The organism is Nocardioides sp. NBC_00850, assembly GCF_045207335.1.
GTDB lineage: Bacteria > Actinomycetota > Actinomycetes > Propionibacteriales > Nocardioidaceae > Nocardioides.
The window spans coordinates 1010001-1066117 of the sequence record NZ_CP108845.1; the positions used below are offsets into that span (position 1 = coordinate 1010001).

At 67.9% G+C, this 56117-nt stretch carries 55 protein-coding genes, 3 tRNA genes and 2 rRNA genes (2 of these 60 cut by a window edge); 35 read left to right on the forward strand and 25 right to left on the reverse strand.

The features are described from left to right. Both OH802_RS04945 and rrf read left to right on the forward strand, forming a co-directional pair. Nucleotides 1-3020 (forward strand): 23S ribosomal RNA (locus OH802_RS04945); it begins 71 nt to the left of the window's first position. A 105-nt stretch (nt 3021-3125) separates the two neighbouring features. After that, nucleotides 3126-3242, forward strand: a 5S ribosomal RNA gene (rrf, locus tag OH802_RS04950). A 344-nt stretch (nt 3243-3586) separates the two neighbouring features. Here rrf and OH802_RS04955 read toward each other — a convergent pair. The 3 genes from OH802_RS04955 to OH802_RS04965 are packed head-to-tail and all read right to left on the reverse strand — an operon-like array spanning nt 3587 to nt 7571. Beyond that, nucleotides 3587-4882, reverse strand: a complete 1296-nt coding sequence (locus OH802_RS04955; RefSeq protein ID WP_406025659.1) for an MFS transporter — start codon at nt 4880-4882, stop codon at nt 3587-3589. Between the two features lie 56 nt (nt 4883-4938). Continuing rightward, nucleotides 4939-5958, reverse strand: a complete 1020-nt coding sequence (locus OH802_RS04960; protein WP_406025661.1) for a DUF2332 domain-containing protein — start codon at nt 5956-5958, stop codon at nt 4939-4941. A 56-nt stretch (nt 5959-6014) separates the two neighbouring features. Continuing rightward, nucleotides 6015-7571 (reverse strand): hypothetical protein, encoded by a 1557-nt coding sequence (locus tag OH802_RS04965; RefSeq protein ID WP_406025663.1) that lies wholly within the window; start codon nt 7569-7571, stop codon nt 6015-6017. Between the two features lie 206 nt (nt 7572-7777). On the opposite strand from OH802_RS04965, the gene OH802_RS04970 reads away from it, so the two are divergent. After that, nucleotides 7778-8578 (forward strand): siderophore-interacting protein, encoded by an 801-nt coding sequence (locus OH802_RS04970; RefSeq protein ID WP_406025665.1) that lies wholly within the window; start codon nt 7778-7780, stop codon nt 8576-8578. Here the strand turns inward: OH802_RS04970 and OH802_RS04975 are convergent, their stop codons facing one another. The 4 genes from OH802_RS04975 to OH802_RS04990 all read right to left on the reverse strand — a co-directional run bounded on the left by OH802_RS04975 (nt 8579) and on the right by OH802_RS04990 (nt 12271). Then, a complete protein-coding gene (locus tag OH802_RS04975) occupies nt 8579-9181 on the reverse strand; it encodes a hypothetical protein (protein ID WP_406025667.1) in 603 nt (200 codons plus the stop codon). It lies immediately after the preceding gene. A gap of 104 nt (nt 9182-9285) precedes the next feature. Continuing rightward, complete coding sequence (locus OH802_RS04980; protein ID WP_406025669.1) at nt 9286-10482, reverse strand: Nramp family divalent metal transporter; 1197 nt, start codon at nt 10480-10482, stop codon at nt 9286-9288. Nucleotides 10483-10572: 90 nt separating this feature from the next. Then, nucleotides 10573-11814: an RNA polymerase sigma factor gene (locus OH802_RS04985; RefSeq protein ID WP_406025671.1), complete on the reverse strand. Its 1242-nt coding sequence runs from the start codon at nt 11812-11814 to the stop codon at nt 10573-10575. A gap of 28 nt (nt 11815-11842) precedes the next feature. Continuing rightward, nucleotides 11843-12271 (reverse strand): YciI family protein, encoded by a 429-nt coding sequence (locus OH802_RS04990; RefSeq protein ID WP_406025673.1) that lies wholly within the window; start codon nt 12269-12271, stop codon nt 11843-11845. A gap of 131 nt (nt 12272-12402) precedes the next feature. Here OH802_RS04990 and OH802_RS04995 point away from each other — a divergent pair, with 131 nt between their 5' ends. Next, on the forward strand, nt 12403-13287 hold the full coding sequence (locus OH802_RS04995; RefSeq protein WP_406025675.1) for an LLM class flavin-dependent oxidoreductase: 885 nt from the start codon (nt 12403-12405) through the stop codon (nt 13285-13287). On the opposite strand, the gene OH802_RS05000 is transcribed toward OH802_RS04995, so the two are convergent. Next, nucleotides 13284-14102, reverse strand: coding sequence for a nicotianamine synthase family protein (locus OH802_RS05000; RefSeq protein ID WP_406025677.1), 819 nt, complete (start codon nt 14100-14102; stop codon nt 13284-13286). The genes OH802_RS04995 and OH802_RS05000 overlap by 4 nt on opposite strands. Nucleotides 14103-14298: 196 nt before the next feature. On the opposite strand from OH802_RS05000, the gene OH802_RS05005 reads away from it, so the two are divergent. After that, on the forward strand, nt 14299-14676 hold the full coding sequence (locus OH802_RS05005; protein WP_160026209.1) for a YciI family protein: 378 nt from the start codon (nt 14299-14301) through the stop codon (nt 14674-14676). A 1-nt stretch (nt 14677) separates the two neighbouring features. Beyond that, the gene (locus OH802_RS05010) at nt 14678-15910 is read left to right on the forward strand and encodes an RNA polymerase sigma factor (protein ID WP_406025680.1); all 1233 of its coding nucleotides are present in this window, start codon (nt 14678-14680) and stop codon (nt 15908-15910) included. 4 nt (nt 15911-15914) lie between these two features. Here the strand turns inward: OH802_RS05010 and OH802_RS05015 are convergent, their stop codons facing one another. Next, nucleotides 15915-16529, reverse strand: coding sequence for a TMEM165/GDT1 family protein (locus OH802_RS05015; RefSeq protein WP_406025682.1), 615 nt, complete (start codon nt 16527-16529; stop codon nt 15915-15917). A 246-nt stretch (nt 16530-16775) separates the two neighbouring features. Between OH802_RS05015 and OH802_RS05020 the strand changes: the two genes are divergently transcribed. The 8 genes from OH802_RS05020 (at nt 16776) to OH802_RS05055 (ending at nt 28933) form a co-directional block, all read left to right on the forward strand. Continuing rightward, on the forward strand, nt 16776-17585 hold the full coding sequence (locus OH802_RS05020; RefSeq protein ID WP_406025684.1) for an HAD family hydrolase: 810 nt from the start codon (nt 16776-16778) through the stop codon (nt 17583-17585). 470 nt (nt 17586-18055) lie between these two features. Next, the gene (locus OH802_RS05025) at nt 18056-18910 is read left to right on the forward strand and encodes an urea amidolyase associated protein UAAP1 (RefSeq protein ID WP_406025686.1); all 855 of its coding nucleotides are present in this window, start codon (nt 18056-18058) and stop codon (nt 18908-18910) included. Next, complete coding sequence (locus OH802_RS05030) at nt 18907-19698, forward strand: urea amidolyase associated protein UAAP2 (protein ID WP_406025688.1); 792 nt, start codon at nt 18907-18909, stop codon at nt 19696-19698. The genes OH802_RS05025 and OH802_RS05030 overlap by 4 nt, the downstream gene beginning before the upstream one ends. Next, nucleotides 19695-23387, forward strand: a complete 3693-nt coding sequence (uca, locus tag OH802_RS05035) for an urea carboxylase (RefSeq protein WP_406025690.1) — start codon at nt 19695-19697, stop codon at nt 23385-23387. The genes OH802_RS05030 and uca overlap by 4 nt, the downstream gene beginning before the upstream one ends. Beyond that, nucleotides 23384-25081, forward strand: a complete 1698-nt coding sequence (atzF, locus tag OH802_RS05040; RefSeq protein ID WP_406025692.1) for an allophanate hydrolase — start codon at nt 23384-23386, stop codon at nt 25079-25081. The genes uca and atzF overlap by 4 nt, the downstream gene beginning before the upstream one ends. A 310-nt stretch (nt 25082-25391) precedes the next feature. Beyond that, complete coding sequence (locus OH802_RS05045) at nt 25392-26078, forward strand: TetR/AcrR family transcriptional regulator (RefSeq protein WP_378816063.1); 687 nt, start codon at nt 25392-25394, stop codon at nt 26076-26078. Nucleotides 26079-26230: 152 nt separating this feature from the next. Then, nucleotides 26231-27445: a hypothetical protein gene (locus OH802_RS05050; RefSeq protein ID WP_406025695.1), complete on the forward strand. Its 1215-nt coding sequence runs from the start codon at nt 26231-26233 to the stop codon at nt 27443-27445. Between the two features lie 96 nt (nt 27446-27541). Continuing rightward, nucleotides 27542-28933 (forward strand): cytochrome P450, encoded by a 1392-nt coding sequence (locus tag OH802_RS05055; protein ID WP_406025697.1) that lies wholly within the window; start codon nt 27542-27544, stop codon nt 28931-28933. A 98-nt stretch (nt 28934-29031) separates the two neighbouring features. Here the strand turns inward: OH802_RS05055 and OH802_RS05060 are convergent, their stop codons facing one another. Further along, a complete protein-coding gene (locus OH802_RS05060; RefSeq protein WP_406025699.1) occupies nt 29032-29982 on the reverse strand; it encodes a helix-turn-helix transcriptional regulator in 951 nt (316 codons plus the stop codon). 84 nt (nt 29983-30066) lie between these two features. On the opposite strand from OH802_RS05060, the gene OH802_RS05065 reads away from it, so the two are divergent. The 3 genes from OH802_RS05065 to OH802_RS05075 are packed head-to-tail and all read left to right on the forward strand — an operon-like array spanning nt 30067 to nt 31608. Then, complete coding sequence (locus OH802_RS05065; protein WP_406025701.1) at nt 30067-30702, forward strand: histidine phosphatase family protein; 636 nt, start codon at nt 30067-30069, stop codon at nt 30700-30702. Then, nucleotides 30699-31028, forward strand: coding sequence for a YnfA family protein (locus OH802_RS05070; protein WP_355230986.1), 330 nt, complete (start codon nt 30699-30701; stop codon nt 31026-31028). Before OH802_RS05065 ends, OH802_RS05070 begins: the two co-directional genes overlap by 4 nt. A 10-nt stretch (nt 31029-31038) precedes the next feature. Beyond that, entirely contained in the window at nt 31039-31608 is a 570-nt protein-coding gene (locus OH802_RS05075) for an NUDIX hydrolase (RefSeq protein ID WP_406025704.1), read from the forward strand. A gap of 267 nt (nt 31609-31875) precedes the next feature. Here the strand turns inward: OH802_RS05075 and OH802_RS05080 are convergent, their stop codons facing one another. Further along, on the reverse strand, nt 31876-32091 hold the full coding sequence (locus tag OH802_RS05080) for a hypothetical protein (RefSeq protein WP_350713821.1): 216 nt from the start codon (nt 32089-32091) through the stop codon (nt 31876-31878). Nucleotides 32092-32255: 164 nt separating this feature from the next. Between OH802_RS05080 and chrA the strand changes: the two genes are divergently transcribed. Next, nucleotides 32256-33392, forward strand: coding sequence for a chromate efflux transporter (gene chrA / locus OH802_RS05085; protein WP_406025706.1), 1137 nt, complete (start codon nt 32256-32258; stop codon nt 33390-33392). Between the two features lie 102 nt (nt 33393-33494). Here the strand turns inward: chrA and OH802_RS05090 are convergent, their stop codons facing one another. From OH802_RS05090 to OH802_RS05100, 3 genes are read right to left on the reverse strand one after another with little or no spacing between them, the layout of a single operon-like run. Continuing rightward, nucleotides 33495-34085, reverse strand: coding sequence for a bacterial proteasome activator family protein (locus tag OH802_RS05090; RefSeq protein WP_406025708.1), 591 nt, complete (start codon nt 34083-34085; stop codon nt 33495-33497). 14 nt (nt 34086-34099) lie between these two features. Next, complete coding sequence (locus tag OH802_RS05095) at nt 34100-35074, reverse strand: NAD(P)H-quinone oxidoreductase (RefSeq protein ID WP_406025710.1); 975 nt, start codon at nt 35072-35074, stop codon at nt 34100-34102. Between the two features lie 17 nt (nt 35075-35091). Then, a complete protein-coding gene (locus OH802_RS05100; RefSeq protein WP_406025712.1) occupies nt 35092-35661 on the reverse strand; it encodes a molybdenum cofactor guanylyltransferase in 570 nt (189 codons plus the stop codon). A 106-nt stretch (nt 35662-35767) separates the two neighbouring features. Between OH802_RS05100 and OH802_RS05105 the strand changes: the two genes are divergently transcribed. The 4 genes from OH802_RS05105 (at nt 35768) to OH802_RS05120 (ending at nt 38758) form a co-directional block, all read left to right on the forward strand. Beyond that, nucleotides 35768-36544 carry a carbon-nitrogen hydrolase family protein gene (locus tag OH802_RS05105; RefSeq protein WP_406025714.1) on the forward strand — a complete coding sequence of 259 codons (777 nt, stop codon included), beginning with the start codon at nt 35768-35770 and terminating at the stop codon, nt 36542-36544. Between the two features lie 85 nt (nt 36545-36629). Beyond that, on the forward strand, nt 36630-38348 hold the full coding sequence (locus OH802_RS05110) for a hypothetical protein (protein ID WP_406025716.1): 1719 nt from the start codon (nt 36630-36632) through the stop codon (nt 38346-38348). 49 nt (nt 38349-38397) lie between these two features. Then, entirely contained in the window at nt 38398-38628 is a 231-nt protein-coding gene (locus OH802_RS05115; protein ID WP_355021828.1) for a biotin/lipoyl-binding carrier protein, read from the forward strand. A gap of 42 nt (nt 38629-38670) precedes the next feature. Next, nucleotides 38671-38758 (forward strand) — tRNA-Ser (locus OH802_RS05120). 20 nt (nt 38759-38778) lie between these two features. Here OH802_RS05120 and OH802_RS05125 read toward each other — a convergent pair. Then, nucleotides 38779-39738 (reverse strand): IS481 family transposase, encoded by a 960-nt coding sequence (locus OH802_RS05125; RefSeq protein WP_406020345.1) that lies wholly within the window; start codon nt 39736-39738, stop codon nt 38779-38781. 104 nt (nt 39739-39842) lie between these two features. Next, the gene (locus OH802_RS05130) at nt 39843-40148 is read right to left on the reverse strand and encodes a hypothetical protein (RefSeq protein ID WP_160026227.1); all 306 of its coding nucleotides are present in this window, start codon (nt 40146-40148) and stop codon (nt 39843-39845) included. 90 nt (nt 40149-40238) lie between these two features. Between OH802_RS05130 and OH802_RS05135 the strand changes: the two genes are divergently transcribed. The 3 genes from OH802_RS05135 (at nt 40239) to OH802_RS05145 (ending at nt 41198) form a co-directional block, all read left to right on the forward strand. Next, entirely contained in the window at nt 40239-40733 is a 495-nt protein-coding gene (locus OH802_RS05135) for a hypothetical protein (protein WP_406029235.1), read from the forward strand. A gap of 43 nt (nt 40734-40776) precedes the next feature. Then, a tRNA-Ser gene (locus OH802_RS05140) sits at nt 40777-40870 on the forward strand. Nucleotides 40871-41051: 181 nt separating this feature from the next. Further along, on the forward strand, nt 41052-41198 hold the full coding sequence (locus OH802_RS05145; protein ID WP_355231000.1) for a hypothetical protein: 147 nt from the start codon (nt 41052-41054) through the stop codon (nt 41196-41198). A gap of 78 nt (nt 41199-41276) precedes the next feature. On the opposite strand, the gene OH802_RS05150 is transcribed toward OH802_RS05145, so the two are convergent. Beyond that, a complete protein-coding gene (locus OH802_RS05150) occupies nt 41277-42332 on the reverse strand; it encodes a LuxR family transcriptional regulator (protein ID WP_406025719.1) in 1056 nt (351 codons plus the stop codon). A gap of 107 nt (nt 42333-42439) precedes the next feature. Between OH802_RS05150 and OH802_RS05155 the strand changes: the two genes are divergently transcribed. Continuing rightward, nucleotides 42440-42512, forward strand: a tRNA-Arg gene (locus OH802_RS05155). 103 nt (nt 42513-42615) lie between these two features. On the opposite strand, the gene OH802_RS05160 is transcribed toward OH802_RS05155, so the two are convergent. Beyond that, nucleotides 42616-43050 (reverse strand): anthrone oxygenase family protein, encoded by a 435-nt coding sequence (locus OH802_RS05160; RefSeq protein ID WP_406025721.1) that lies wholly within the window; start codon nt 43048-43050, stop codon nt 42616-42618. Beyond that, nucleotides 43047-43835, reverse strand: coding sequence for an SDR family oxidoreductase (locus OH802_RS05165; RefSeq protein WP_406025723.1), 789 nt, complete (start codon nt 43833-43835; stop codon nt 43047-43049). Before OH802_RS05165 ends, OH802_RS05160 begins: the two co-directional genes overlap by 4 nt. A 73-nt stretch (nt 43836-43908) precedes the next feature. Here OH802_RS05165 and OH802_RS05170 point away from each other — a divergent pair, with 73 nt between their 5' ends. After that, nucleotides 43909-44820: an AraC family transcriptional regulator gene (locus tag OH802_RS05170; RefSeq protein ID WP_406025725.1), complete on the forward strand. Its 912-nt coding sequence runs from the start codon at nt 43909-43911 to the stop codon at nt 44818-44820. 65 nt (nt 44821-44885) lie between these two features. Next, nucleotides 44886-45386 (forward strand): MarR family winged helix-turn-helix transcriptional regulator, encoded by a 501-nt coding sequence (locus OH802_RS05175; protein ID WP_406025727.1) that lies wholly within the window; start codon nt 44886-44888, stop codon nt 45384-45386. Here OH802_RS05175 and OH802_RS05180 read toward each other — a convergent pair whose 3' ends face one another. Genes OH802_RS05180 through OH802_RS05190 form a run of 3 tightly spaced genes read right to left on the reverse strand, consistent with a single transcriptional unit; the run spans nt 45387 to nt 47907 of the window. After that, nucleotides 45387-46037 carry an NAD(P)H-binding protein gene (locus OH802_RS05180; protein ID WP_406025729.1) on the reverse strand — a complete coding sequence of 217 codons (651 nt, stop codon included), beginning with the start codon at nt 46035-46037 and terminating at the stop codon, nt 45387-45389. After that, a complete protein-coding gene (locus tag OH802_RS05185; RefSeq protein ID WP_406025731.1) occupies nt 46034-46720 on the reverse strand; it encodes a CE1759 family FMN reductase in 687 nt (228 codons plus the stop codon). Before OH802_RS05185 ends, OH802_RS05180 begins: the two co-directional genes overlap by 4 nt. Next, complete coding sequence (locus tag OH802_RS05190; protein WP_406025733.1) at nt 46720-47907, reverse strand: CE1758 family FMN-dependent luciferase-like monooxygenase; 1188 nt, start codon at nt 47905-47907, stop codon at nt 46720-46722. The genes OH802_RS05185 and OH802_RS05190 overlap by 1 nt, the downstream gene beginning before the upstream one ends. Before the next feature lie 96 nt (nt 47908-48003). Between OH802_RS05190 and OH802_RS05195 the strand changes: the two genes are divergently transcribed. Genes OH802_RS05195 through OH802_RS05210 form a run of 4 tightly spaced genes read left to right on the forward strand, consistent with a single transcriptional unit; the run spans nt 48004 to nt 50019 of the window. Continuing rightward, nucleotides 48004-48321: a GNAT family N-acetyltransferase gene (locus tag OH802_RS05195; protein WP_355231020.1), complete on the forward strand. Its 318-nt coding sequence runs from the start codon at nt 48004-48006 to the stop codon at nt 48319-48321. Between the two features lie 2 nt (nt 48322-48323). Further along, a complete protein-coding gene (locus tag OH802_RS05200; protein WP_406025736.1) occupies nt 48324-48566 on the forward strand; it encodes a (4Fe-4S)-binding protein in 243 nt (80 codons plus the stop codon). Next, a complete protein-coding gene (locus OH802_RS05205; protein ID WP_406025738.1) occupies nt 48563-49117 on the forward strand; it encodes an NADPH-dependent F420 reductase in 555 nt (184 codons plus the stop codon). Before OH802_RS05200 ends, OH802_RS05205 begins: the two co-directional genes overlap by 4 nt. 59 nt (nt 49118-49176) lie before the next feature. Next, a complete protein-coding gene (locus OH802_RS05210) occupies nt 49177-50019 on the forward strand; it encodes an alpha/beta fold hydrolase (RefSeq protein ID WP_406025740.1) in 843 nt (280 codons plus the stop codon). A 94-nt stretch (nt 50020-50113) separates the two neighbouring features. Here the strand turns inward: OH802_RS05210 and OH802_RS05215 are convergent, their stop codons facing one another. After that, nucleotides 50114-50866 (reverse strand): SDR family NAD(P)-dependent oxidoreductase, encoded by a 753-nt coding sequence (locus OH802_RS05215; RefSeq protein ID WP_406025742.1) that lies wholly within the window; start codon nt 50864-50866, stop codon nt 50114-50116. Between the two features lie 137 nt (nt 50867-51003). Between OH802_RS05215 and OH802_RS05220 the strand changes: the two genes are divergently transcribed. Both OH802_RS05220 and OH802_RS05225 read left to right on the forward strand, forming a co-directional pair. Next, complete coding sequence (locus tag OH802_RS05220; protein ID WP_406025744.1) at nt 51004-51954, forward strand: AraC family transcriptional regulator; 951 nt, start codon at nt 51004-51006, stop codon at nt 51952-51954. A 41-nt stretch (nt 51955-51995) separates the two neighbouring features. Further along, nucleotides 51996-53330: a serine/threonine-protein kinase gene (locus tag OH802_RS05225; RefSeq protein ID WP_406025746.1), complete on the forward strand. Its 1335-nt coding sequence runs from the start codon at nt 51996-51998 to the stop codon at nt 53328-53330. A gap of 16 nt (nt 53331-53346) precedes the next feature. Here OH802_RS05225 and OH802_RS05230 read toward each other — a convergent pair whose 3' ends face one another. Both OH802_RS05230 and OH802_RS05235 read right to left on the reverse strand, forming a co-directional pair. Then, on the reverse strand, nt 53347-54573 hold the full coding sequence (locus OH802_RS05230; RefSeq protein ID WP_406025748.1) for a TerC family protein: 1227 nt from the start codon (nt 54571-54573) through the stop codon (nt 53347-53349). A 49-nt stretch (nt 54574-54622) separates the two neighbouring features. Continuing rightward, nucleotides 54623-55243 carry a TetR/AcrR family transcriptional regulator gene (locus tag OH802_RS05235; RefSeq protein WP_406025750.1) on the reverse strand — a complete coding sequence of 207 codons (621 nt, stop codon included), beginning with the start codon at nt 55241-55243 and terminating at the stop codon, nt 54623-54625. A 61-nt stretch (nt 55244-55304) separates the two neighbouring features. Here OH802_RS05235 and OH802_RS05240 point away from each other — a divergent pair, with 61 nt between their 5' ends. Beyond that, a protein-coding gene (locus tag OH802_RS05240; RefSeq protein ID WP_406025752.1) for an MMPL family transporter crosses the window boundary here: on the forward strand, nt 55305-56117 show its 5' portion. 1887 nt of this gene lie beyond the right edge of the window; the window shows 813 of its 2700 coding nt (coding positions 1-813); its start codon is at nt 55305-55307; its stop codon lies beyond the right edge, outside the window.

The window sequence follows — 56117 nt, forward strand, 5'->3', positions numbered from 1 at the left end:
TAAGCCCTGGGGAGTTGGCAACCGAGCGTTGATCCGGGGGTGTCCGAATGGGGAAACCCAGCACGAGTCATGTCGTGTTACCTGCGCCTGAATCTATAGGGCGTGTGGAGGGAACGCGGGGAAGTGAAACATCTCAGTACCCGTAGGAAGAGAAAACAATAGTGATTCCGAGAGTAGTGGCGAGCGAAATCGGATGAGGCCAAACCGGTTACCTGTGATAGACGGCAGTTGTTGGGTAGTCGGGGTTGTGGGATATGTCTTTCATCGTCTGCCGGCGGTGAGCTCAGTAAGAAACCAAGCATGAAGGTGAACCAGTTGGGAAGCTGGGCCGTAGCGGGTGATAGCCCCGTAATCGTATGTGTTTGGCTGGGTTGATGTACTTCCCAAGTAGGACGGCACTCGTGGAATGTCGTGTGAATCTGGCGGGACCACCCGCTAAGCCTAAATACTTCTTGATGACCGATAGCGGACCAGTACCGTGAGGGAAAGGTGAAAAGTACCCCTGGCGGGGAGTGAAATAGTACCTGAAACCGTGTGCCTACAATCCGTCAGAGCCCGGCCGGCCTTTTGGCAGTGGGGGTGATGGCGTGCCTTTTGAAGAATGAGCCTGCGAGTTAGCGGTGTGTGGCAAGGTTAACCCGTGTGGGGAAGCCGTAGCGAAAGCGAGTCCTAATAGGGCGATTGAGTCGCGCGCTCTAGACCCGAAGCGAAGTGATCTAGCCATGGGCAGGTTGAAGCGCCGGTAAGACGGCGTGGAGGACCGAACCCACTTCAGTTGAAAATGGAGGGGATGACCTGTGGTTAGGGGTGAAAGGCCAATCAAACTTCGTGATAGCTGGTTCTCCCCGAAATGCATTTAGGTGCAGCGTTGCGTGTTTCTTGCCGGAGGTAGAGCACTGGATAGCCGATGGGCCCGACCAGGTTACTGACGTTAGCCAAACTCCGAATGCCGGTAAGTGAGAGCGCAGCAGTGAGACAGTGGGGGATAAGCTCCATTGTCGAGAGGGAAACAGCCCAGACCATCAGCTAAGGCCCCTAAGCGATAACTAAGTGGAAAAGGATGTGGAGTCGCAGTGACAACCAGGAGGTTGGCTTGGAAGCAGCCACCCTTGAAAGAGTGCGTAATAGCTCACTGGTCAAGTGATTCCGCGCCGACAATGTAGCGGGGCTCAAGTTATCCGCCGAAGCTATGGCACTCCGGTTTTCCGGGGTGGGTAGGGGAGCGTCGTGTAACCAGTGAAGCAGCGGAGTGATCCAGCGGTGGAGGTTACGCGAGTGAGAATGCAGGCATGAGTAGCGAATGATGTGTGAGAAACACATCCGCCGATTGATCAAGGGTTCCAGGGTCAAGCTAATCTGCCCTGGGTAAGTCGGGACCTAAGGCGAGGCCGACAGGCGTAGTCGATGGACAACGGGTTGATATTCCCGTACCGGCGAAGTGACGCCCATGATGAGGCGCATGATGCTAACCATCTGAAGCATGCGTGACCGATCCCTTCGGGGTGAGGCGTGTGTGTGGAACATGGGACCCAAGTGTGTAGTAGTCAAGTGATGGGGTGACGCAGGAAGGTAGTCGAACCGTAGCGATGGTTGTCTACGGGTAAGCGTGTAGGGCTGTGTGTAGGCAAATCCGCACACTGTATGCCTGAGACGTGATACGGACCCGTTTGGGGAAGTCGATGATCCTATGCTGTCGAGAAAAACCTCTAGCGAGTCATGAGCCGCCCGTACCCCAAACCGACTCAGGTGATCAGGTAGAGAATACCGAGGCGATCGAGCGAACCATGGTTAAGGAACTCGGCAAAATGCCCCCGTAACTTCGGGAGAAGGGGGGCCCGGATCGTGAACCCACTAGCTGGGGGAAGCGTGAAGGGCCGCAGAGACCAGGCCCAAGCGACTGTTTACTAAAAACACAGGTCCGTGCGAAGTTGTAAGACGATGTATACGGACTGACTCCTGCCCGGTGCTGGAAGGTTAAGAGGACGGGTTAGCCTCACGGCGAAGCTCAGAATTTAAGCCCCAGTAAACGGCGGTGGTAACTATAACCATCCTAAGGTAGCGAAATTCCTTGTCGGGTAAGTTCCGACCTGCACGAATGGAGTAACGACTTGGGCGCTGTCTCAACCGTGGACTCGGCGAAATTGCACTACGAGTAAAGATGCTCGTTACGCGCGGCAGGACGGAAAGACCCCGGGACCTTTACTATAGTTTGGTATTGGTGTTTGGTTCGGCTTGTGTAGGATAGGTGGGAGACTGTGAAGCGCACACGCCAGTGTGTGTGGAGTCAACGTTGAAATACCACTCTGGTCGTACTAGATGTCTAACTTCGGACCATGATCTGGTTCAGGGACAGTGCCTGATGGGTAGTTTAACTGGGGCGGTTGCCTCCTAAAGTGTAACGGAGGCGCTCAAAGGTTCCCTCAGCCTGGTTGGCAATCAGGTGGCGAGTGTAAGTGCACAAGGGAGCTTGACTGTGAGACAGACATGTCGAGCAGGGACGAAAGTCGGAACTAGTGATCTGGCCACGGCATGTGGAAGCGTGGTCACTCAACGGATAAAAGGTACCCCGGGGATAACAGGCTGATCTTCCCCAAGAGTCCATATCGACGGGATGGTTTGGCACCTCGATGTCGGCTCGTCGCATCCTGGGGCTGGAGTAGGTCCCAAGGGTTGGGCTGTTCGCCCATTAAAGCGGCACGCGAGCTGGGTTTAGAACGTCGTGAGACAGTTCGGTCCCTATCCGCCGCGCGCGTAGGAAACTTGAGAAAGGCTGTCCCTAGTACGAGAGGACCGGGATGGACGAACCTCTGGTGTGCCAGTTGTACCGCCAGGTGCATGGCTGGTTGGCTACGTTCGGAAGTGATAACCGCTGAACGCATCTAAGCGGGAAGCACGTTTCAAGATGAGGTTTCCCACCCTTTATGGGTTAAGGCCCCCTACAGACTATGGGGTTGATAGGCCGGAGGTGTACAGCAGTGATGCCCAGCCGACCGGTACTAATAGGCCGAGGGCTTATCTTTCATAAACCCTCAACAAAAACAACAAACGAAGACCGTCAAGTCTCGCGTCCACAACCAACTGTTGTAACACAGGTTTGGTCACCCGATAGCGGTGATCTCTAGAGTTACGGCGGCCATAGCGAAGGGGAAATACCCGGTCCCATCCCGAACCCGGAAGTCAAGCCCTTCAGCGCCGATGGTACTGCAACCGAGAGGCTGTGGGAGAGTAGGACGCCGCCGGACATATCTTTGCGCAGGGCCACCTCTTCGGAGGTGGCCCTGCTGCCATTTCTGCCCATTTGCGACGCGGCGTATCGAGCTTGTCGAGATGCGGTGTATCGAGCTTGTCGAGATGATTATGGGGACCTCTTCGCGCCACGCCCGGTTGACGTGGGCAGCCATGCGAGGTCCAATGTCATAGTTGCAGTCCGTACCAACAACACCTCGAACAAGGAGTTCCCATGGTCAAGAAGCTGCTCATCGCCGCCGTCATTGCCGCGGGTCTCGGCGTGGCCATCAAGCTGGTCACCAGCCGCTGATCCAGAGCTTCTCCAGCTGCCCGGTGCCCTCGAGGTGCCGGGCAGCTGTCATTTGGTGCCCTGGGACGCTTCCTCGTCCGGCGCGACCGAAGCAGCAGGAGCGATGGGCTCTTCCTTCGGGACGTCGACCTCAGCCAGCGACCGGCGAGCGCCGGGGATGGCGAGGATGCCGCCGACCATGAGGAAGAGCAGCAGCCCGGCGAGGACGAGCAGGGACTCGACCGAGAACTGATCTGCGAGCGGTCCGAAGACCACCATGGAGAGCGGCATGGCAACGGACATGACGATCCCGACGATGCCGAAGACTCGCCCCTGCATCTCTGGCTCGACGCGCTCCTGGAGGATGGTGAACGCGGGTGCGCTCAGGGCGGAGAAGGCGACCCCGATCAGCAGGCCGAAGACGAAGAAGACCCACATGTTCGTGGAGACTCCGAGTCCGACGACGAACAGCCCGATGAGGACGACGGAGCCGACCATCAAGCGCATGCGGTGAACGATCTTGGGTCCGAACGCGGCCATGGCGGCGCCGCCGGCCAGCATGCCGAAGCCCCAGAACAGCTCGTTCGCGGTGAGCTTCCAGACCTCGTCGCCGAAGGTACGCGTGACCATGAGCGGGGTGAGGTAGGAGGGGGCTCCGACCATCACCATGACCAGCGTGAAGAGAACGAGGATCCAACGCACGTGCGCATGGGCGGAGACGTACTTGAGGCCGGCGCGAAGGTCCCCGAAGTAGGAGACCTTCCCCTGGTCGGGGCGTACGAGGCGGGCGACCGGGACGAGGGCGAGCAGGCCGACGCCGATGAGGGCCGTGATCGCGTCGATGAAGAAGACGGCGACGATGTCCATGCTGGCGTAGATGACCGCGGCGAGTGCCGGGGCGAGGAGCGTCATCGCGGACTGGATGGTCTGGAAGGCTCCGTTGATCCGGAGCAGCTGAGACTCCGGCGCGATCTGCGGGATCATCGCGGTGACGGCAGGCATCTGGATGCCGGCGAAGACCGAGCGGATGGCCAGGGCGAGATAGATGATCCAGAGGTCGTCGATCCCACTGACCATCAAGCCGGCCAGGATCAGGGTGGCGACCGCGATGGTGGCGTCGGATCCCATGATGAGGAACTTGCGGTGATGTCGGTCGGCCCAGACTCCGCCGAAGATCGACATGAACGCCTGCGGGAGCATCCCGAAGACGAGGCTCAGCATCAGCACTGACCCGGACTGGGTCTCGATGGTGAGGTGCCACATCACGGCGTACATCACCAGCATCGAGCCGAGCAGGGAGACCGTCTGGCCGGCGAGGAAGATCGCTGCGTTGCGCCTCCAGCCGGAAAGCTCGTCGGCGGGCATGCCGAACAGCCTTTACCTGGACCGGGGAGGCGTCAACCGACTTTGGTCTCGCGCGGCTACGCCAGGATCAGCGGCGGGCCATGGTGGCTCGAATGGGCAAGCACGTCGCCATCCAGGCTGAGCGCGGGGCCGTGGGTGCGGATGTCCCAGCCTGAGGCCGTCTGCGCCGGCGGGACGCCTTCCATGGTGACGTGGGCGATGGGCAGCCGACCACGGGCCTCGGCGACGGCAGCGCGTACGCGGGTGCGTACCTCGATCGGCCAGTACTGCTCGGTGATCGACTGCCAGACCACCGTGAGCACATCCGCGTCGGTCGGTTCGGTGAGCTGTTCCTCCAGCCAGGTGTCGGCCGAACCGACGTCGACCTTGGGCGGGTCGCCGGCCGCGGCCCGCAGGGCACCGGCGAGCCGGGCGTGACGATCGACCTGATGCGGCCATACGAACGAGGTCAGATATTCGCGGCCGGCTGCGGTGGAGACATCGACGGGGGCGAGGTCGCAGCCACGCCGCGCGACGACCTCGAACGGGACCGGACGTACGCCGGCGCTCTCGGTGTCGATCGTCAGCGGACTGTCCGTGGGGCCGTACGCCCAGTCCTCGCCGTGGAAGTGGTAACGGTCGACGAGCAGGTTGAGCCCCGCCGAAGCGCCGGGCTCGAGCAGCCGGATGCGGTGCAGGCCGGTGCGGCGTACGGCCTCGAAGATCCCGATGAGGAGGCAGGCGGAGCGACCGACCTCGTTGGTCTGGGGCGCTACCTCCAGACCTGCGCGGAGCTCGTCGACGTGAGCCGCGATCACCTTCTCGAACAGGGGCCAGGCGGTGACGTACGCGTCGTTGCCTCCGAGGTTGGGATAGAAGCGCTCGAGCTCGGGAGCGTCGCCGCGGAGGACGATGCGGTGAAGCGCTGCCAGGAGGCGCAGCTGCACGGCATCGGCGCGGGAGGCGTCGAGGTGATCCCGGCAGATCTCAGCGATGGGACCACCTGCATCGAGGTCGTCCGCGAACCGGTTGAGCAGCCAGCCGTAGAGGTGCTCCTCGTGGCCGAAGTGGTCGCGGAAGAGCGCGGAGAGGGTCATGCGTTCAGGATCCTCCGACTTCATGAGCGTGCCTCAGCCGGGTGCCGGAGAGGTAGTCACCCGATGTCGCTGCGGACTGCCTTGGCGGTGTCCTTCACGAGGTACACGGGCCCGACGTAGGCCTTCTTGGTCACTGCGACCACGCGGATCCGGCCTCGTGCCTCCCGATCGTGGTGCAGTACGACCCACCTCGAGCCGTTCGTCCGGGCGTAGGTGTTGATCGTGCCGAAACGGACTCCGCCGACGTAGATGTTGACCTTGCCGCGGGTCGGGCCTGTGCGCACCTTGAGGCGCAATGACTTCGCCGTGTAGCGATCGATCGTCTGGTCGGAGGTTCGTGGGGAGACGGCGGCGTACACCCAGGGATCGCCAGCGATCTCTGGAAAGCCACCGCTTGCCCAGTTGCCGCCCAGGACGGTGATCGGTGCGGTCGAGCACCTCCAGCCCGACCAGGGGGAGACGTTGCCGGCGGCGTCGCGGGCGCGGACCCGGAGACAAGTCGTGTCGCCCCTGTAGTCGGGCATCTCCGTCAACGAGGTGCTCGTGGTGTACCGGGTTCCGCTGGCGAACAGGGAGGTTCCGCCCGATGCGATCTTCTCCTGGTAGAGGTAGCCAGTCACCTTCACGTTGTCCGTCGCGGCCCAGGTTGCCACCGCTCGATACATGCCGTTCGCGGCGCGCTTCGTCGGCCACGCGGGCGTGAAGCTGAACTTGGTGATCCTCGGGCTCGTCCCGTCCGCGGACGGGACCGGCGCCGGTGGGTTTCCAGAGTCCGTCTCGCCCTGGCTGCCCGGATATCCGATCGTGGCGGTGGACAGGCCCGCGGTCGGCCGGATCGCCCATAGGCCGGTGAGGAGGAAGGACTTGGACGACGTCGAGGTGGTGCGGACTCGGATCCAACCGGACAGCGTGGAAGCCTTGCGGAACGTGACGTACTTGCTTCCGGACCTCTTCGCCGCTGCGGAGACCGTCCCGAGGTAGGTCGAGCCGATGTAGACCTTCGCGGTGCCCCTCGTCGGACCGGTGGCGACGCGGATTCGGACGCCGGTAGCCCGGACCGGGACCGTCGCGACGCGGTCGTTGGCTGCCCCGGTGTTGCGCAGCTTGAAGCTGAATGACGTCGGATCCCAAGCGCCGTCTACAGTCCGTTCTCCGAAGGGAGCGTAGGTGCACCTCCACGCTGACCAGGGGCTGCGATTGCCGGCAGCGTCCTTTGCGCGCACGCGCTGGCATGCCTGCTCGCCTTCCCCGACCTCGGTGTGGAGTGACCGCCGAGTGCCCGAGTAGGTCTTGACGTACTTCGCGATGCTCGACCAGGTGCTCACCCCGAGGCGCGATCCCTTGCCGTTCCCGATCCAGGTCTGGACCTCGTGGGAGGCGACCCCGACGTTGTCCGAGCTGGACCAGGTGTAGGCGGGGGTAGCGCTCCAGAAGGCGCCGCGCCATTTCATGTCACCTGGGACGAGCCACTGCTTGTATGACGTCGCGGTGATCTTCGGCGCTGTGATGTCGGTGCTGGTTGCCGACGCGGCGGTGACAGGCGCGAGCGCCGCGAGCATGGCGACGGCGGTCGCCGCGGCCAGGCGAAGTCGACGGCGGGAAGTGAGGGTCATCGAGGCTCCAGGCTTTGGCCGACGGCGCCTGAGGATGTGACTGAGGGGCCGTGGCAGGTTCATGCCGCGAAGGCGGGCCGCCGGAGATTATCAGGCCGTGAGGCGATGTCGCATGAGTTTGCCGCATAACCCTCGGCAGAGGGTGGGGGAGGCCGCTAGTGTCGCGAAAGCAAGGTAAGGCTTACCTCATCTGGATGGAGCTTGGCATGGGATTCGACGACGGCCGCAAGCTGAAGGGCGTGTACGCGGCCGAGGTGCTGCACCACAAGCAGGTCACGCCGCACATGGTGCGGCTCACCTTGGGAGGCGATGATCTGCGACGCTTCCCGCAGCGCGGTTTCGACCAGTGGTTCCGGCTCTTCCTGCCGCGACCCGGCGGCGAGGTCACCAACTTCGACGCGGTACCCGAGAAGCTCGGGACGATCGACTACCTGAAGTACCTGCGGCATGGCGACCGGCCGCCGCTGCGCAACTACACCGTGCGCGAGCACCGGCCCGACCTCGGCGAGATCGACGTCGACTTCGTGGTGCACGGCGATCTCGGGATTGCCGGCCCGTGGGCGCGTACCGCACAGCCCGGGGAGCGGGTCGTGCTCATGGACCAGGGCACGGGCTTCGACTTCGCTTCGGACGCCTCGTTCCACCTGCTCGTCGGGGACGAGTCGGCGCTCCCGGCGATCGTCGGGATCCTCCGCGACATGCCCCGCGACGCGCGTGGCCTGGCGATCATCGAGATCCCGGACATGGCTGACGTCCAGGACGTCTCCGGGCCCGAGGAGGTCGAGGTGCGATGGCTGGCTCGAGGCGATTCCGCCGAACAGCCCGGGGCGCTGGCGATCGCCGAGGTGAAGGCGTTCACGCCCGAGGCGCCGGCCACGCTCTCGGCCTATCTCGTCGGCGAGCGGACGATCCCGGCCGAGGGAAGGCGCCATCTGGTCTCGCTCGGTGTGCCCAAGTCGCGGATCACCTTCGTCGGCTACTGGCGGATCGGCAAGGCCCAGGCCTAACTACTTGACCTTGATGCTGGCCAGGGCGCGTTCGTAGAGCTCCGGTGCCACCTTCGCGTCAGGCACGCTCCAGCCTTCGTACGCCAGGGCGAACACAACGTCCTGGTTCTTGTCGATGACAGTCGCCCATCCGGTCCCCGTGTTGGTTTCGTACTTGATCGGGAAGCGTCCGCGCACGGCTGGCCAGCCATCCACCGTGGCGGTTCGGCTCGCCGCGACCTCCCCGCCCAAGGCCTTGGCGCCGCCGGTCAGACCCTGGGTTAGATCGAAGGGGATGCCGGGATTGAGATCGAGAACCGTGATCCCCAGGCGGTCGCCCGAGTCCAGGTCGATCGTGTACGTCGTCTGAGTCATGTTGTCGTGCTTCGCGACCTCCTTTTCGGGCTCGATGTCCGGAAAGATGATCGTGAAGTACTCGGTGTCGAAGGTCTTGAGCGTGTCCTCCGGCGACGGCGTCGGCGTTGGTTTGGGACTCGGTGTCTCGGCCGCCGTGGTGCTCGGGCTCGGCGTCTCGCTGGCCTTGGCGGCCACGTCGGTGGGGGCGCCGCAGGAAGACAGAAGGAAGATCGCGACGACGGACGTCGCGACGTGAATGGAGCGCATCGGGTGAAGATAACCGCTCGTCGGTCCGTACGTCTCCAGATGACGAAAGAGGCGGCGAGCCCGTCGCTCGCCGCCTCCTCGTTCGGGTGTCGCTGGGTGTTGCTCTAGCCGAGCAGGCCCTGGATGGAGGTGCGGATCTGGTCGAAGGCGAGCCAGGCGAAGAGCAGGGCGCAGATGATGAGGCCGATGTTGGAGACCCACTTGTTGCGCCACTCCGCGGGGGTGTGGCTGGTGTTGAGGAGCCAGAGCAGGGTGACGGCCAGGAACGGCATGAAGAAGGCGCCCAGGACTCCGTAGATGAGGATGAGCCAGGTGGGCTCGTCGGCGAGCAGGAGCCAGATCATCGGGGGGAAGGTGAGCCAGAGGATGTAGGAGCGGTACCAGATGCCGCCGCTCTTGGCCTCGGGCTCGTCGGCCTTTCCGCGAATGGTCCCCATGAAGTCCGCGAACATCAGGCTGACGCCGTTCCAGACGCCGACGAGCGAGGACATCGCCGCGGCCCAGAAGCCGATCAGGAAGAGCTTGCCGAACCAGTTGCCGTAGCGGTCGGCGAGCACCCTGGACAGGTCGAGCATGCCCTGGTCACCGGTGCCGATGGCGATGTTGGCCGAGTAGAGCAGCTCGGCGCCGACGATGAGGGTGGCGACCACGAAGATGCCGGTCACGACGTACGCCGTGGTGTTGTCGATCCGCATCACGCGCATGAACTGCGGCGTGTGCCAGCCCTTCTCCCGCAGCCAGTAGCCGTAGGCGGCCAGGGTGATCGTGCCGCCGACGCCGCCGGCCACCGAGAGGATGTTGACCAGGGAGCCTTCGGGGATCGTCGGGACCAGGCCGACGAGGAGGTCGGGGAGGTTGGGCAGGGTGACGAGCGCCGCGCCGACCATCGTCACGAACATGATGCCGACCAGGACCGCGAGGAACTTCTCGAAGAGGCCGTAGCGGCCGGCCCACACGATGGCGAGACCGATCAGGCCGGACAGGATGCCCCAGACCTTCACCGACGCGAACGAGAACAGCGCTGCCAGGGCCAGGCCGGTTCCGGCCATCGCGGCGGCACCGTAGATGAAGCCCCAGATCACGATGTAAGGGCCGAAGTAGATCGTCGTCCAGATGCCCAGACGCCGCCAGCCCTGGAAGATCGTCTCGCCGGTCGCCAGGCTGTAGCGCCCGGCGCCCTCGACGAGGACCACCTTCAGGACACATCCGACGACGACGGCCCACAGCAGGGCGTAGCCGTACTTGCTGCCGGCGATCAGGGTGGCGACCAGGTCGGCGGCACCGACTCCGGTCGCGGCCACCACGAGGCCGGGTCCCAGGATCCGCCATCGAGGGGCTTCGGCTGTCTCTGTCCTCGCTGCGTGTGACATGGGCGACAGGTATACCCCGTTTTAGGGAAGATCAGCGACTTTTTGCCGAAGGACGGCACGCTCGCGGTCGTTCGTGCACATCCCTGCCGCCCGCTCCAGCTCCTTGCGTGCCTCGACGGTTCGGCCCAGCCTGCGCAGCAGCTCTCCGCGCACGGTCGGGAGGAGGTGGGTGTGGTCGAGCCGCCCCTTCCCTGTGATCGGGTCGGCGATCCGGTCGACGATCTCCAGGGCTCGCAACGGTCCGTGGGCCATCGCCACCGCCACGGCCCGGTTGAGGTCGACGATCGGGTTGGGTGCGATGCGTCCCAGGGCCTCGTAGAGGACGATGATCCGCTCCCAGTCGGTGGTCTCGATCGAGTCGGCGACCGCGTGGGTGGCGGCGATCGCCGCCTGGATCCCATAGGGGCCGAGGCCCCGTGGGGTCGCCTGCTCGAGGGCGGCCAGGCCGCGGCGTACGGCACCTTGGTCCCATCTGGTGCGGTCCTGGTCCTCGAGGAGGACCGGGTCGCCGGCGGCATCGGTCCGCGCCGGGAAGCGGGAGGCGGTCAGCTCCATGAGCGCGAGCAGACCGTACGCCTCCGGCTCGTCGGGCAGCACGCCGATCAGCACCCGGGTCAGTCTCCGCGCCTCGCGGGCGAGGTCGGTGCGGATCAGATCCTCGCCGGAGGTGGCGGTGGAGCCCTCGGTGAAGATCAGGTAGAGGACGTTGAGCACGCCGGCCAGACGCTGCCGGCGCTCGTCGGGCGAAGGCACCTCGAAAGGGACCTTCGCGGCCGCGATCGTCTTCTTGGCGCGGGTGATCCGGGCCTGGATCGTCGGCACCGGCACCAGGAACGCCCGGGCGATCTCCTCGCTGCTGAGGCCGCCGACGACCCTGAGCGTGAGCGCCACCCGGGCCTCCTTGGACAGCACCGGGTGGCAGGAGACGAACATCAGCGCGAGGACGTCGTCATCGATCCGCTCGATGTCCAGCTCGTCGTCGTACGCCTCGTCCTGGTCGTGGGCGATCGCCTCGTACTTCTCGCGCTGGACGCCGGCGCGGCGGATCGTGTCGATCGCCCGCCGCTTTGCGGTGGTCATCAGCCAGCCGACCGGGTTGGCCGGCTGGCCGTCGCGCGGCCAGGAGACCAGCGCCTCCGCGAGGGCCTCCTGGGCCGCGTCCTCGGCGAGGGCGAAGTCACCGGTGTAGCGCGCGAGCGCGCCGACGATGCGCGCGGACTCGATGCGCCAGATCGCCTCGACGGCGCGCGTCGCGTCACTCATCGGTGTCTCCTCGGGTGGTTTTCGGCCCTCAGAGCTGCCCGGTCTTGGTGCGCCAGTCGAGCTCCTTCTGGATCCACGGGTTGTCCTGCGGAAACTCGTCGATCGTCGGCACCCGGCGGATCTCGACGGCGGAACCGGGGAAGTAGCTGAGCCGCTTGGCCCACTCGACCGCCTCCTCCTTCGAGCCGACCGAGATCAGGTAGAAGCCCCCGAAGAGCTCCTTGGTCTCGCCGTAGGGACCGTCGGTGACCACCGGCGGCTCGCCCGCGTCGGCGTAGGTGACGACCGTGTGCTCCTCGGGGTCGAGGCCCTCCATGGCGAGCACCACGCCCGCCTTGATGAGCTCGTCGTTGAGCCGGCCCATCTTCTCGAGCATCTGCTCGAAGGGGATCTCGGCCATCGCGGCGTTCTGCTTGTCCTCGTCGATGGTGCGCCAGATCAGCATGTACTTCGGCATCTCGGTTTCTCCTGTGTCGTCGGGCCGTTTGCCGGCCCGTTCACCCCTTGGTCGAACGAGGTCTACGCGGGATCGACAACCTGCCAAGAATATTTTCGAGGGGGAGTTTCGCTCGTGGGTAGGTTGGGGCTGTGAAGATCTCGCTGTGGCCCAGTCCCGCCGTTCCCACTGCCGACATCCTTGCCGAGGCGCAGGCGGCTGACCAGGCTGGTTGGTACGGCGTCTGGTTCGCCGACCACTACATGCCCAACACCGGCTCCGAGGACATCGACGACGGGCCGATGCACGAGGTCTGGGGGGTCCTCCCGGCGCTGGCCGCGACCACCGAGAACGTACGCATCGGGCCCCTCGTCTCCCCGACGACGATCCATCACCCGGCGCTGCTCGCGAACCGGTCCGCGACGATCGACAACATCGCCGGCGGGCGGTTCGTGCTCGGCATGGGTGCCGGCTGGCAGATCAACGAGCACAAGGCGTACGGCATCGACCTGCCGAGCGCGAAGGTGCTGGTCGACCGTTTCGAGGAGGCGATCGAGGTCACCCGGTCGCTGCTCGACAAGCCGCGTACGACCTTCGAGGGGACCCACTTCCAGCTCACCGACGCTCCGTGCGAGCCGAAGCCAGTGTCCTCGCCGCTGCCGATCCTGGTCGGTGCCAAGGGCCCGCGGATGCTGCGCGTCGTCGCCCGGTACGCCGACGAGTGGAACACCTGGGGCACGCCCGAGAGCGCCGGTGCGGTGCGGGCCAAGCTCCTGGAGGCGTGCGAGCAGGTGGGTCGCGACCCCGGGACGATCAAGACGACCACCAACTTCATGCTCGACCTCGACGGTGCGAACCCGGGCTTCGCCAGGACGCAGACAGGCTCGGCCGGTGAGCTGCAGGACCTGATCGGCCGCTATGTCGAGGCCGGGTTCGACGAGTTCATCCTGCCGACCTGGAATCTCGGCGAGACCGGTGCCGAGCGGATCGAGCGGGCGGCACAGCTCAAGGCCGAGGTCCTCGACCCGGCACTCTAGGCCCGGGCGAGGATTGCGCTGTTGATCACGTCGGTCCCAGCGGCGTCGATCTCGGGGTTGGCTTCGGCGACCACGTACAGGCCGGCCAGAGCCTGCGCTCCGACCTGCGGGTAGAGCAGCGTACGCAGCCCCCGGGCGCTCCGCGCCAGGACGAGGCCGCCCGGGGCGAGCGCGGTGACCGCCTTGCCGAGCACCTCGGCCTTGGCGGCATCGTCGGACCCGACCAGGCCGGCGAGGAGCACGATGTCGAGGGGGTGCGGTGGCGTGGCGGCGGAGGCTTCGGCGTGCTCGAACGTGACGCCGACGGCGCCCAGGCGTCCGAACGCGGCGGAGGAGAGCCGGATCGCCTCGGCGTCGTGGTCGACGCAGTGCACCGCGATGCCCTGGTCGGCCAGACAGAGCGCGGTCAGGGGGAGTGGCCCCGAGCCGAGGAGCAGCACATGCCGTGGGGCGGTGCCCTGGCGGCGTACGGCTTCCAGCTCCATCTCCACGAGGAGCCGGTAGTTCTCGCGGTAGGGGAAGCGGGCGAATGCCGCCGCGGGGTCTGGGGAGCTCGCGATCCGGTCGGCCCAGACCCGCTCGAGCGCGTGCTCTCCGGCGGACGCGACAGATCGGAAGAGGGCCGGTGGACGTGACGGCGGCAGCGCGGCCAGCACGGTCTCGGCCTCCGACTCCGGCACGCTCAGTACCGCGGTCACCAACCGGTTGAAGAGCGCGTTGACGACGATCCCGGGCTCCAGCGACGGCTGGTCGAGCAGGTCGTCGAGGGTGGAGACAAGACGTTCGTCGATGGCTTCGAACGTTCCCGGATTCACAACCGATCACCCTTCCACATCGGTGACGGCCGCTGCACGGTGTTCCGACAGGAGCCCGCTCCGCGGCACGGAAGTCGCCTCACCCGTATCCCGCGCGTCGGCGGCTCGCTTCTGGGACGATGTAGAACTACGCCACTCGGCTCCGACGTATCCCCGTAAGCACGCCTACGGAAGGCGCCGACGAAAGGGAAGAGCCATGAAGTACGTCATCCTGATCCACTCCAACCCGCAGCCGTGGGGTCACCCGACGGGTGACTTCATCCCCGAGTTCCAGTCGCTGCCGCAGGCCTCCAGGGAGAAGCTCAACGCGGCCTTCGAGGGGATCATGGAGGAGCTCTCGGCCAACGGTGAGCTCATCGGCGGGCAGGCGCTCGCGGATCCGGCCTCGGCCAAGCTCTACCGGTGGGAGGCCGGCGAGCCGATCGCCACCGACGGCCCCTACTCCGAGGCGAAGGAGCATCTGGCCGGCTTCTTCCTGATCGACGTCGAGTCCCAGGAGCGAGCCGAAGAGGTCGTACGCAGCTTCAGTGGCCCCGGTGAGACGGTCGAGCTACGGCCGGTGGCAACCTACTGACATGACGGTCACGGGAGTCGAGGACGTGTGGCGGCAGGAGTCCGCCCACGTCCTCGGCGCCCTGCTGCGGGTCCATCCGGACCTCCCCGACTGCGAGGACGCCGCCCAGGAGGCGCTCATCGCCGCCAGCCAGAAGTGGCCGTGCGACGGCCTGCCGGCCGACCCGCGGGCATGGCTGATCCGGGTGGCTCATCGGCGGCTGATCGACCAGATGCGTGCGGACACGGCTCGGACCCGGCGCGAGGTCGCCGACGGGATCGCCCGGCGGCTCGACGACGCGGAGCCCGCGGCTGTGGAGATCGGTTCGGCCTACGACGACTCGCTGCGCCTGATGATGATGTGCGCCCATCCCGCGTTGCGCCGCCCCTCGCAGGTGGCGATCACGCTGAGGTGCGTGGGCGGTCTGACGACGTCGGAGATCGCGGCTGCGTACCTGGTTCCGGAGGCGACCATGGGCCAGCGGCTCAGCCGCGCGCGGGCGACGCTGAAGGACGAGGAGTTCTGCTCGCCCGCCCCCGACGAGCTGCCCGAGCGGATCGCCTGCGTGCTCGACGTCTGCCACCTGATCTTCAACGAGGGCCACACCCGCACCAGCGGCCCCGAGCTGCAGGGCATCGAGCTCACCGACGAGGCGATCCGGCTGACCCGGATCGTGCGCGACGTGCTGCCGGAGCACGACGAGGCCACCGGCCTGCTCGCGCTCATGCTGCTGACCCAGGCCCGCTCGTGCGGTCGCGTCGACCACCTCGGCGACCTGATCCCGCTCAAGGACCAGGACCGCTCGCAGTGGGACCAGGAGCTGATCCGCGAAGGTGTGGCGCTGCTGGAGGACGTACTCCCGGAGGGGCCGGTGGGTCGCTACCAGCTGCAGGCGGCGATCGCCGCGGTCCATGCCGAGGCGGAGTCGTACGAGGCCACCGACTGGCTCCAGATCAACCTGCTCTACGGGATGCTCGCGCAGGTCGCGCCCTCGCCGGCGGTCACGCTCAACCGGGCCGTCGCCGTGGCGATGAGTCTCGGCCCCGAGCACGGGATCGAGATCGTACGAGACCTGCTGGAGCACCCGGCGATGCAGCGCCACCACCGCGCCCATGCCGTGCTGGCGCACCTGCTCGAGCAGTCCGGTGACGTCGCGACGGCTCGGGAGCACTATGTGCTGGCGGCCCGGCTGACCCAGAGCGTGCCGGAGCAGCGCTACCTGAACCGCCGGGTCGAGTCGCTCGATCAGGCGTGACTGCTCACATCTGCACGACGCCGTCGATGACGAGGATGATCCCGAAGATCGCGAACAGTGCGGCGGCGCCGTACTTGATCACATTTTCGGGGAGCTTGCGGCCCAGGAGCGCGCCGACACCGATGGCGAGCGCGTCGGCGGCGACCATCCCGACGGTGGAGCCGATCCAGGTGCCGAGCCAGCCCTCCTGAGTGGCCAGGGTGATCGTCGCGAGCATCGTCTTGTCGCCGAGCTCGGCCAGGAAGAACGCGATGCCGACGGCGATGATCGCCATGCCCCGGCTGTTGCGAGCCTTCTTGGCCTCGTCCTCGGTCAGCTCGTCGCCGCGCAGGGTCCATCCGGCGAAGACCAGGAAGGCGATTCCCGCGACGATGGTGATGTAGTGCTGGTGCTCGGCGAAGGCGTCTCCGATGAGGGCGCCGATGGCGACCGAGGCCAGATGGACGATCGCGGTGGCGGCGGTGATTCCGATGATCACGTCTCGAGCCCGGTAACGGGTGGCGAAGGTCATCGCCATGAGCTGGCTCTTGTCGCCGAGCTCGGCGACGAAGATGACCGCGGTCGAAAGCAGGAAGGCGTACACAGGGTTCCTCTCCGGCACCGGCCGGAGGAGTCCCATGAGGGGTTGATCGTCCTTCGACCAGCACCGTCATGTTGATACGGATGCTTGGTCGAAGGTCTCGTCCGCCACTTCGTGGCCGATCGCGCCGGGCCCTGAGGCCAGTGTGTCGACGCGACTGTTGAGGACTACTCCCCTTCGCGGCTTCAGTCTAGGCGACGGGCCTGACGCCGTCCCATTCGGGCGGTCGCCGGCCGGTTCGCCGAATTCCGTCATCCAAGATCCGATCCTGGTTAGGCTGACTTCATGGACGAGGCCGGAGTGCGCGCGGTCCTCTTCGACCTGCACGACACGCTCGTCCCGAGCGGCCATCCCGCCGAGCACGCCGCGGTGGCGAGGGGGATGGGCGCGGATCTCGGAGTCGACCCCGATGCGTTCGCGGCCGCGGTCGCGGACACCTTCGACGAGCGCGTACGCGGTCTGATGGCCGATGTGCACCACACCGTGCGCTACCTGGCCCGACGGGTCGGCGGGTCGCCGACCGAGTCCCAGGTGGAGAGCGCGATCACGCGGAGGCTGAACTACTCGCTCTCCCTGCATGCCGCGACCTGGGCGCTGCCTGCGCTCGAGTCGCTGCGCAAACGAGGGTTCAAGCTCGGCCTCGTCGCCGACTGCGGGGCGGAGACGGTCGCGATCTGGCCGCAGAGCCCGCTCGCGGACCATCTGGACGCCGTCTCGTTCTCCTGCCAGACCGGCGTACGCAAGCCGGACTCGGGCGCCTACCTCGTCGCCGCGGCGGCGCTGGAGGTGCGCACCGGCGAGTGCGTCTACGTCGGTGACGGAGCCGACCACGAGCTCAGCGGCGCCGAGGCGGTCGGGATGAGGGCCGTGCGGTTCCGGTCCAGGGCGCTCGAAGAGCTCGACGAGGCGATGTATCGAGCTTGTCGAGATGACGTCGCCTCCGACCTGGATCCCGACTGGAGCGGGCCGACGATCAGCGACCTGGGCGAGCTCGTCGGGATGATCGGCATCCCGGTGCCACGCGAAGGGTCCGAATCGCGGACGTTCGTCTCCGGCAATGTGGTGCCGTGGGGTTCCAAGAGATCGTCCCGCTGACCGTCGGTCAAGGCGGGCGGCCGATGCGCCAGCATCTCTTGACGACTGTCCAGCGTGGGTCAGGGTCCCACTTCTGAGGGTCGATGTCAGCCGAATCCGGGATCCGCCGGGCTTTCGGTCCGCTCCTCGGCACGGTGCCGGATCGCCATCGGAACGGTGTCCGATCTCACACCAAACCTGTTACCTGTCTTTTGACAGGTTATTCGTCCGTCTGGCTGGTCCCCTCTTCGACGAGATCGCTCCATCAGGCGGCACCGCAAGCGGGAAATCGGCACCAAATGGTCCTTCCCCCCTAGCGAGTTCCGACCGAAAACGGTAAGAATCGATCGACCGACAGGGAAGAATTTTCTCCGACTCCGACCCCACATTTCGGACTCAGGTTTCCAACAGTCTTGGTTTGCCCCCGACGCCCTTGACCTACATGCTTACCTGTCAGTCGACAGGTTAATCATGCTTCAAGGAGGACCCGGGTGGCGCTAGCTGCAGACCACAGCACGGACACGGTGCTGAACGCACGGGCAGATGCTCGCGCGCAAGGGGGGCAGGTCAGCGACTGGATGCCGTACCTACCGGCTTCGTCGAGCCCGTTCTGTCCGGACGACGTCGACCCGGACACCCTGACGTGGGCCGAGACGGTCGCACCAGGGAGCTACACCCACAAGGTCCTCGCCCGGGGTACGCGGTTCCGGCTCGAGGACCCGACCGGTGAGGCCTGCGCCCACACCCTCGTCTACAACGCGCTCGAGCCGACCGAGCGGCTCAACGTCGCCGACACCCAGAAGATCCCGTGGCAGGCCTATCTCGGTGCCGGCCACCCGCTGCTCTCCGGTGACGGCCGGGTGCTCGCCACGATCATCGCCGACACCTCGGGCCGGCACGACGCGTTCTGCGGGACGAGCACCGCTGCCTGGAACGCGCTGCGTTACGGCACCGCGCTGCCCGAGGGGCCCGCGCCCGCCGGCCGTGATCTCTTCGTGAAGGCGGCCGCCAAGCATGGGCTCGGGCCGGCCGACGTACCTCCGTCGGTCTCGTTCTTCCAAGGAGTCCGGGTCGCCTCGGACGGGAGCTTCGACTGGTTCGGCTCGTCAGGAGCGGGGACCTCGGTCGAGCTCGTGGCCGAGCTGCCCCTTCTCGTGCTGATCGCCAACGTCCCGCACCCGCGCGACCCACGTCCGGAGTACATCGTCGGGCCGCTGCGCGTGCACGCCTGGCGTACGCCGGAAACAACTCCCACCACCTCGGCGGACGAGCGTTTCGACGCCTCTCCCGAGGTTCGGCGGGCATATCTGAACACACTCGACTATGCGGAGGCTCGGGGCCTGTGACTACCACGATCGACAACCCGGTGATGAGGCCTGTGACGACCATTCCCGTCCCTGTGACCACCTATCTGACGCCTGACGGGCAGCTGGTCTCCAGCGTCCCGGTCGGCGCGTCGTACGCCGACAACACTCACCTGGAGTGGGGTGACCCGCTGGTGCCGGGTGCCGTCGTGCTGGACGAGCAGGTGGCTCCGCGGGCCTCGTGGTCGGGTGTCGTACGTGCCGGGCAGGTGTTGACGATCGTCGATGTCGGTGGCAACCAGTCGGGTGACTGCCTGCTCTACAACGCGCACCACACCGACGAGCGCTACAGCGCTCCGGACACGCTCGCGTGGCAGGACAACGCCTACATCCGCACCGGGACCGTGCTGCGCAGCAACCTCGGTCGTGCCCTGATGACCGTCGTCGAGAACGAGATCGACCGCCAGGACACCATCGGCGGCGCGTGCTCGCGCGAGTCCAACACGCTGCGCTACGGCCACCACGTGATGTATCACCACGGCTGCCGGGAGAACTTCCTGACCGAGGGTGCCAAGCACGGACTCGGCATGCGCGACATCGTCTCCAACATCAACTGGTTCATGAACGTGCCCGTCGAGGAGGACGGTGCGCTCGGCATCGTCGACGGCATGTCGGCGCCCGGGAAGCGGGTCGCGCTGCGCGCGGAGATCGACACGCTCGTGCTGATCTCCAACTGCCCGCAGATGAACAACCCCTGCAACGACTTCAACCCGACGCCCCTGCGGATGATCGTGTCCGAGCCGGACGCCGACTACGAGGCCGACGCATGACGTCTGGTTCTGAAGCCGGACTGTCCTTCGACACCGTCCTGGTCGCCAACCGAGGGGAGATCGCCCGCCGGGTGATGCGCACCGCGCGCGAGCTCGGGATGCGTACGGTCGCGGTCTTCTCCGAGGCCGACCGAGCGGCACCGCACGTGCGGGAGGCCGATGAGGCCGTGTGTCTGGGCTCCGCGCCCGCACGGGACTCCTACCTCCGTGGCGACCTGATCATCGCAGCAGCCCTGCGCACCGGCGCGGGGCTGCTCCATCCCGGCTACGGCTTCCTGTCCGAGAGCGCCGCGTTCGCCCGTGAGGTGGAGGCAGCGGGGCTTCGGTTCGTCGGTCCGACGCCCGAGCAGATCAGCGCCTTCGGTGAGAAGCACTCGGCCCGCCGGCTCGCCGAGAACGCCGGGGTGCCGATGCTGGCCGGCACGGGGTTGCTCTCCGGGCCGGACGAGGCGGCCGAGGAGGCTGCTCGAATCGGGCTGCCGGTGATGGTCAAGGCGACCGGCGGCGGTGGCGGCATCGGGATGACCGCGTGCAGCTCGGAGGAGGACGTCCGGGTCGCGTTCGAGCGGGTCGGCCGGCTCGCCCAGACCAGCTTCGGCACCGCCGGTGTCTTCCTGGAGCACCTCGTGCGGCCCGCCCGCCACGTCGAGGTGCAGATCTTCGGCGACGGGGAGGGTCAGGTCGCCGTGCTCGGCGACCGCGACTGCTCGCTGCAGCGTCGCAACCAGAAGGTGATCGAGGAGGCGCCCGCGCCGGCGCTGCCCGAGCACGTACGGACCGTCCTGCACGACTCCGCGCGCCAGCTCGCCAAGTCGGTCTCCTACCGCTCGGCCGGGACCGTGGAGTTCGTCTACGACCCGGGCCGTGAGCTGATCTCCTTCCTGGAGATGAACACCCGCCTCCAGGTCGAGCACGCGGTGACCGAGCAGGTGATGGGCATCGACATCGTCGAGCTCATGCTGCGGCTCGCCCGCGACGGCGTCACCGCGCTGCGCGACGAGCTCTTCCGCAAGTGCCCCGCACCCAAGGCGTACGCCGTCGAAGCACGTGTCTACGCCGAGGACCCGGCCAAGGACTCGATGCCGTCGTCGGGCCTGGTCACGCGGGCGGTGTTGCCGACCGAAGCTCCTGGCGTCCGGGTGGACTCCTGGATCGAGACCGGGCTCGAGGTCTCGCCCCACTACGACCCGCTGCTCGCCAAGGTGATCGCCACCGGCGCGACCCGCGACGAGGCGCTGGACAGGCTGGGCGAGGCGCTCGCCTGCACCCGGATCGACGGGATCGTCACCAACGTCTCGGCGCTACGCGCGATGACGACGTACGCCGAGCTCCGCTCGGCCACGCACTCGACCTCGACCTTGCCCGAACGTGCCAAGGATGGCCGCGGCGGGGACCCCGATCCGCGCATCGACGTGCTCGACCCGGGCGTGCTCACGACCGTCCAGGACCTTCCCGGCCGGGTGGGCTACTGGCAGGTCGGCGTACCTCCGTCGGGTCCGTTCGACCCGGTCTCCTTCGCCGAGGCCAACCTGGCCGTCGGCAACCACCGGGGTGCCCCGGGCCTCGAGGTCACGGTGCCGCTGGCAACCGGCCGGGCGACGGCCGTGGGGCCGACGCTGGTCTTCTCCGATCCCGCCGTCGTCTGCGTGACCGGTGCCCCCATGCCGGTCAGCGTCGACGGCGCCCCTGTCCCGCAGTGGGAGCCGATCGAGCTCCCCGCGGGGGCGACGTTGACGCTGGGTCGCACCGACGGGCCGGGCCTGCGGACCTACATCGCGGTCCGAGGTGGCCTGGACGTACCCGACTACCTGGGCAGCGCCTCGACGTTCACGCTCGGCGGGTTCGGCGGGCACGCCGGGCGTACGCTCCAGCGCGGTGACGTGCTCCGCCCCGGAACCGCGGTCGACCCGCAGGCGCAGCCTGCGGCGACCCCGGTGTCACGGCGGCCGGCGCTGACCAACACCTGGGAGATCGGTGTCACCGAGGGCCCGCACGGCGCCCCGGAGTTCTTCACCCGCTCGGACCTCGATCAGCTCTACTCGGCGAGCTACCGGGTGCACCACAACTCGGCTCGCACCGGCGTACGCCTGATCGGGCCGAAGCCGACCTGGGCCCGTGCCGACGGTGGCGAGGCCGGGCTGCATCCCTCGAACATCCACGACACCCCCTACACGGTGGGTTCGCTCGACTTCACCGGCGACACCCCGATCATCCTCGGCCCCGACGGCCCGTCGCTGGGTGGCTTCGTCTGCCCGGCGGTCGTCGCCAGCGGCGAGCTGTGGAAGATCGGGCAGCTGCGCCCTGGTGACACGGTGCGGTTCGCGCCGGTGCGGGAGGGCAAGGCCGCCGGCCTGGTCAACCACCGGGCCTCCTTGACGGTGGCCGGCGGTGCGGGTGGCGACGGCGACGACGGTGTGCTGGGCCGGCTGCCCGAGACGTCGGCGCGGCCGGAGGTCACCTATCGGCGCAGCGGGGACAACTCCCTGCTGGTGGAGTACGGGCCGATGACGCTCGACCTGGGGCTCCGGATGCGGGTGCACGCGCTGCAGTCGGCCCTGGCCGAGCACGCGCCTGCCGGCATCATCGACGTCACCCCGGGGATCCGGTCGCTGCAGGTGCACACCGACTCCTCGGTCCTCCGGGCCGGCCAGGTCGCGGGGCTGCTGCGGGAGCTGGAGGAGGATCTCCCGGCCACCTCGGAGCTGACCGTGCCCTCGCGGCGGGTACGGCTACCGCTCTCCTGGGACGACCCGGCGACCCGAGAGGCGATCGAGCGCTACACCGCCGGCGTACGCGACGACGCGCCGTGGGCCCCGTGGAACATCGAGTTCATCCGCCGGATCAACGGGCTCGGCTCGGTCGAGGAAGTCCATCGGACCGTCTTCGACGCGACGTACCTGGTGCTCGGGCTGGGCGACGTCTATCTGGGCGCGCCGGTCGCGACGCCGTTGGACCCGCGGCACCGGTTGGTGACGACGAAGTACAACCCGGCGCGCACCTGGACGGCGGAGAACTCCGTCGGCATCGGCGGTGCGTACATGTGCATCTACGGGATGGAGGGGCCGGGCGGATATCAGCTCGTCGGGCGGACCACTCAGGTCTTCAACCGGTTCCGGCGGTCGACCAGCGCCGGTGGGCTCTTCCACGACGACCCGTGGGCGCTGCGGTTCTTCGACCGGATCGAGTGGTATCCCGTCTCCGCCGACGAGCTCCTGGAGCTGCGGGCGGAGGTCGACGCAGGGCGTGGCGAGTTCGAGACCGAGGAGGGCACCTTCTCGATCAAGGAGTACGACCGCTTCCTGACCGCCAACGCTGACTCGATCGCAGGTTTCCGTGACCAGCAGTCCGCCGCCTTCGAGGAGGAGCGCGAGCGCTGGAAGGCCGCCGGGGAGTTCGACATCTGCGACCGCATCGACGCGCGGGGCGAACCGTCGGAGGTCGAGGTGCCGGAGGGGTGCGTGCAGGTGACCGCGCCGTTCACCTCGACCGTCTGGAAGGTCGTCGCGAGTCGTGGCGCGCGGTTGACCCAGGACGCCCCGTTGATGGTCGTCGAGGCGATGAAGATGGAGGCGAGCGTCCCGGTTCCGGTCGCCGGCGAGGTGGTCGAGGTCTACGTGAAGCCGGGCGAGCAGATCGTCCCGGGGCAGGTCATCGCCGCGGTGCGACCGCTCGACGGGCTCGGCTCTTGATCCATTCACTTCCAAGCGGTGCGGTCGCCCGCGCCACCGAGGCCCTCGACCGCATCGAGGCTTCGGATCGTCCGGAGATCTGGATCTCGCTGCGTACGCGTGACGACCTGCTCGAGGAGGCCGCCGCGATCGACGCGAAGGTGGCCAGTGGAGAGGTCCTGCCGCTTGCCGGACGCCTGCTGGCGGTCAAGGACAACATCGACGTCCGCGGCCTGCCAACCACCGCTGGAGCGCCCTCGTTCGCCTACCCGCCCACCGCTGACGCCACTGCGGTCGCCCGGTTGCGAGCCGCCGGGGCGCTGGTCGTGGGAAAGACCAACCTGGACCAGTTCGCGACCGGCCTCGTCGGCACCCGCAGCCCGTACGGAGCGGTCCGCAACGCCTGGGATCCGACCCGGATCTCGGGCGGATCCTCCTCGGGTTCGGCGGTCGCGGTCGCCCTCGGTCTGGTCGACCTCGCGCTGGGGACCGACACCGCGGGCTCCGGCCGGGTGCCGGCCGCGCTCAACGGCATCGTCGGGGTGAAGCCGTCGCGCGGGCTGGTGCCGGTCACCGGCGTCGTGCCCGCCTGCTACACGCTCGACTGCGTCACCGTCTTCGCCCGGGATCTCGGATCTGCCCGGGCGGCCGCGGAGCTGATGGCCGGCCCCGACCCGTCGGACCCGTTGTCGCGTACGTTGCCGGCGGATGCCGGGCTGCCGCCGGCGCCGAGGGTCGCGGTGCCGACGGGCGAGCATCTCGACGGGCTCGCTCCGGGATGGGCCGCCGCCTTCCGGGCCGTGGTCGCGCGGCTGGCCGCCGCCGGGGTCGAGATCGTCGAGACCGACATCTCGCCGTTGCTCGAGGCCGCCGGGCTGCTCTACGACGGCGCCTTCGTCGCCGAGAGGTACGCCGCAGTCGGCTCCCACCTCGAAGCCAACCGCGACCTCATCGGGACCGATCTGGACCCCACGGTCGCCGAGGTCGTGCTCGCCGGGGCGTCGGCCAGCGCAGCCGACTGGGCACGCGATGTGGCTCACCTGGCGCGCCTGGGGGCGGCGGGGAGGGAGGCCCTCGCGGGTTGCTCGGCGCTGCTGACGCCGACGACGACGTGGCATCCGACGCTGGCCGAGGTGGCCGCAGATCCGGTCGGCGCGAACGCGCGACTGGGCCGCTACACGAACTTCGCGAACCTGCTCGACATGGCCTCGCTTGCGATCCCGGCCGGCCAGGTCGGCGGGCTGCCCTTCGGCGTGATGCTGACCGGGGCCGCCGGCAGCGACCGCACCCTGGCCGCGCTCGGCCACACGCTGCTCAGTCCTCGTGTCGATCTCTTCGTGGTCGGCGCGCACCTGTCGGGACAGCCGCTCAACCACCAGTTGGTCGAGGCCGGCGCGACGCTGCTGCGCCCGGTGTCGACCTCGGCCGACTACCGGCTGTTCGCGCTCGAGACGGTGCCGCCCAAGCCCGGACTGGTCCGGGTGAGTGCCGCCGGGAACGGCGTGCCGATCGAGGGCGAGCTGTGGCGCGTCCCGGCCGCGGGCTTCGGGACATTCGTGGGTGGCGTACCTGCTCCGATGGTCATCGGGAAGGTCACGCTGTCAGACGGCTCCTCGGTTTCGGGGTTTCTCGTCGAGCCTTTTGCGGTCGAAAAGGCTGCTGATATCTCGGCGCACGGTGGTTGGCGTCGTTACCGGTCTGAGCAGGGCCTTTAACGTTCTGCGTGGATATCGGTTACGGGACTGGGGTCATTCCTCCAGGTGGCACACGACTCTGTTCACGGGCCGAAACCCCCGTCACACTGGGCAGAATCCGCCAGCATTATCGCCCCGGGAGGATGCTGTGCCGCGCTTATCGGTTCTTCCTGCCGTACACTTTGTTGACAGGGAATTCAACCCTCCTGTGGGACTTTCGACTCTGTTCTTTAGGGGAAGAAGACTCTTTCGAATCTTCCCCGAAACTCGGGAGGCCGCTTAGATGGCGTACATGACAACTAGGCGTTCTCGGCCCGGCCGCCCCAGGCATGTGCCCGATTCGGGTACCGCCTCACCCCGTGACCAGATCCTCGATGCCGCTGCGCGACTCTTCGTGTCCCAGGGCTTCGCAGCGACGTCCACCCGCGAGATCGCCGACCAGGTCGGCATCCGTCAGGCCTCCCTCTACTACCACTTCGCAGGCAAGGACGAGATCCTCGTCGAGCTGCTCCGTAAGTCGGTTCGTCCGACCACGGACAAGGTCGACAAGATCCGCAACCAGGTGCCACCGCTCGATTATGAGACCGCTCTTTATCTGCTGGTTCTCGTCGACGTACGCACGCTTGCCGATGTGGACCACAACGTCGGAATGCTCTACATGCTGCCGGACGTGACCAACGGCGAGGTCTACACCGAGTTCCGCCAGGAGCACGAAGAGCTCGCTGCTGCGTACGCCGATCTGGCCAGCAAGGTGGCCTCGGAGAAGGTGCTCGAGGGCGTCAGTCTGAAGCAGCTGGGCAACATGCTCATCCAGCAGGTCGAAGGCGTCATCAGCATGCGCGCCGAGATGATCACCAAGGACACGGTCCGGAGGATCACGTGCCCGGAGGCGTGGGCGATCGCTTCCTCGTGCTTGCGGATCTGCGGTGTCAGCCAGGACAAGATCCAGGCTGCGAACGCGGTCGCCGTGGACATGCTCGACGACTTCCTCGAGGACAGGGTTCGCGAGCCCGCCTGACAAGGCAGGCTGACAAGTCGGTAACTGGTGGGTAGGGCTTGCGCGTGTGAGTTGCCCTGTTGAGGCTTGAACGACACACTTTCCGAGCCCGTTGCCCGCTTCCCCACCGCGAGGACCCCACACGTGTGCATTGACCCTTCCGGAGGCCGCTGATGGCCCGGAAGCAGACAGCCATCCTCTCCGTCACGCGCGGGGTCACGACGCTCAACGGCCTGGTGGTGGATCGTCCGTGGGGCGAGGACCCGCACCAGGCAGGCATACGCGCCGTGCGGGAACAGCTCGCCGGCCCGAGCCGCAAGCCCGTCCAGGTCGTCGCCACCGACGACGAGGCCCGCGTCCGGATGGTCGTCCATCCCGACGGGCAGGTCACCGACGTCGAGACCCTCGAGGTCTTCGGGAGCTACGGCTCGCCCGATGACGTACCCGGCGCGGCCTGGCTCCCTGCCGGCGCTGGGCCGGTGATCATCCAGGGCGTCGTCGAGCCGGATCCCGAGCCCGAGCCTGAGCCGTACGTGCCACCGGTCCTGGCCGTTCCGGCGCCTGCGCCCGAGCCACCACCTGCGCCCGCGCCACCGCCCGCGCCCGAGCCGGAACCCGAGCCTGAGCCGGAGCCGGAGCCGCCCCCGGCGCCGGTCCCGCCTCCGGCACCTGCGCCGGTCCCGGTGCCTGAACCGGAACCAGAGCCGGAAGCGGAACCCGAGCCAGAGCCTGAACCGGAGCGAGGAACCCCCGCCAGGAGGGCCGTCGCCGGACCGTTGGTGCCGCTGCACCACCTGGAATCGACCCCCTACCGGCGGTCACGGATGACGCGTCGCGGCCGGGTCGTGCTGGTCGTCCTCGCCATTCTGCTGCTGATCCTGATCTACGAGGTCGTACGCGGCGTCGTGACCGGTTCGGACCCGGACTCCTCCGACAAGAAGGAGCCGCAGAGCCAGCAGTCGGCGCCGAGCGCGGGGGCCAGCGACGAGGCGCCCTCGGAGGCGCCCTCGCCGAGCGCGTCGGCGTCCTCGGTCCGCGTCGAGCCGACGCCGACACCGACACCCACCCCGACGCCCAAGCCCACCAAGAAGCCGGCGCCCGCGCCGACCAGGACGCTGTCGGTGGAGGCGATCGCGATGACCGAGGCCATCGGGCTGCGGATCGACGCCAGCAGGCTGCCGGTGACGGCCACGATCGCGATGGATCCGTGGGGTGCGCCGGAGCGGTTCACGCGTACGGTCACGATCACCGAGCCCAACCAGCTCGTCGTGGTCAAGCCGGTCGCCTCCGGGCACGCGGAGTGGAGCGTCCGGGTCGACGGTGCCAAGAAGGTCACCGGCTACACGCACTCCTGGCCCAGGGGCGACCGCGAGTTCGTACGGCGCTGATTTGCCTGGGCTGAATTGCTACCACGGTCGGATGTGGCGGCCCCCGGTGCGGCGTACGCTGCATGAGAACGTGTTCCTGCGCCTCGGAGGTCTCGCATGCCGCTCAAGATCACGCCGCCCGTCGGCACCCGCACGATTGCCGGCCGGACGCTGGGCTGGACGCTGGGCACGGTGGAGCGCACCGCCAAGCAGGGCGTCCGCTGGGCGCTGGGGCACGGGTTGCCGCGTACGGCCATCGTCCGGTCCGCCCGGAAGGGTGACCTTCAGGGCGACCTGATCCTGAGCGGGCCCGGGTCGCACACCTTCGACCTGGTCGACCTGTTCGAGGAGTTCCGTGTGCGTGGGCCGCTCTACCAGGGCGGGTTCAGCCACCTCGCGGTCGACCACGAGGTCATCAAGGAGGTGCTGACCAGCAACGACTTCATCACCGGGTTCTTCGCGCCCGATGAGTCGGGCACCGGCCTGCTGGCGAGGGCGGCGAGCTGGTCGGCCAGCGACGTCTTCGCCCCGCTCCAGCCGCCGTCGCTGCTGGCGACCGAGCCGCCGGAGCACACCCGCTACCGCAAGCTGGTCACCCGAGTCTTCACGGTGCGTGCGGTCGAGAAGCTGCGCGCTCGCACCGAGGAGATCGCCCGGGAGCTCCTCGACGACCTCGAGAAGGAGGCCGCGTCGGGAGCCGACGTCGACCTGGTCACCCGCTACTGCGGGCTGCTGCCGATCACGGTGATCTCCGAGGTGCTCGGTGTCCCCGTCGAACTGCGCGAACGCATGCTCGAGCTCGGCAAGGGCGCGGCGCTGAGCCTCGACATCGGGCTGGACTGGCGCACGTTCCGGGACATGGAGGCATCCCTGGAGGAGTTCGACACCTGGCTCCGCGGCCATCTGGAGTATCTCGCCGAGCATCCCGGTGACGACCTGCTCAGCCAGCTCGTCGCCCTCCGCGACGACGGCGACCGGCTCAGCGAGCGGGAGCTGCGGGCCATCGCCGGGCTGGTCTTCGCGGCCGGCTTCGAGACCACCGTGAACCTGATCGGCAACGGCATCGCGCTGCTCCACGACAACCCCGATCAGCTCGAGGTGCTCAAGGCGCAGCCCGACCTGTGGTCGAACGCCTCCGACGAGATCCTGCGGCTCGACCCGCCGGTGCTACTCACCGGCCGGGTCGCTCGGCGCGACTCCACCATCGCCGGGCAGGCGATCCCGCGCGGCACGATCATCAACACCGTGCTGGCCGCCGCCAACCGCGACCCTGCCGTCTTCACCGACCCGCACACCTTCGACGTCACCCGCGAGAACGCCCGCGACCACCTCTCCTTCTCCAGCGGCCGCCACTTCTGCCTCGGTGCCGCCCTGGCCCGGATGGAGGGAGAGATCGGCCTCCGGCTCCTCTTCGAGCGCTTCCCCGGCCTCGAGCTCGTCGGCGACCGCGAGCGCCACCCCACCCGCATCCTCCGCGGCTACTCGCACCTCCCCGCCCGCCTCAGCTGACCCGCCGAGAGGTCAGGTACGTCGGTCGAGACGTCACTCCCGTCGGCCGAGACGGCACCTCTGTGCCACCTCGGCCGGCGCCGGTGACGTCTCGACGTTCAGCGCGCGGCGGCGTCGAGGAGTCGCTGGCCGAGGACGGCTACGCAGCGGCGTACCTCGTCGCCTTCGACCACCCGGAAGGGGACGGCGCGGCGGGCGAGCTCCTGGGCGTACCACTCCGGGCTGTTGGTGCTCCCGACGAGACGGCAGTGGCCGTCGTCGATGGGCTCGAGGCGACCCAGGACGCGCGGAAGATAGCGGTCGACCTGCGCGAACGGGGCGTCGAAGACGACCTCGACCGCATAGGCCCAGCCCTCGCCGAGGTGTTCCTCGACCTCGGTGACCGGGTCGATCTCGGGACGTACGAAGCTGGTCTCCTCGATGTCGACGGCGCCCATCCTGTCGACCCGAAGCACCCGGCGCGCGTCGGCGGTGTGCGACCAGCAGAGCAGGTACCAGCGGGCGTGGCGTACGACGACCGCCCAGGGGTCGACGACCATCTTGCGCTCGTTGCCGTTCTCGGTCGTATAGGCGATGGTGGTGCGCCGCCGGGAGTCGCAGGCCTGGACCAGGCTGGTGGTGACGTCGGGGTCGGGCGAGACGGCGCTCTGGTCGGGGACGGCCGAGATCGTACGCCGCACCGCGGCCACCGTCTGGGCCAGCGACTCGGGTAGCACCCGGCCGATCTTTCCGACCGCGCTCCCGACCGGACCGGTGGCGTCGGCGATGTCGTGGTGACCGTCGAGCAGTGCCATCACCAGACCGAGCGCCTCCGCGGTGGTGAAGATGAGCGGCGTACGCATCCCTCGGCCGAGGCGATAGCCACCATAGGGACCGCGCTCGGACTCGACCGGGATCCCCGCCTCCCGCAGGATCGCGACATAGCGCCGGGCGGCGCGCTCGGTGACTCGCAGCCTCTCGCCCAGGCGCTCGGCGGTGATGCCGGGGGAGGACTGCAGCAGCTCGAGGGTGAGCAGCGCCCGAGCGGTCGGGCTCTCGTCATGTCCCATCGTGGCGGCTCCCGGAAGTAGTTCGTCCGGATTCACATTAGTCCGTCACTTCCAGCGCGGTGGGTCCCGTACCCTTACCGGCATATGAGACTTCTGCTTATCAGACACGGCCAGACCCCGAGCAACGTCTCGGGGGCGCTCGACACTGCCTTCCCGGGGGCGGGGTTGACCGAGCTCGGACTCTCCCAGGCCGCGGCGGTGCCGGACGCGCTGGCGGGGGAGCGGATCGCGGGTCTGTACGCCTCCCGGCTGGTGCGTACGCAGCTGACCGCCGAGCCGCTCGCCAACAGGCTCGGGATACCGGTCGTCGTGCAGGAGGGGTTCGAGGAGATCAGCGCCGGCCACCTGGAGATGGCCACCGACAAGGAGTCGGTGACGGCCTATCTCGAGGCGCTCGGCGACTGGATCCGCGGCACGCTCGAGACGCCGGTCCCGGGCGGCGAGGCGGGCCACGAGTTCCTGGCGCGCTACGACGCCGCGGTGCAGTCCGTGGTCAAGCAGCACGATCCCGATGACACCGTCGCGATCGTCTCGCACGGTGCGGCGATCCGGATGTGGACCGGGCTGCGCACCACGCGGTCGCCCGCCTTCGGCGACGACAACCGGATCCGCAACACCGGCCTCGCGGTCGTCGAGGGCAGCCTGGAGGAGGGCTGGACGACGATCTCCTGGAACAACGACCCGCTGGGCGGTGCGCACCTGATCGGCGACGGGTTTTGATCCTCCGCTCGCTCCTGCTGTTCGTGCTGGCCGCGATCGCCGAGATCGGTGGCGCCTGGTTGGTCTGGCAGGGACTGCGGGAGCATCGCGGCTGGCTCTGGGTGGGCGCCGGATTCATCGCGCTCGGCCTCTACGGCGTCGTCGCCACGCTGCAGCCCGATGCCCACTTCGGGCGGATCCTGGCAGCGTACGGCGGTGTGTTCGTCGTCGGCTCGATCGCCTGGGGGATGGCGATGGACGGCTACCGGCCCGACCGCTGGGACATCGCCGGTGCTGCGATGTGCCTCGCCGGGATGGGCGTGATCATGTACGCGCCGCGTGGGTGAGGATGGCGCCATGGCCTCCGATGAAGACTCCCCACGCACCTTCGTCCCGGTACCTCCGGAGGAGCGGCCACGCCGCACCCGGAGCACGGTCCGAGTGCTCCTGATCGACGACCGCGACCGGATCCTGCTCTTCGCCGACTCCGACCCGGGCATCCCGGGAGCGCGCTGGTGGATCACGCCCGGCGGCGGCATCGATCCGGGCGAGAGCGAGCGAGTCGCCGCGGTGCGCGAGCTCGAGGAGGAGACCGGCCTCCGGGTCACCGAGGCCGACCTGTTCGGGCCGACGATGCGGCGCACCGTCGTGCACGGCTACAGCGACGTGGTCATCGACCAGGACGACGTCTTCTACGCGTGCTGGGTGCCGGCCTTCGAGGTCTCGACCGCCGGTCACACCGAGGAGGAGCTGCTCACCATGGCCGAGCACCGCTGGTGGACGCGCGCGGAGCTCGCGGCGACCGACGAGGAGATCTGGCCGGCGGTGCTGCTCGACCTGTGGAAGGACGCCGACGTACGCCGCGACGCGGCCGCCTCCGATCCTGCCGATGGCGGATGGGCGGAGGAGTCGTCGGTCCCGGCCTGACGTCCGGGCTCTGGAAACGCCGCAGCCGACCATCCCCCTCGATGGTCGGCTGCGGCCTTGCGAGATCCGGTCGACATCCCTCGGTGCGACGAGATCTCTCGCGTGTGTCGTCCGCTCGAGCGTGAATCCCCCGATCCCGCTCGAGCTACGACACTCAGTCCGTGGTGCGGCCCCCCGACCGCGCCCTGGCCCTCCCCCTCAGTAGGCCCAGGGCGTCCACCCACAGCATCAGGCTGTGTACGACGGACCGAAGATGTAGGCGCATGGTCAGCGGAAGGCGCCGAGCGCGACGATGCCGGTGGCTGCCACGGCGGCGACGCCGAACATCGTGGTGCCGACGGCCGGCGGCATCCCACCGCGGTGCTTGTGCTCGGACGGGTCGGGCTTGCGGAGGCTGCGGACGGCGTCGAGGACGTTGTTGCGGAGCGACTCGACGGCGGTCAGGTCACTGCGGTGACGTGCGGTGATCGTGGTGGTAGCCATGGTGTTCCTCTTCTCGGCGGACGGCGCTGGCCGTCCGTTGTCCGGCGGCCTTCACGTGAGAGAAACGGGGTCGCGACCAGGTCATGACGCAACTTTTCGCCACTTTGGAGCTACAGAAGATCCACAACTGAGAAACATCAGGCAGAGCCCGTACGCTGCGCGTCATGACCACGACGTTGGTGGAGATCACTCGGGAGTGGGGCCGGATCGGCGTCATCGGGTTCGGTGGTCCGCCGGCTCACATCCGCCTGCTGCGCGAGACCGTCGTCGAGCGCCGTGGCTGGGTGGAGCCGGAGGAGTTCGAGGACGCGATCGCGACCTGCAACCTGCTCCCCGGACCGTCCTCGACACAGTTGGCCATCTTCACCGCCTGGCGGGTCCGCGGAGCGCTCGGCGCGCTGGTCGGCGGGCTCGCGTTCATCCTGCCGGGGCTGGTGCTGATCCTCGCCCTGGCGGCGCTGTTCCTGGGCGACCCGCCCGCGTGGGTGCTGGGTGCGGGCGCCGGTGCCGGTGCGGCGGTCGCCGCGGTTGCGGTCCAGGCGGGCTGGGCGTTGGTGCCGTCCTCCTACGAGCGGACTCCGTCGCGTGCGCGATGGATCTTCTATGCCGTCGTCGGCACCGTCGCCGCCGCGACCACCGGGGCCTGGGTCGTCCTCGTGCTCGTGGGCGCCGGGCTCGTCGAAGTGGCGATGCGGAGGCCGTGGCGTACGAACTCCTTCCAGTCCGTCCTCACGGTGCCGGTCCTGGCCCAGGGAGCGCTCACCGCAGCGGTGGCAGCGCCGCTGGCGTGGACGGCCTTCAAGGTCGGCGCGCTGTCGTACGGCGGCGGGTTCGTGATCATCCCGCTGATGCAGGCCGATGCGGTCGACCGCTACGGCTGGATGAGCGACGCCGAGTTCCTCAACGCGGTCGCGCTCGGGCAGATCACCCCGGGGCCGGTCGTCCACACCGTCGCGGTCGTCGGGTTCGCGGCCGCCGGACTCCTCGGGGCACTGGGTGCTGCCGTGATCGCGTTCGGGCCGTCGTTCGTGATGATCATCGCCGGCGGACGGCACTTCGAGGCGCTGCGCTCCTCGCCGCTCGCCCGCGCCTTCCTCGACGGCGCCGGGCCGGCTGCCATCGGTGCCATCCTCGGCTCCGCGGTCCCGTTGGCGCTGGCGACGAGCGAATGGTGGCAGTGGGTGGTGCTGGCTGCCGCCGGCGTACTCCTGCTGCTGCTCAAGCGTGGGGTGGTGCTCACGCTGCTGCTCGCGGCAGGGGTCGGGGTCGTCGTCGCTCTTGCCGGAGGGCCGCTGCCCTGAATGCTGACCGAGGTAACTCGGTCAGCGCTCGCTTCCTTCGCGGAGTTCCACGAAGGAGGTTGGAACTCACCGAGTTACCTCGGTGAACATCCGCGCCCTCGCCTAGAGGTAGAGCCCGCCGGAGGTGTCGCCGTGGTCGTGCTGGCCGCCCTGCTGCGGCCCGCCCTGGCCAGGGGTCGGCTGACCCTCGGGGGAGAGGCTCACACCCGGCGGCAGGCCCTTGCGGATCTGCTCGAACTGGGCGCGCGCGGCGACCTGCTGGGCGTAGATGGCGGTCTGGATGCCGTGGAACAGACCCTCGAGCCAGCCGACCAGCTGCGCCTGCGCGATCCGCAGCTCACCCTCGGACGGCGTCTGCTGCTCGGCGAACGGCAGCGAGAGCCGCTCCAGCTCCTCGACCAGCTCGGGCGCGAGCCCGGACTCGAGCTCCTTTATCGAGGCCTGGTGGATCTCACGGAGCCGGTTGCGGGAGGCCTCGTCGAGCGGGGCGGCCTTCACCTCCTCGAGCAGCTGGCGGATCATCGAACCGATCCGCATCACCTTCGCGGGCTGCTCCACGAGGTCGGTCACATCGCGCTCTTCGTCCCCGTTGGCCTCCGGCGCGGTGGCGTCCTTGAGTACGTCGGCGGGCACCGCGATCGGCTGCCCGTCGGGTCCGATGACCACGACTTCCCCGGTCTGCTCCTGCGTCATGCGCTCAACCCTACCTAGCCTGCGGTGGTCAGCAGGATCTTGCCGGTGTGCGTGCCGGACTCCATGAGCCGGTGTGCCTCGGCGGCCTCCGCGAGAGGAAGTACGTCCTGCACGACCGCCTTCACCTCACCGGCCTCGACCATCGGCCAGATGCGCTCGACGACCTCGGCGCAGATCGTCGCCTTCTGCTCGACAGGGCGGCCGCGGAGGTTGGTGGCGATCACCGCGGCCCGCTTGCGGAGCAGAGCGTTGATGTCGAGCTCGGCCTTGGTGCCGCCCTGCATGCCGATGATGACCAGACGGCCCTCGGGGTTGAGGGCGTCGATGTTGCGGGCGAGGTACTTCGCGCCCATGTTGTCGAGGATGACGTCGGCGCCGCCGTAGACCTTGGCGACCTCGACGAAGTCCTGGTCCTTGTAGTTGATGACCGCCTCGGCACCGAGCGACTTGGCGAGCTCGGCCTTCTCGGCCGAGCCGACCGTGGTGATCACCCGGGCGCCGATCTGGCTGGCGAGCTGGATCGCCATCGTGCCGATCCCGCCGGCGCCGCCGTGGACCAGGAACGTCTCGTCGGGAGTCAGCCCGCCGACCATGAACACGTTGGACCACACGGTGGTGGTGACCTCGGGGAGCGCTGCGGCGGTGACCAGGTCGACACCCTCGGGCACCGGCATCACCTGTCCGGCCGGGACGGCGACCTTCGTCGCGTAGCCGCCACCGGCCAGGAGCGCGCACACCTCGTCGCCCTCCTGCCACCCCTCGACGCCCTCGCCGACCGCGGAGATCACGCCGCTGCACTCCATCCCGATGATGTCGCTGGCGCCCTTAGGAGGCGGGTAGAAGCCCTGCCGCTGCAGCAGGTCGGCTCGGTTGAGGCCCGCGGCGGCGACGTCGATCACGACCTCACCAGCTGCTGGCTCCGGGTCGGGACGGTCGGTGACGGTGAGGACCTCGGGCCCTCCGGGCTGCTCGGCTACGACGGCTCGCATGCCCCAACCCTAGGAGGCTAGAGCGACTTCAGGTCGGTCCAGGTGTCGATGTCGCGGTGCTCGTCGCCCTCCGAGGGGACCTCGACGAGATCGAGGTCGGCCAACAGCTTGCGCAACGGCATCCCGTGCTGCCCCTCGTGGTCCGGGCGGACCTCGGCGAGCCGTTCGGTGGAGAGGACCAGGGCCAGCTGCCGGCGCTCGTCTGGCCCGACGAGCACGGCACCGTCGCGACCGAACGCCGCCTCCCTGAGCCGTGACAGCGTCCGCGGCCGCAGGAAGGGCATGTCGACGGCGATCACCCCGACGTACGCCCGCGGGGTCAGCAACGCGTCCACGCCGGTCAGCAGGGCGGCGACCGGGCCGCCGAAGCGGGGGTCCTCGCGGACGAAGGTCACTGGGCGTTCGGTGTGCACCGGGTCGCCCACGACGACGACCTCCATCGCGTCGACGACGGCGTCCAGCGCCCAGGCCAGCATCGTGCGACCGCCGAGCTCGATGCCGGACTTGTCGATCCCGTCGAGGCGGGAGCTGCGTCCTCCGGCGAGCAGCACGGCCGCGTACGGCTCCCATTCGTCCCAAGCAGTCACACGAGCACCTCCGTAGCGCAAGCGCCAGAATACGGACGCGGTCGCGTGCAGTTTCGACGGCTCACTCGCTGGCGCTCGCTCACACGGCAGACCTTAGTCTGGAGACGTGACCACGTGGAACAGCCTCCGGATCAGTCTCGTGCAGCACGCCTCCGGCCTGGAACCCGACGCCAACCGGTCCCTTCTGGCCGAGCTGACACCGAGCGACAGCGACCTGGTCGTCTTCCCCGAGGTCTTCGCCAGGGACTTCGGCAAACCGGGATCCGACTTGAGCCCGTACGCCGAGGCCCAGGACGGGCCCTTCGGGACCGAGCTGTCCCGGGTGGCTGAGAAGAGCGGCGCCACGGTGGTGGCCGGGATGCTCGAGACCAGCGGCGATACCGACGGCCGGCCGTTCAACACCTTGCTCGTGCGGGGCGGTGCGGAGACGGCGTACCGGAAGATCCATCTCTACGACTCCTTCGGCTACAAGGAGTCGGATGCGCTGGTCGCGGGCGCGATCGAGCCGGTCGTTGTCGACATCGACGGGGTGCCGACGGGGCTGATGACCTGCTACGACCTGCGCTTCCCAGAGCTCGCCCGGCGTCTGGTCGACCAGGGAGCCGAGCTGATCGTGCTGCCGGCCGCGTGGGTCGCCGGTCCGCGCAAGGTCGACCACTGGCGCACCCTCGTGCGAGCACGCGCGATCGAGAACACCGTCTTCATCGCGGCGGCCGCCCAGTCGGCCCCTCGTTACTGCGGTCACTCGATGATCGTCGACCCTCTTGGGGACGTTCTGGCCGAGGCCGGTGACGGCGACGAGATCGTCTCCGCGACGATCGATCGAGCCGTGCTCGAGGAGGCGCGTCGCACCAACCCCTCCCTGGTCAACCGCAGAATGTGACCTCGGTCAACAACTCCCCGTCACAGCGGTAAACGGATATCGATGACTCGTTAGGTTCACCCCTTCCCCGGTATCCTCGCCTGTTATGGACCGAGCCCCCCGCCGTCGCGCAGACAAGAGCAAGCGTGGCCGTCGTGCAGCCGGTCGCAGCGAGCCCACACCCGCCTACGTGGAGCCGACCTCGAGCGAGGCGCTGGCGTACGACCAGTGGGCGGAGGACGACTGGAACGGCTATCAGGACACCGGTCAGACCTTCGGCGGGCAGAGCAACGGCCCGAGCTGGAGCGAGAACGGCTGGACCGACGAGACGTGGTACGACGAGCGTCAGCCGGCTCAGGAGCCTCCCTCCACGGGGGGTGGTCGCCGGATCGCCGGCCGCGCTGAGCCGGAGCAGTTCGACGAGCCGAACGGTTACACGGGCAAGCGTGCCGCGCGGACGGCACCGGAGGAGCCCTCCTACGGCGGCTACCCGGCGCCGGAGTACCGGGCCGAGCCCGAGCCGGCTCTGAGCGGGCCGACCGCGCCGCCGCCGAGTGCCTGGCAGGCGCCGGCCTACTCCACGCCTGCTCCCTACCTCGGCACGACCGGCCTGGCGCAGGCGCCGCAGGCGCCACAGACGCCGCCCCACGTCCAGCAGCCCGCCTATCAGCCCGACCCCTACCAGTCCGGCCATCTCGAGCCGGTCCACGCTCCCGCCGGCCCCTACGACACCGAGACGTCCGGTCGGCCCACGACCGCAGCCAAGGTGACCTCGTTCCTCGCGCAGCCGCGGGTCCCCGGAGCCGGCGCCGCCCGCGCTGGCCTCGGCATCATCGAGAGCCTGACCGCCGGCACCGTCCGGGCGATCTGGCTGGTCGCGCTCGCCGTCGGCGTGCTCGGCCTCGTGGTCAGTGCCTTCGACCTTGGCCCGGAGATCTTCGGCGGCCTCGGCGCCGTCGTGGTCGGCACCGCCTACACCTTCGCGCTGGCTCACCGCACCGGTGGCCGCCCGCTGATCTTCGGCTCCCTGGCAGGGGTTGCCGGGCTCGTCGTGGTGCTCGTGGACAACGAGGCGCTGCGTACGGGTGCGGCGGTCCTCGTCGCATCGGTGGCGGCGGTCCTCGCGGTGATGGCCACAGTGCCATCACGTCGCTTCCCGAAGACGATCCGGGAGACGTTCATCGCTGTCGGCATCGCCGCGCTCGGCAGCTTCGCCGCGCTCGGCTTCGAGCCGGTGGTGATGGTCTCCCGATTCGAGTACGCGACGCTCGCCTGCTCGCTCGCCATCGCCTTCTTCGCGGTCTACCGCCTCGGTGCCGGTCTGCACGGTCTCGGCCGGCGCGGCGCGATCATCGTCGGCATCGGTGGCCTGATGCTCGCGCTCACCCTGATCTACGCCGAGATGCTGCGCCGCTACGGCAGCACCGGTCTGATGGACTCGGTCGACGACATGCAGCGCTGGTGCCGCATCCACATCGGTGGCTACCCGCACCCGATCCAGGCGCTCTTCGGGGTTCCGGCGCTGGTCTGGGGCACCCACATGCGCTCCCGGCGCCGCCAGGGCTGGTGGGTCTGCCTCTTCGGTGTCGCGCTCACCGCGCCGGTCGCCAGCACGTTCCTCAACCCCGATGTCGGGCTCGCCGAGGCTGCTCTCTCGGTCGTTTACAGCATCCTCATCGGTCTGGTCATCGCGTTCGTCATCATCCGCATCGACCTCGCGCTCACCGGCTCGACGGCCGCCGGCAGCGGTCGCAGGGCGGCGCGTGAGGCCGACGAGGCCAGCGCCGTCCGCCCCGAGCCGGGCCGCACGCACGCGCTGCTCTGAGGCGTTCTCTAGCTAGGGCTACCACGCGGTAACCCATAGGTTCTGGGGTATGAGCCGCAGAACCCCCACCACGATCGCAGCCGAGATGGTCGCGAACGTCATGAGCGTCGGAGTGCAACCCGGGGACAAGGTGGCCGTCGGGGACACCGTCATGCTCCTGGAGTCGATGAAGATGGAGATCCCGGTCCTCGCCGAGGCCCCGGGCACCGTGGTGGCGGTCAAGGTCGCCTCCGGCGACGTCGTCCAGGAGGGCGACGTTCTCGTCGAGTTGAGCGCCTGAGCCTCAGGCGCACTAGACTCGGCCACGCGCCCACGGGCGCATGGAGAGGTGCCGGAGTGGCCGATCGGAACCGCCTTGAAAGCGGTCGTAGGGAGACCTACCGCGGGTTCGAATCCCGCCCTCTCTGCCAGAGCTAGATGTATCCGGCCATCAGGTTGGTAGCAGGCGGCTGATCGGTGGTTTTCCTCCGAGTGCGCTGTGGCGGCGTTCAGTGTTGTAGTGCTGGATCCAGGGTGCAAGGGCGGCGGCTCGGGCGTCGTTGCTGGTGAAGGCCTGGCGGTAGGCCCACTCGGTTTGCAGGGTGCGGTTGAGGCGTTCGACCTTGCCGTTCTGCCAGGGGCAGTGGGGGCGGATGAACTTGTGTTTGGCGCCGAGTGCCGTGATGGCGTCGGCGACGTCGCGGGATCGTCGGTAGCTGAGGTGGTTGTCGGTGATGACCCGTTCGATCCGGCCGATCCCGTGTTCGGCGAAGTAGGCGGCTGCTCGGATCAGGAACGCTGCGCAGGTGGGGCCCTTCTCATCGGGAAGGATCTCGGAGTAGGCCAGCCGGGAGTGGTCATCGACTAGTGAGTGGATGTAGTCGTAGCCGTTGCCCCGGCCGCGGACCTCTTCGCTGCGGCCGTGGGCGCGCCAGCCGCCACCGTTGGGGATCTTGCCGAGTTTCTTGACGTCCATGTGGACCAGCTCGCCCGGCTTGTCACGTTCGTAACGCCTGCTGGTTGCTTGTGAGGCGCGGATGACCTTGCCGGTGATCGGGTCGCACTGGGCCAGGTAGGGCACCTGATTGCGGCGCAGGATCCGCGACACCGTGCGGGGTGGGATGCCGAGCTCAGGTCCGATCCAGTCCTGCCCGCGACGCTGGCGACGGCGTAGCTCCAGCACCTGCTGCTCGACCTCGTGGCTGGTCCGAGTCGGGCTGGTACGGGGACGCGAGGACCTGGTTTGAAGGCCCCGATCGCCTTCGGTGGCGTAGCGGTCGATCCAGGTCTTCACGCACTTGCGTGAGACACCCATCGCGGCAGCGATGTGGGCCTGTTTCCAGCCTGCCTGATGACGCTGGACGATGAGTCGCCGACCATGAACGGTCAGCCGGGCACTACCGTGGAACACGAGAACCTCCGGGTGGAAGTGGGCCTTAGACAAGCCACATCCCAACCGGAGGTTCTCCTTGGTTCAACCAGGCACGCCGCTACCAACGTCCTGGCCGAATACAGCTAGACCTCTTGCAGGTGCCGATCCACGTCGATCATCAACCGCCGCAGTTCGAGGAGGAGATCCTCGAGGTCGGTGCGGTCGAGTACGTCGTCGGCGAGGACGGCGAGCCTGCTCAGCAGCGTGCCGCGGTCGCGGAGCGCGCTGACATCGGTGAGGGCATGCCACTCCTGACCGGTGTCGAGGACCAGCAACGCCTCGCGTACGCCTCCGAGGCGCTGGCGCACCGACCAGCGCCAGAGACCGACGTTGGCCCCCGGACGGGGAGCGGCGATTGCGGTATCCAGGGCCCGAAGAGCATCCGACATATTGGGAAGCACACCTGTCATGAGCAGATTGTGACCTAGGTCACGTAAAGGAGCAAGCCGATGCGGCTCTCGGCTCCCGTGTCGGCCACAATGGAGAGCGTGTCATCTGCTGAGCTCACCTACTACCGTCTCGCTCCATCCGTGCAGGCCCGCCTCGTTGGTGCCGCCATGGTCGGCCTGGCGCTCCTGGTCTTCGCCGGCACGGCCGTCGTGATCGCGGCCCGGATCGACTTCGCGTGGCTCTTCATCCCGCTCGTCGTCGGCGTCGCCGCGGTGATCGGGTTCGGCTGGTGGCTTCGCAACAAGGCGTACGTCCTGCGCGCCAGCGCCCAGGGCTACCGGGTCGCGTTCGTGCGAGGCGCCGGTGTGCGCGAGGCTCGCTGGGTCGACATCCAGGAGGCGGTCACCACCATGCCTGGCGGCACGCCGTGCCTGGAGTTGCGGCTCAAGAAGGGTGGCGCCACCACGATCCCGGTGACCATCCTCAGCATCGACCGAGAGCAGTTCGTGCGCGAGCTCCAGGTCTATCTGAAGGCCACGATCAAGCCTCTCGACACCACCGCGGGATCGTCCGACGCGCCCTGATTGGTCCCAGGAGTGCGGGTCTTGTAGCCTGTTCGAGCGGTATGGAGGCGTCGCCTAGTCCGGTCTATGGCGCTCGACTGCTAATCGAGTTTGGGGCTTAAACCCCATCGAGGGTTCAAATCCCTCCGCCTCCGCCAGTTTCAATGTGTTTGGCCCCCTTTCATGAGGGGGCCAAACTGCATTCTGACCTGCAATTTTAAGCACTGCAAAAGTCCGTACGCCGGAACTTGGGTTACCCGAAACGTCTCGACCTGCACAATAATCAACCCGTAGGCCTCTCGGCACCAGCATCGGCCTCGCGATCAGGAAGGAACGAGCATGAAGTTCGCACGCGTTGCCGCTCTTGCGTTGGCCTCGGCGGCCGTCATCGCGGTCAGCATGTTTGGTGCCACGGCATCTGCGCAGGCTGACACCACGTGGCCCATCAAGCCCATCAAGGTTGCTAGCGACACTACCTGGCCGTGAGGCTGGTAGCGCATTAAGACAAGACGCTTCTGGCAGTGGCTAGAAGCGCTGGTTTCCGAGTGAGGATCGGTCTCGACCTCACTCGGAAACCCCTCCTTCGATCCCGGCGCCGGCTCGTCCGATCTCGTAGCCGAGTTGGAATCGCGTATCCGCGTCGTACTCTTCCTTGAGATCGGCGACGTATCCCGCGTAGGTCCGCGGGCTGACGCCCAGCCGCTTCGACGCTGCCGGGTCGGAGTGGCCCTCGATGAGCATGCGCAGGGTCATCGTGCGCTGCTCGCCGGCGATGTCCTTGAGGGTTGTCGAGTCTGCCGACGAGAACGGTCGCCCGCGTTCCCACGCCCGCTCGAAGACGTCGACCAAGTAGTTGACGATGGCGGGCTCGCGGATCGCTACCGCGGCCCCGAGACCCTCGGGGCCAGGGATGATCGCAACGTTCCTGTCGAAGATCATCGTGCGGTTGAAGAACTCGTCCAGGGTGCGCACCTCTGCTCCTGCCGCCGTGACGGCGGCGACGTACTCTCGAGTTCCGCTGTTTCTTCGGGCCGAGTGCTGATAGAGCGTGCGGAGCTTGACCCCTCGTTGGATGAGCTGGGTGTCCTTCTGGATGGCGTTTGCGAGAATGGTGCCGGTGTCCCGGCCTTCCTGCGGCTGCGCCGTGAGCGCCTCGAACTCACACTCCGAGACCAAGGAATCGATGTAGCGCTGGATCGCAGGCCCGTGCATGTAGGCGAACGGGCCCAGTTCGTCAGACGGCGCAGACCGACGCCACGCGCTGCGTAGCGCGGCGAAGTCGTTCGCCCACTCCGCCGACTCCTGCAGAAGGCGGATGCCTTCTTGGGTCATGGGGGTCACGACCTGCGCCTGGACGGTGGCTGGGTCAACAGTGGTCCACGTCGTGGGGTCCTCGTCAGGCCGTCGTACGAGCCCGAGCTCGACCAGCGCCGTCAGCGCCTCTGCGAACTCACCGCCGTCTGCGATCCTCGCGTCGGACGAGGGTAGTGGCCCCTTCTCCGCGATCAGCTCGAAGAGCTCGATGCCCTTGGCCTCCAGCAGTGCACGCGTCCTCGGCGTGCGTCCCTCGTCGGTCAAGTTCTTCTCCTCGCCGGACGGCGTGGGTTGACGCTTGCTCACGCTCCACCTCCCCGATGCTGTGGCTAGCGCCAGATCTTCTCACACGTGGCGATTTCTGGTCACGGACCATCTTCCGCTAATCTTCTACACGTTGCTTCGGTAACACTGCGCCTGTAGCTCAACGGATAGAGCATCTGACTACGGATCAGAAGGTTTGGGGTTCGAATCCCTACAGGCGCGCAGAACGTGTGCAAGTGAGAGTTTGGCCCCTGACCAGGCATACCGCCCGGGCAGGGGCCTTCTTCATGTCCGCATTCTGCGCTTCGGCAGTTTCTCGGGACGCCTACGCTCGAGCAGCGATCGTCCCGGGCAGGCTGAGAAGGACTAAGGCCCCGGTTGCGGCGAGGGTTCGTAGGGTGTGGAAGATCAGCCACGGCTTCTCGAACGAGGACACGGCGCCGCCGTTTGCCAGGGCGTCGTTCAGTGGCAGGTTCGCCGCGAAGGTGATGACGACGGCGGCGACGGCCAGGCAGGCGGCGGTGATGGAGAGCGGGCTCCGGTGCCATCCGAGAAGGATCAGGGCCAGGAGCGGGGCGCCCAGGAAGAAGGCCATGAACACCGGGTTGACGATGACCACGTTGAGCCGGTTCATGACCCGCGCGTAGACATCGTCCGGCTGGCCGTGCAGCGCCGGCATGAAGGCGACCAGGAAGGCGATGTAGATGCCGGCGGTGACGCCGTTGAGCAGTCTCGCGCCGGTGAGTACGACCTCGCTCATGACTGCTCACCCCGGTCGAGATCATCGATGCTTCGAGCAGCGCGGCTCAGGACCGCCTCGACGTCGCCGGTCACGTACGCGTTGCGTCCGTCGAGAACCTCCTCGAAGAGGTACGCCAGTCCGGCCGCGTCGGCCGCCGGCAACCCGGCCGCCGTCAGGACCGCGACGTAGTCCTCGGTGGGCATTGAGCGGTACGTGACGGCGGGCCCGCCGATGGCCTGCGCGACCTCCTCGAAGGTGAGCAGCTGAGGCCCGGTGAGCTCCAGGATCCGGCCGACGTAGCCCTTGTCGAGGAGGGCTGCGACGGCGACGGCGGCGATGTCGTCGGCGTCGACGAACGGCTCGGCGACGGAGTGCTCGACCATGGTGAGCGACCCGGCCGCGAGCTCGTCCGCGAACGCACCTTCGGTGAAGTTCTGCATGAAGAAGGCCGAACGCAGGATCGTCCACTCGGCGCCCGAGGCCATCATGGCCTGCTCGGCTCGCTGGGCACCCTCCTCGCCGCGGCCGGAGAGCAGTACGAGCCGGCTGCAGCCCGCGGCGACCGCCTGGGCGGCGAACGCACCGATGATCTCGTCGGCACCCGGCAGGCCGAGGTCGGGCTGGAAGGTCAGGTAGGCCGACACGCAACCGTCGACGGCCTCGGACCAGGTGGTCTGGTCGTGCCAGTCGAACCGGGGTGCCGTGTGGCGGGAGACGGCACGTACGTCGTGGTCGAGGGTCTGGAGGCGGCGGGCGACGCGCTGGCCGGTCTTGCCGGTGGCGCCGGTGATGAGAGTTGTCATGCCTCTAATCTGGTCTGAGTGAAGCGACGATGGAATACGTTCGGCTCCAGGCAGCATGCGTTATCGTCTCACCATGTCGTCACTGGATCTGCTCATGGACGGTCCGCGCGCCCAGGCCGCCTTCCTGCTGAAGGCGGTGTTCGACGGGGAGTGGTCGATCACCGCCGAGGACGAGGTGCCGCTCACGGTTATTGCTATCGCACGCGGCGAGGCGGTCTTCACCGGCTGCGAGGGACCGCAGGACGTGGCGGCAGGTGACGTGATCGTGTGCCGCGGGCCCGCGACCTATGTCATCGCCGACTCGGCCGATCGCCCCGCCGACATCCGGATCCTGCCCGGCCAGGTCTGTGTCGACCCGAGCGGGGCTCTGCTGGCCGAGGAGCTGGCGTTGGGCGTACGCACCTGGGGGAACAGTCGCTCGCCGGAGGCGACCGTGATGCTCATCGGGACCTATGAGCGCGAGACCTCGGTGGGCTCACTGCTGCTGTCCCGGCTGCCGACCAGCGTGGTGCTGCGCGGCTTCGACACCGCCGTTGTCGACCTCCTGTCCGCGGAGCTGGTGCGTGAGGAGGCCGGCCAGACGGCTCTGCTCGACCGATTGCTGGACGTACTCGTGGTCAAAGCCGTGCGTGAGGTGCTCGCGGCCTCCCCGGCCCTTCCTGCTGACGACGCGGTGGCCGCGGTGCTGCGGGCGATGGAACAGCACCCGCAGCTGCCCTGGACGGTAGCCGGCCTCGGTGAGCAGGTCGGTCTCTCGCGAGCCGCACTGGCCCGGCGCTTCACCGAGCAGGTCGGCGAGCCACCACTGGCGTACCTGACCCGGTGGCGGCTCGCTCTGGCCGCGGACCTGCTGATCGGCACGGACCTGACCCTGTCGGCGATCGCCGCACGCGTCGGGTACGCCAACCCGTTCGCCCTCAGTGCTGCCTTCAAGCGTCTCCACGGCACCTCGCCGACCTCCTTCCGGAGCCGTCATGTCGCATGAGCCCTGGGTGACTTCGGCCGAGGGATCGTTATTACGTCAAGCAACTACCCGCTAGCCTCGTTGGTATGGATGGTCGGCGTGCAGCAGCTGGGAAGGTGGCCCCGCTGTCGCCCGAGGAGGAGACTGCCTGGCGTGCGTTGGGGCGGGCAGTCGTCGTGATTCCGCGGGTGCTCGAGGCCGATCTCATGCAGTCGGAGAGCCTGAGTCTCACGGAGTACACCGTGCTGATGAACCTGTCCGAGGCTCCCGAGCGCTCGCTGCGGATGAGCGAGCTCGCCAACTACGTATCGATCTCGGTCAGCGGGCTGACCCGTGTCGTGGAGCGGTTGGAGCGGACGGGACTCGTCGAGCGGGTCCGTTCGACGACGGACGGTCGCGGTCAGCTGGCGCGCTTGACCCCGGCCGGATTGAAGTGTCTGAAGAAGGCTTGGCCGGTACACCTGGACAGTGTCCGGCGCCACGTGATGGATCATCTCCAGAACGTCGATCTGGCTGCGTTCGCTGATGCTCTCGCGGCGATCGCTCAGGCCGAGGTAGGGCCGCCGGTTCGCCGCCGCGGCCGCTGATCAGTAGACGTTGGCCCGGACGGCCTCACGGATCGGGGTGGTGCCGGTGTTGAGCTCGAGGATCTGTCGTCGGATGCGTGGCTCGAGGAGTAGTTCGGTGAGGGTCTCGGCGACGTCCGCGCGGGCGATCTCTCCGTGGGCCTCGGCAGGGCCGAGTGAGATCGTGCCGAGGGCAGGGTCATCGACCAGTAGCGAGGGGCGAAGGATCACCCAGTCGAGGTCGCTGCGCGTGACGGCGATGTCGGCCTGCTTCTTGACGGCGAAGTAGTACTCGACCTCGTCCGGGTTGTCCCGCTCGCGCCACGACTCGGGGAGAACCGAGACCAGTACGAACCGGTTGGCTCCCGCCAGGCGTGCTGCCTCCAGAGCCTTGGTGACGCCGTCGCCATCGATCGCCTTGGTGACTTCGCGAGCGCCGCCGTTGGAGCCCGCGGTGTAGACGATCGCATCAGATCCGGCTGCGGCGCGCGCCAGGTCCGCGGCTGACATCGTGCTCAGCTCACCGAGCGTGGTCTCGACGCCACGGGCAGCGAAGTCGACTTGCTGTGCGGGTTTTCTGACCAGCCCGTGGACCTCAGCCCCGCCCGCGGACAGCCTGTCGGCCAGCAGAGCGCCGATCGCGCCGCTGATGCCGAGGATGAACACCTTCACGTTCCTTGCTCCGTTTCGCCGCCGGCGGCGAGGCGCATCAGGTCGGTCGAGAAGTCGACATCGTCGATCGATTGCGGCGCGCCCGCGGCGGTGCCGCCGAACTGATGTCGGTGGCGGCCCCAGTTGTGTTCGGCGATCTGGGGCCCGGTGCCGTTGCGCAGGAAGATGGCCAGCTCGCCGGCCGCTCGGGCGATCCGGTCGCCCAGGTCTGGGGAGCTCCAGTCCTCGGGGGCGGCGTACAGGGATGTCGGCATCGGGATAGCACGCAGGAACGCGAACAGCGGCCGGAGCTGCTCGTCGACGACCATGGCGTGCCGGCTCGTGCCTCCTGTGGCAGCCAAGATGACGGGCTTGGCGATGAGCAGGTCGTTGTCGAGAAGGTCCGCGAAGGACTTGAACAGCCCGCTGATCCCGGCCTTGTAGACCGGGGTGCTCGCGATGATCGCGTCGGACTCCGCGAGGGCGTCGATGGCGGCGGTGACCTTTCGATTCGGCATGCCTGAGACCAGCGCTTGGGCGATGTCGACCGCGATCGTCGACAGATCGATCGAGCGGAACGTCGCGCTCAGAGCGGAGGCACCCAGGGCGTCGGCGGTGCGTTGGGCGGCTCGGTCGGCGAGGAGCCGGGACGAGGACGGGTCGCTGACGCCGGCGGTGAGGACGGCGATGGTCACGTCGCTCATCACAGCGCCGCCGGGAACTGGGCGGCGACGGTCGGGTCGCTGTCCTGGTAGGGGGAGGGGCCGGACAGGTTGTCGCCACGATTCGGGTTCGGCCGCGGCTGGCGGGGCTCGCCGTCGCCGTACTTGGCTGCGACCAACGAGGCATGGGTCGGTGCCTCGGGAACGCCTGGCGCGCGGCGCGACTCCATCTCCTTGCGCAGAACTGGCACGACCACGGTTCCGAGGATCTCGACCTGCTCCAGCGCGACCTCGACGGGCAGGCCCATGCTGTCGACCGAGAAGAGCTGGCGCTGATAGTCACCGAAGCCTTCCTGGAACGTCAGCGTCTTGTCGATGACCTCCTGCGGACTGCCGACCGTCAGCGGCGTACCTGTCATCCAGTCCTCCAGGCGCGCTCCGCGGAAGACGGGGAAGGCTTCGAAGTAAGGGCGGAATCGTTCGACCGCATCCTGCGACCGGCGGGCGATGAACGCCTGCCCGCCGAGGCCGACGATCGCCTGCTCCGCGGTGCCGTGGCCGTAGTGCTCGAACCGCTTGCGGTAGAGGTCGACGAGCGGCTTGAAGGCGAGATTCGGGGCCAGGATGTGATTGGCGAAGAAGCCGTTGCCGTAGTACGCCGCCTGCTCGGCGATCTCGGGAGTTCGGATCGAGCCGTGCCAGACGAACGGCGCGACATCGTCCAGTGGTCGCGGCGTCGAGGTGAAACCCTGCAACGGAGTCCTGAACTTGCCCTCCCAATCCACGACATCCTCCCGCCACAGCCGGTGGAGCAGGTTGTAGTTCTCCAGCGCCAGGGCAACGCCCTGGCGGATGTCCTTCCCGAACCAGGGGTAGACCGGGACGGTGTTGCCCCTTCCGAGCATCACGTCGAGCCGGCCATCGGCGACGTGCTGGAGCATCGCGTAGTCCTCGGCGACCTTGACGGGGTCGTTGGTCGTCATCAGCGTCACCGAGGTGCTGAGGATGATGCGCTCCGTCAGCGCCGCGATGTGACCGAGCAGGGTCGTGGGCGACGAAGGGATGAACGGCGGGTTGTGGTGCTCCCCGATGGCGAAGACGTCCAGACCCACCTCGTCGGCTCGCTGCGCGATGCGGACGATGTTGCGGATGCGCTCCGCCTCGCTCTGGGTGTAGCCGGTGGTCGGGTCCTGGGTGACGTCCCCGACGCTGAAGATCCCGAACTGCATGATGCGTGGTCCTATCGGTCGAAGGAGCAACTTGCCTGCGGAGGTAGGATACTTGTGCGCACAAACAAATACGCGGACCCCGAGCGAGGACGAGAGATGACAGACATCGATATTGAGGTCGCACATGCCCCAGAGCGTCTGCGCTACGAAGCGCGTGTGGACGGAACCGTGGTGGGGTTCGCGGAGTACATCCTCGCCACCGACCTGATCGTGTTCACCCACACCGAGGTCGACCCGGCCTACGAGGGGAAGGGCGTCGGCTCCGCGATCGCCAGGTTCGCGCTCGACGACGTCCGCGACACCAGCGAGCGCAAGGTGATGCCGCTGTGCCCGTTCATCAAGGGCTGGATCGGGAACCACCGCGAGTACGTCGCACTCGTGAAGCGTGTGCCCCCGTCGACGGCGAAGGACTGACCATGGCGCGCAAGACCTACACCGGGCCCGTGGTCGACGTCTCCTTCGACGGTGATGTCTGTCAGCACGCCGCCGAGTGCGTACGTGGGATGCCCGCCGTCTTCGATCCTTCCGCTCGGCCGTGGATCGACCCCACGCAAGCCGGTTCGGAGGGAACCGCTCAGGCCCTGCGAGAGGTGATCGGGCGCTGCCCCTCCGGCGCCCTTCGCGTCGTCGAGCACGCTGAGGGGTCGTGGTCGGCATGAACATCACAGTGATCGGGCGCGGCAACATCGGAGGTGGACTGGCCGATCTCTGGGAGCGCGCCGGCCACCAAGTGAGCAGGCTGGGGCGAGACGGGGGTGACGCCAGCGGATCCGAAGCCGTCCTGCTCGCCGTCCCTGGAGTCGCGGTAGAGGCAGCCCTGTCATCGGTGACCGGGCTCGAGGGCAAGACCGTTCTCGACGCCACCAACCTCTATGGCGGCGCGCGGCCTCCGGCCGGGTTCTCCTCCAACGCCGAGTACGTCAAGTCGGTGACCGGCGGGACCACGGCCAAGGCGTTCAGCACCAACTTCGCCTCGCTCTTCGGCCGGGTCGCCGGTGCTCGCGTACGACCGAGCAACCTGTGGTCCGGCGACGACGAAGCCCACGGCGTCGTCAGCCAGCTCAGCCATGATGCCGGGTTCGAGGCGGTCCGCCTGGGCGACCTGAGCATGGCCGCCACTCAAGAGGGCCTCGCCGGCACGATCTTCGCGATCTCGCAGTCCGGCCTCGGCGAGTTCGTCTACCGCATGGCACCACCCGAACAGCTCTGACCCCGCCTCGAATGTCCCCCTATATCGATACCCCCCCACGCAGACAGAAGGGAAAGATGATGGCTTTTATCACTGTTGGGCAGGAGAACAGCACGCCAGTCGAGCTGTACTACGAGGATCAGGGAGCCGGACAGCCGGTGGTGCTCATCCACGGGTATCCGCTGAACGGTCACAGCTGGGAGAAGCAGACGCGCGAGCTGCTCGCGGCGGGCTACCGGGTGATCACCTACGATCGCCGCGGCTTCGGGCAGTCGTCCAAGGTCGGCAGCGGCTACGACTATGACACCTTCGCCGCCGACCTGAACACGGTCCTCGAGACCCTCGACCTGAGCGACGTCGTACTCGTGGGCTTCTCGATGGGCACTGGTGAACTCGCGCGGTACGTCGCCCGATACGGGCATGAGCGCGTCGCGAAGCTCGCGTTCCTCGCGTCCCTCGAGCCGTTCCTCGTTCAGCGCGACGACAATCCCGAGGGCGTTCCGCAGGACGTGTTCGACGGCATCGCCGCGGCTGCCAAGGACGACCGCTACGCCTGGTACACCCAGTTCTTCAAGGACTTCTACAACCTGGACGAGAACCTCGGCTCTCGGATCAGCCAGGAGGCCGTCACCGGCAGCTGGAACGTCGCGATCGGCAGTGCGCCGGTGGCCGCGTACGCAGTGGTCCCGACCTGGATCGAGGACTTCCGCAGCGATGTCGACGCGGTTCGCGCGGCCGGCAAGCCGACGCTGATCCTGCACGGAACGAAGGACAACATCCTTCCCATCGACGCCACGGCACGCCGTTTCCACGAGGCGGTCCCTGACGCCGACTACATCGAGGTCGAGGGTGCTCCCCACGGCCTCCTGTGGACCCATGCGGTCGAGGTCAACGCTGCCCTCCTGGAGTTCCTCCGCAGGTGATCATCGACCGCGCGAAGGACCTCGAGAACGGCAACTGGGCGACGACGGCAGTGCCATATCGGTGGAACGGCTCGTGACCTTCCCGGGTCTGGCCTCAGGTCTGGTTCTCTCCGCCGTCGACGTAGAGGTTCGAGCCGACGACGTAGCTGCTCTGCTCCGAGGCCAGGAACGCCACGACCGCGGCGGCCTCCTCGGGCTGACCCATGCGGCCCTTGGCCACGGTCGCTGCGACATGTGCCTTCATGGCCCGGGCGGTCTCCTCGTCGCCGAAAGCCGCGGTGCCCCCGGGAGTCTCGATCCATGCCGGCGAGACCACGTTGACCCGGATGCCGCGGCTCTTGAGCTCGGTGGACCAGGTCCGCGCGAAGGAGCGTACCGCCGCCTTCGATGCCGCGTACGCGCCGAACGCCTCCATGCCACGATCGGCCGCCGTGGAGCCGGTCAGGATGACCGAGGCGCCGTCGTTGAGCAGCGGGAGCGCCTTCTGCACAGTGAACAAAGTGCCTCGGGTGTTGACCCCGAAGGTCTGGTCGAAGTGCTCCTCGGTGGTCTGCTCCAACGTCACGAACGTGCCGACCGCCGCGTTCGCGACGAGTACGTCCAACCCGTTGCCGCGGGCCCGGACCGCGTCGTAGAGCCGGTCCAGGTCGGCCAACTTGGAGATGTCGCCCGTCACGCCCGTAGCCCGGTCCGATCCGATGGTCTTGACGGCGGCCTCCAGTTCGGCCTCACGCCGCCCGGTGACGAACACATACGCGCCCTCGTCCGCCAGCCGCACGGCGGCGGCGAGGCCGATCCCGCTGCTTCCGCCGGTGACTACCGCGGTCTTGCCGTCCAAATGTCCCATGTGTGTCTTCTCCATCATTTCTCTTGCCGTCGCGGACCTTCGTGTGCCGGTGATTTACCTGCGACATCGATACTGCGCCGCCATCGCAGTAAGATCCATAACGCGAAGTCCACCATTCTTTACGTATCGTCCAGGAGGTGTCGGTGGTGCTCGGCTTCCAGGATCCAGTGGCTGACGCGATCGGCCTGCTCAAGCCACACACGGTGATCGGGCCCAGCCTTCGGGCCGTGGGTGAATGGGCTTTGAGCTTCGACACGTTCCTGCACGTGCGGATCGGTGGTCTCGTACGCGGCAGCTGCTGGCTGATCCTCGAGGGGCATGAGCCGGTGCTCCTGCGGGAAGGCGACACCTTCATGCTGGGCAACCCGCCACCCTACGTATTGGCCAGCACGCCCGACGCCAGCCCGCGCCCGGCGGAGGCGGTGTGGGCGAGCGCCGAGGAGGGGCTTGTTCGGATCGGTCCAGAGTCCGAGGACGACCTCTACCTCTGCGTCGGGCACATCGCGTTCGACGACCAGAACGCGGCACTCCTGACTGATCTACTGCCGCCGCTCGTGATCGTCCGCGCTTCCGATCCTCACGGCAGCCGGCTTGCGCAACTGATCGATCTCCTGGCCACCGAGGTCGGGGTCGCCGCCGCCGGCGGCCCGCTGGTGCAGAACCACCTCGCACAGATCCTGCTCGTTCACATGCTGCGTGCTCACGCCGGCCAGACAGACCGGCCCACCGGCTGGCTCGGCGCCTTGAACGAGGACGGCATCGGCGCAGCGCTACGTGCTGTGCACTCGGACGTGGCCCACCCCTGGAACCTCAACGAGCTCGCCGAGATCAGCCACATGTCGCGCTCCGCGTTCGCCCAGGCCTTCAAGAGCCACGTCGGGGTCCCGCCGCTGGAGTACCTCATTCAGTGGCGCATGAGCCTCGCTCGCGACGCTCTCGCTCGCGACGCGCTGTCGATCTCTGAGCTCGCACGAGCCACCGGCTACCAGTCCGAGAGTGCGTTCAGTACCGCCTTCCGCCGCGTGGTCGGCTCATCGCCCGCGAAGTTCCGGGACCAGGAACGCCGCTCGGCCGCGAACGGAAGCTGAAGGTGCGCGCGCCGGCTGAGGCCCGGCCTCATAATGTCCCGGTGACCCTTCCCCAGAACCTCGGGCGCCTGCGCCAGGTCAAGCCGCTCGGCTCCGGCGGATTCGCCGAGGTGTGGCTCTACCACGACCCGGACCTCGACTCGCTTGTTGCCGTGAAAGTGCTCAGCGCCCAATGGACCCAGGCGGCCGACATCCGGGAGCGCTTCCTGCAGGAGGCGCGCTTCCTCCGGTCGGTGGACTCGCCCCACGTCGTCTCGGTCCACGACATCGGCGAGACCCCGACGGGTGCGCCCTACTTCGTGATGGCGTACGCCGACGCGGGCAGCGTCGCGGAGCTGATCACCCAGCACCCTCAGGGGATGCCGCCACAGCTGGTGGCCGACCTGGTCGCGCAGGCTGCGTCCGGCCTCGACGCACTGCACGTGCGCTCGGTCATTCACCGCGACGTGAAGCCGGCCAACATCCTGCTCGCCGGTGGGTCCGACGGCAGGCTGCGGGCGATGGTCGCCGACCTCGGCGTGGCGCGTGCGCTCGACCAGCACACGGAGGTGACCCGGCAGATCGGGACGCCCGCCTACATGGCGCCCGAGCAGTTCGACGAGTCACTGCCGATCGACCACCGTGCCGACGTACGCAGCCTGGGCGCGGTCGCGTGGGCGATGTTCGCGGGGCGCTCGCCCGCGCCTGCGCTGACGGTCGTGTCCCGAGTTCCCGAGCTCGGCACGGTCGCGCCCGTGCCGGCAACGGTGTCCGCGGTGATCATGAGGGCTCTGGAGCCGAGGGCCGAGGACCGCTGGCCGGACGCGGGGAGCTTCGCCGCAGCACTCACCGCCGCGGCCGAGGGGCGGGCGGTCGCCGTACCTCCCCCTTCGGACGCGCAGACCGTGCTCCGTTCGCCGTCCTCAACGCCGTCGCCGCAGCCGCAGCCGCCCGCGCGCGGCCGGCGCAACGCCGTCCTCGTCACGGCCGTCGTCGTCGTCGCCCTTGTGCTGGGCGGCGCCGCGACCTGGTTCGTGGCGCGCGGTCCGGCCGAGGAGCCGGCCAGCGGTACGGAGACCGCCGCGGGGCAGCCGGTCAGCGGCGCGGAGACCGCAGCCGTTCGGTTCGTCGACGCGCTCCAGGCAGGTGATTGCGAGGCCGCCGGTCTCTACATCCCCGACCTCGGCGATCCGGCCGCCTGGGACTGCACCGATGACGCCACCGGCGGCGACGGCTTCTACTACCACATCCTCGACGACCTCGACGCCGACGGCGAGCGACGGGTCGAGGACCTCGGGGACGGGCTCTTCCGAGTGGTCTGGGTGGACCAGGGCTACGTCAACATGCAGCGCCAGGAAGACACTCTGTTCAAGGTGCAGCAGGTCGTCTGCTGCTAGCCCGGCGTAGGTCGCCCTACTCCTCGCGGAGGATCTTGGGCGGGCCCGCGGGGGTGGCCTCGCCGCGCTCGACGGCGGCTGTGTGGCTGGCGAGGGCGCGTTCGAGGAGCTCCATGAGAGGGGTCTCCTCTCGGGCGATCTGCAGATACTTCGGGCCGAGAGAGACGACGATGTCGCGCTCGGCGAGAAGGGCGTTGTGGATGCGCTCGCGCTCGGCCGGGTCGGCGGTGTATTCGGAGTCGAGGTACGCGGCGGCGTGCCGGCGGGCGTTGCCGATGGCGTTCTTCGCACGGCCGCGCTTGCTGAAGAGCGAGGCGACGATGGTGACGACGAGTACGCCGAGAATGACGCTCAGGGAGAGGCCGGTGCTGATCTCGACCACGTGCACGGGATCGCCGTCGTTGATGAACGGGATGTTGTTCTCGTGGAGCGCGTGCAGGATCAGCTTCACGCCGATGAAGGCGAGGATCGCGGCCAGCCCGTAGGACAGGAAGATGAGCCGGTCGAGCAGGCCGTCGAGCAGGAAGTAGAGCTGGCGCAGGCCCAGCAGCGAGAACGCGGTCGCGGTGAAGACGAGGTAGACGTTCTGGGTGAGGCCGAAGATCGCCGGGATCGAGTCGAGGGCGAAGAGGATGTCGGTGCCGCCGATGGCCACCATCACCAGCAGCATCGGCGTCAGGATGCGCTTGCCGTCCTCCACCGTGAAGAGCTTGTCGCCGTCGTAGTGCTCACTGACGTGGAACAGCCGCCGGGCCAGGCGGACGACGAAGTTCTCCCCGTGGGAGTCCTTGTCGGGCTTCAGCATGTTGCCCGCCGTCATCAGCAGGATCAGGCCGAACAGGTAGAACACCCAGGCGAAGGTGTTGATCAGCGCGGCGCCCACGAAGATGAATCCGGTGCGGGCGATCAGTGAGAACGTGATCCCGAAGAGGAGCACCTTCTGCTGGTCCTCGCGGGGCACCCGGAAGCTCGTCATGATGATCAGGAAGACGAACAGGTTGTCCACCGAGAGCGCCTTCTCGGTGATGTAGCCGGCGAAGTACTCCCCGCCCATCGTGCCGCCGCCGAAGATCAGCACGCCGACGCCGAACAGCAGCGCGATCGCGACGTAGATCGCCGACCACGTGGCCGACTCCTTCAGCGTCGGGGTGTGGGCCTTGCGTACGTGGAAGATGTAGTCGAAGCCGAGCAGGCCGACGATCGCGACGACGGTGACCAGCCACACCCATGTTGGTGCGCCCATAGTGACAAACCCCCTGAGAGCCGACCCGAGACTTGGGATCGGCCTCAGCCTAGGCGGAGGTCTTCGGGATCGACAGCCCATCGATGATCTGGGGGAGCGCGTCTTCGAGAAGCCGGTCGGCACGGGGGTCGTCGGGGCGGATCGTACGCATCGTGACGCTGTGGAGGAACACGCCCATCATCGTCTGGGCGAGGAGGTCGGTCGACATCGTGGAGGTGCGGTCGAGGCGGTCCAGAGCGAGCGCGACGACCTCGACGAGCTGCTCGCTGAGCGCCGTGAACGTCGCCGAGCTGATCTCTCTCGCGTCGGCGTCGCGCAGGCTCTGCAGCACCACCTCGCTCTGCAGGACGAACCAGCGGTCCTGCAGCGGGCGGATCGCGTCGAAGGCCGCGCCGATCAGTGATCCGCTCGAGTCGGCGTCGCTGTGCTCGCCGACGGCGGTGCGTACGGCCTCGATCAGCCTCTCCGACTCCTCCTTGAACGCCTCGAGCAGCACCTCCTCGACGCTGCCGAAGTTGGAGTAGAACGCGCCGCGCGTGTAGCCGGCCGCGCTGACCAGGTCATCGACGGTGACCCGGCGCGCCCCGCGCTCGACGAAGACGTCGACGGCCGCGGACAGCAGCCGGGCGCGGGTGTTCGTACGTCGCCTGGGGGCCTTCACCTCGGTCATGTAGTAATCCTCACATATGCCAACGATTCACTTTCGTATTGAATGCGTTAATGTATTGAACGTGTCCTCCTACCTCTACCGACTCGGCCGACAGGTCGCGCGCCACGCCAAGACCGTGCTGGCGCTCTGGCTCCTGCTCGCGGTGCTCCTGGGTGCGCTGACCGTCTCGCTCGGCGGCAAGCTTCAGAACGACTTCACGATCCCCGGCACCGAGTCCCAGCAGGGCCTGGACGCGCTCACCCAGCGCTTCCCCGAGGTCTCGGGGACCTCCGCCCAGCTGGTCTTCGTCGCTCCCGAGGGGGAGAAGATCGACGACCACCGCCAAGAGATCGAGAAGGTGCTCGCGCGGGTCGAGAAGGTGGACCACGTCGCGACGGTCACCGACCCGCTGGCCTCGGAGAGCAGGACCGTCAGCGACAACGGCCGGGACGCGCTGGCGACGGTGCAGTTCGATCTCGGTCTCGACGAGCTCCCCGAGGGTGTGACCTCGGATCTGGAAGAAGCTGGGGAACTGCCCGAGGGGTCTTCGCTGGAGCTCCACGTCGGCGGGGATGCGTACTCCGTCACCGGGGTGCACGTCAGCGCGACCGAGGGGATCGGGATCCTCATCGCCCTGCTCGTCCTGGCGATCACGTTCGGGTCGCTGCTGGCCGCCGGCCTGCCGATCCTGACCGCGCTGCTCGGGGTGGCGATCGCGATGGCGGGGATCTTCTCGGTCGCCGCGGTCACCACGATCTCGGCCACCACCCCGACCCTCGCGTTGATGATCGGGCTCGCGGTCGGGATCGACTATGCGCTCTTCGTGATCGCCCGGCACCGCAGCCAGCTCGCCACCGGTCTCGGGGTGGAGGAGTCGATCGCCCGGGCGGTCGCG

Coding starts and splice junctions, on each gene's coding strand:
- OH802_RS04955 (WP_406025659.1), bottom strand. CDS start 4,882: ATGCCCGCCGACGAGCTTTCCGGCTGGAGGCGCAACGCAGCGATCTTC.
- OH802_RS04960 (WP_406025661.1), bottom strand. CDS start 5,958: ATGACCCTCTCCGCGCTCTTCCGCGACCACTTCGGCCACGAGGAGCAC.
- OH802_RS04965 (WP_406025663.1), bottom strand. CDS start 7,571: ATGACCCTCACTTCCCGCCGTCGACTTCGCCTGGCCGCGGCGACCGCC.
- OH802_RS04970 (WP_406025665.1), top strand. CDS start 7,778: ATGGGATTCGACGACGGCCGCAAGCTGAAGGGCGTGTACGCGGCCGAG.
- OH802_RS04975 (WP_406025667.1), bottom strand. CDS start 9,181: ATGCGCTCCATTCACGTCGCGACGTCCGTCGTCGCGATCTTCCTTCTG.
- OH802_RS04985 (WP_406025671.1), bottom strand. CDS start 11,814: ATGAGTGACGCGACGCGCGCCGTCGAGGCGATCTGGCGCATCGAGTCC.
- OH802_RS04990 (WP_406025673.1), bottom strand. CDS start 12,271: ATGCCGAAGTACATGCTGATCTGGCGCACCATCGACGAGGACAAGCAG.
- OH802_RS05005 (WP_160026209.1), top strand. CDS start 14,299: ATGAAGTACGTCATCCTGATCCACTCCAACCCGCAGCCGTGGGGTCAC.
- OH802_RS05010 (WP_406025680.1), top strand. CDS start 14,678: ATGACGGTCACGGGAGTCGAGGACGTGTGGCGGCAGGAGTCCGCCCAC.
- OH802_RS05015 (WP_406025682.1), bottom strand. CDS start 16,529: ATGGGACTCCTCCGGCCGGTGCCGGAGAGGAACCCTGTGTACGCCTTC.
- OH802_RS05020 (WP_406025684.1), top strand. CDS start 16,776: ATGGACGAGGCCGGAGTGCGCGCGGTCCTCTTCGACCTGCACGACACG.
- uca (WP_406025690.1), top strand. CDS start 19,695: ATGACGTCTGGTTCTGAAGCCGGACTGTCCTTCGACACCGTCCTGGTC.
- OH802_RS05050 (WP_406025695.1), top strand. CDS start 26,231: ATGGCCCGGAAGCAGACAGCCATCCTCTCCGTCACGCGCGGGGTCACG.
- OH802_RS05055 (WP_406025697.1), top strand. CDS start 27,542: ATGCCGCTCAAGATCACGCCGCCCGTCGGCACCCGCACGATTGCCGGC.
- OH802_RS05060 (WP_406025699.1), bottom strand. CDS start 29,982: ATGGGACATGACGAGAGCCCGACCGCTCGGGCGCTGCTCACCCTCGAG.
- OH802_RS05065 (WP_406025701.1), top strand. CDS start 30,067: ATGAGACTTCTGCTTATCAGACACGGCCAGACCCCGAGCAACGTCTCG.
- OH802_RS05075 (WP_406025704.1), top strand. CDS start 31,039: ATGGCCTCCGATGAAGACTCCCCACGCACCTTCGTCCCGGTACCTCCG.
- OH802_RS05080 (WP_350713821.1), bottom strand. CDS start 32,091: ATGGCTACCACCACGATCACCGCACGTCACCGCAGTGACCTGACCGCC.
- chrA (WP_406025706.1), top strand. CDS start 32,256: ATGACCACGACGTTGGTGGAGATCACTCGGGAGTGGGGCCGGATCGGC.
- OH802_RS05090 (WP_406025708.1), bottom strand. CDS start 34,085: ATGACGCAGGAGCAGACCGGGGAAGTCGTGGTCATCGGACCCGACGGG.
- OH802_RS05095 (WP_406025710.1), bottom strand. CDS start 35,074: ATGCGAGCCGTCGTAGCCGAGCAGCCCGGAGGGCCCGAGGTCCTCACC.
- OH802_RS05110 (WP_406025716.1), top strand. CDS start 36,630: ATGGACCGAGCCCCCCGCCGTCGCGCAGACAAGAGCAAGCGTGGCCGT.
- OH802_RS05115 (WP_355021828.1), top strand. CDS start 38,398: ATGAGCCGCAGAACCCCCACCACGATCGCAGCCGAGATGGTCGCGAAC.
- OH802_RS05130 (WP_160026227.1), bottom strand. CDS start 40,148: ATGTCGGATGCTCTTCGGGCCCTGGATACCGCAATCGCCGCTCCCCGT.
- OH802_RS05135 (WP_406029235.1), top strand. CDS start 40,239: ATGGAGAGCGTGTCATCTGCTGAGCTCACCTACTACCGTCTCGCTCCA.
- OH802_RS05145 (WP_355231000.1), top strand. CDS start 41,052: ATGAAGTTCGCACGCGTTGCCGCTCTTGCGTTGGCCTCGGCGGCCGTC.
- OH802_RS05160 (WP_406025721.1), bottom strand. CDS start 43,050: ATGAGCGAGGTCGTACTCACCGGCGCGAGACTGCTCAACGGCGTCACC.
- OH802_RS05165 (WP_406025723.1), bottom strand. CDS start 43,835: ATGACAACTCTCATCACCGGCGCCACCGGCAAGACCGGCCAGCGCGTC.
- OH802_RS05170 (WP_406025725.1), top strand. CDS start 43,909: ATGTCGTCACTGGATCTGCTCATGGACGGTCCGCGCGCCCAGGCCGCC.
- OH802_RS05175 (WP_406025727.1), top strand. CDS start 44,886: ATGGATGGTCGGCGTGCAGCAGCTGGGAAGGTGGCCCCGCTGTCGCCC.
- OH802_RS05185 (WP_406025731.1), bottom strand. CDS start 46,720: ATGAGCGACGTGACCATCGCCGTCCTCACCGCCGGCGTCAGCGACCCG.
- OH802_RS05190 (WP_406025733.1), bottom strand. CDS start 47,907: ATGCAGTTCGGGATCTTCAGCGTCGGGGACGTCACCCAGGACCCGACC.
- OH802_RS05195 (WP_355231020.1), top strand. CDS start 48,004: ATGACAGACATCGATATTGAGGTCGCACATGCCCCAGAGCGTCTGCGC.
- OH802_RS05200 (WP_406025736.1), top strand. CDS start 48,324: ATGGCGCGCAAGACCTACACCGGGCCCGTGGTCGACGTCTCCTTCGAC.
- OH802_RS05205 (WP_406025738.1), top strand. CDS start 48,563: ATGAACATCACAGTGATCGGGCGCGGCAACATCGGAGGTGGACTGGCC.
- OH802_RS05210 (WP_406025740.1), top strand. CDS start 49,177: ATGGCTTTTATCACTGTTGGGCAGGAGAACAGCACGCCAGTCGAGCTG.
- OH802_RS05215 (WP_406025742.1), bottom strand. CDS start 50,866: ATGGGACATTTGGACGGCAAGACCGCGGTAGTCACCGGCGGAAGCAGC.
- OH802_RS05230 (WP_406025748.1), bottom strand. CDS start 54,573: ATGGGCGCACCAACATGGGTGTGGCTGGTCACCGTCGTCGCGATCGTC.
- OH802_RS05235 (WP_406025750.1), bottom strand. CDS start 55,243: ATGACCGAGGTGAAGGCCCCCAGGCGACGTACGAACACCCGCGCCCGG.